At 62.7% G+C, this 54776-nt stretch carries 58 protein-coding genes and 2 pseudogenes (1 of these 60 running past the window's edge); 38 read left to right on the top strand and 22 right to left on the bottom strand.

From position 1 onward, the window contains the following. The 3 genes from EFD56_RS27275 to nadE form a co-directional block, all read left to right on the top strand. Window positions 1-1349, top strand: the 3' portion of a protein-coding gene (locus EFD56_RS27275; protein ID WP_126906756.1) for an MDR family MFS transporter. 271 nt of this gene lie to the left of the window's left edge; only the last 1349 of its 1620 coding nucleotides appear in the window; its start codon lies off the left edge, out of view; its stop codon occupies window positions 1347-1349. Between the two features lie 26 nt (window positions 1350-1375). Next, window positions 1376-2566, top strand: a complete 1191-nt coding sequence (locus EFD56_RS27270) for an adenylate/guanylate cyclase domain-containing protein (protein WP_126906755.1) — start codon at window positions 1376-1378, stop codon at window positions 2564-2566. Window positions 2567-2729: 163 nt separating this feature from the next. Further along, window positions 2730-3563, top strand: a complete 834-nt coding sequence (gene nadE / locus EFD56_RS27265; protein ID WP_126906754.1) for an ammonia-dependent NAD(+) synthetase — start codon at window positions 2730-2732, stop codon at window positions 3561-3563. 9 nt (window positions 3564-3572) lie between these two features. On the opposite strand, the gene EFD56_RS27260 is transcribed toward nadE, so the two are convergent. Then, a complete protein-coding gene (locus tag EFD56_RS27260) occupies window positions 3573-4256 on the bottom strand; it encodes a glutathione S-transferase N-terminal domain-containing protein (protein WP_097541417.1) in 684 nt (227 codons plus the stop codon). A gap of 115 nt (window positions 4257-4371) precedes the next feature. Between EFD56_RS27260 and EFD56_RS27255 the strand changes: the two genes are divergently transcribed. Continuing rightward, window positions 4372-4989, top strand: a complete 618-nt coding sequence (locus tag EFD56_RS27255) for a TetR/AcrR family transcriptional regulator (RefSeq protein WP_097541416.1) — start codon at window positions 4372-4374, stop codon at window positions 4987-4989. On the opposite strand, the gene EFD56_RS27250 is transcribed toward EFD56_RS27255, so the two are convergent. Continuing rightward, entirely contained in the window at window positions 4951-6225 is a 1275-nt protein-coding gene (locus EFD56_RS27250) for a multidrug efflux MFS transporter (RefSeq protein ID WP_097541415.1), read from the bottom strand. The two genes, EFD56_RS27255 and EFD56_RS27250, sit on opposite strands and share 39 nt — an antisense overlap. A 113-nt stretch (window positions 6226-6338) precedes the next feature. On the opposite strand from EFD56_RS27250, the gene EFD56_RS27245 reads away from it, so the two are divergent. After that, entirely contained in the window at window positions 6339-6680 is a 342-nt protein-coding gene (locus tag EFD56_RS27245) for a nuclear transport factor 2 family protein (protein WP_064821639.1), read from the top strand. Here the strand turns inward: EFD56_RS27245 and EFD56_RS27240 are convergent, their stop codons facing one another. From EFD56_RS27240 to EFD56_RS27230, 3 genes are all read right to left on the bottom strand, one after another. Next, on the bottom strand, window positions 6681-7412 hold the full coding sequence (locus EFD56_RS27240) for a sulfite exporter TauE/SafE family protein (RefSeq protein WP_064827193.1): 732 nt from the start codon (window positions 7410-7412) through the stop codon (window positions 6681-6683). 60 nt (window positions 7413-7472) lie between these two features. Beyond that, entirely contained in the window at window positions 7473-8126 is a 654-nt protein-coding gene (locus tag EFD56_RS27235; RefSeq protein WP_010023664.1) for a class I SAM-dependent methyltransferase, read from the bottom strand. A gap of 160 nt (window positions 8127-8286) precedes the next feature. Then, window positions 8287-8613 (bottom strand): hypothetical protein, encoded by a 327-nt coding sequence (locus tag EFD56_RS27230; protein ID WP_097541414.1) that lies wholly within the window; start codon window positions 8611-8613, stop codon window positions 8287-8289. 213 nt (window positions 8614-8826) lie between these two features. On the opposite strand from EFD56_RS27230, the gene EFD56_RS27225 reads away from it, so the two are divergent. Both EFD56_RS27225 and EFD56_RS27220 read left to right on the top strand, forming a co-directional pair. Beyond that, a complete protein-coding gene (locus EFD56_RS27225; RefSeq protein ID WP_097541413.1) occupies window positions 8827-9429 on the top strand; it encodes a superoxide dismutase in 603 nt (200 codons plus the stop codon). A gap of 135 nt (window positions 9430-9564) precedes the next feature. Then, window positions 9565-10410, top strand: a complete 846-nt coding sequence (locus tag EFD56_RS27220) for a metallophosphoesterase (protein WP_097541412.1) — start codon at window positions 9565-9567, stop codon at window positions 10408-10410. Between the two features lie 384 nt (window positions 10411-10794). Here EFD56_RS27220 and EFD56_RS27215 read toward each other — a convergent pair whose 3' ends face one another. Further along, the gene (locus tag EFD56_RS27215) at window positions 10795-11487 is read right to left on the bottom strand and encodes a helix-turn-helix transcriptional regulator (protein WP_097541411.1); all 693 of its coding nucleotides are present in this window, start codon (window positions 11485-11487) and stop codon (window positions 10795-10797) included. A gap of 130 nt (window positions 11488-11617) precedes the next feature. Here EFD56_RS27215 and EFD56_RS27210 point away from each other — a divergent pair, with 130 nt between their 5' ends. Beyond that, on the top strand, window positions 11618-12253 hold the full coding sequence (locus EFD56_RS27210) for a LysE family translocator (RefSeq protein ID WP_097541410.1): 636 nt from the start codon (window positions 11618-11620) through the stop codon (window positions 12251-12253). Window positions 12254-12368: 115 nt separating this feature from the next. Here the strand turns inward: EFD56_RS27210 and EFD56_RS27205 are convergent, their stop codons facing one another. From EFD56_RS27205 to EFD56_RS27195, 3 genes are all read right to left on the bottom strand, one after another. Then, window positions 12369-13271 carry an MBL fold metallo-hydrolase gene (locus EFD56_RS27205; protein ID WP_097541409.1) on the bottom strand — a complete coding sequence of 301 codons (903 nt, stop codon included), beginning with the start codon at window positions 13269-13271 and terminating at the stop codon, window positions 12369-12371. Window positions 13272-13395: 124 nt separating this feature from the next. Then, the gene (locus EFD56_RS27200; RefSeq protein ID WP_097541408.1) at window positions 13396-14004 is read right to left on the bottom strand and encodes an NAD(P)-dependent oxidoreductase; all 609 of its coding nucleotides are present in this window, start codon (window positions 14002-14004) and stop codon (window positions 13396-13398) included. Between the two features lie 28 nt (window positions 14005-14032). Then, on the bottom strand, window positions 14033-14701 hold the full coding sequence (locus EFD56_RS27195) for a DsbA family protein (protein WP_097541407.1): 669 nt from the start codon (window positions 14699-14701) through the stop codon (window positions 14033-14035). A 96-nt stretch (window positions 14702-14797) separates the two neighbouring features. Here EFD56_RS27195 and EFD56_RS27190 point away from each other — a divergent pair, with 96 nt between their 5' ends. The 3 genes from EFD56_RS27190 to EFD56_RS27180 all read left to right on the top strand — a co-directional run bounded on the left by EFD56_RS27190 (window position 14798) and on the right by EFD56_RS27180 (window position 17342). Beyond that, a complete protein-coding gene (locus EFD56_RS27190; RefSeq protein ID WP_097541406.1) occupies window positions 14798-15679 on the top strand; it encodes a LysR family transcriptional regulator in 882 nt (293 codons plus the stop codon). 190 nt (window positions 15680-15869) lie between these two features. After that, entirely contained in the window at window positions 15870-16313 is a 444-nt protein-coding gene (locus EFD56_RS27185) for a c-type cytochrome (RefSeq protein ID WP_064830751.1), read from the top strand. Window positions 16314-16427: 114 nt separating this feature from the next. After that, window positions 16428-17342, top strand: a complete 915-nt coding sequence (locus EFD56_RS27180) for a cytochrome c (protein ID WP_004680401.1) — start codon at window positions 16428-16430, stop codon at window positions 17340-17342. Window positions 17343-17352: 10 nt separating this feature from the next. Here EFD56_RS27180 and EFD56_RS27175 read toward each other — a convergent pair whose 3' ends face one another. Then, entirely contained in the window at window positions 17353-17847 is a 495-nt protein-coding gene (locus EFD56_RS27175; protein ID WP_037137583.1) for a GNAT family N-acetyltransferase, read from the bottom strand. Window positions 17848-18125: 278 nt separating this feature from the next. Here EFD56_RS27175 and dmeR point away from each other — a divergent pair, with 278 nt between their 5' ends. From dmeR to bla, 3 genes are all read left to right on the top strand, one after another. Next, window positions 18126-18398 carry a Ni(II)/Co(II)-sensing transcriptional repressor DmeR gene (dmeR, locus tag EFD56_RS27170; RefSeq protein ID WP_004680403.1) on the top strand — a complete coding sequence of 91 codons (273 nt, stop codon included), beginning with the start codon at window positions 18126-18128 and terminating at the stop codon, window positions 18396-18398. A gap of 18 nt (window positions 18399-18416) precedes the next feature. Beyond that, window positions 18417-19403 carry a CDF family Co(II)/Ni(II) efflux transporter DmeF gene (dmeF, locus tag EFD56_RS27165; protein ID WP_097541405.1) on the top strand — a complete coding sequence of 329 codons (987 nt, stop codon included), beginning with the start codon at window positions 18417-18419 and terminating at the stop codon, window positions 19401-19403. A gap of 171 nt (window positions 19404-19574) precedes the next feature. Next, complete coding sequence (gene bla, locus EFD56_RS27160; protein WP_097541404.1) at window positions 19575-20465, top strand: class A beta-lactamase; 891 nt, start codon at window positions 19575-19577, stop codon at window positions 20463-20465. Between the two features lie 250 nt (window positions 20466-20715). Here bla and EFD56_RS27155 read toward each other — a convergent pair whose 3' ends face one another. Together EFD56_RS27155 and EFD56_RS27150 are read right to left on the bottom strand one after the other, a co-directional pair. Next, a complete protein-coding gene (locus tag EFD56_RS27155; protein ID WP_097541403.1) occupies window positions 20716-23055 on the bottom strand; it encodes a glucose/quinate/shikimate family membrane-bound PQQ-dependent dehydrogenase in 2340 nt (779 codons plus the stop codon). Between the two features lie 175 nt (window positions 23056-23230). After that, window positions 23231-24733 carry a protein adenylyltransferase SelO gene (locus EFD56_RS27150; protein ID WP_097541424.1) on the bottom strand — a complete coding sequence of 501 codons (1503 nt, stop codon included), beginning with the start codon at window positions 24731-24733 and terminating at the stop codon, window positions 23231-23233. 237 nt (window positions 24734-24970) lie between these two features. Here EFD56_RS27150 and EFD56_RS27145 point away from each other — a divergent pair, with 237 nt between their 5' ends. Then, window positions 24971-26422, top strand: coding sequence for an MFS transporter (locus EFD56_RS27145; RefSeq protein WP_184333213.1), 1452 nt, complete (start codon window positions 24971-24973; stop codon window positions 26420-26422). 82 nt (window positions 26423-26504) lie between these two features. Here EFD56_RS27145 and EFD56_RS27140 read toward each other — a convergent pair whose 3' ends face one another. Next, the gene (locus EFD56_RS27140) at window positions 26505-27023 is read right to left on the bottom strand and encodes a DUF1697 domain-containing protein (protein WP_126906753.1); all 519 of its coding nucleotides are present in this window, start codon (window positions 27021-27023) and stop codon (window positions 26505-26507) included. Between the two features lie 49 nt (window positions 27024-27072). Then, window positions 27073-29181 carry a S9 family peptidase gene (locus tag EFD56_RS27135; protein ID WP_126906752.1) on the bottom strand — a complete coding sequence of 703 codons (2109 nt, stop codon included), beginning with the start codon at window positions 29179-29181 and terminating at the stop codon, window positions 27073-27075. Between the two features lie 242 nt (window positions 29182-29423). Here EFD56_RS27135 and EFD56_RS27130 point away from each other — a divergent pair, with 242 nt between their 5' ends. Beyond that, window positions 29424-29813 (top strand): DUF930 domain-containing protein, encoded by a 390-nt coding sequence (locus tag EFD56_RS27130; protein WP_126906751.1) that lies wholly within the window; start codon window positions 29424-29426, stop codon window positions 29811-29813. A 92-nt stretch (window positions 29814-29905) separates the two neighbouring features. After that, window positions 29906-30688 (top strand): polysaccharide deacetylase family protein, encoded by a 783-nt coding sequence (locus EFD56_RS27125; protein WP_126906750.1) that lies wholly within the window; start codon window positions 29906-29908, stop codon window positions 30686-30688. 41 nt (window positions 30689-30729) lie between these two features. Here the strand turns inward: EFD56_RS27125 and EFD56_RS27120 are convergent, their stop codons facing one another. Both EFD56_RS27120 and EFD56_RS27115 read right to left on the bottom strand, forming a co-directional pair. Continuing rightward, window positions 30730-32022, bottom strand: coding sequence for an NAD(P)/FAD-dependent oxidoreductase (locus EFD56_RS27120; RefSeq protein ID WP_126906749.1), 1293 nt, complete (start codon window positions 32020-32022; stop codon window positions 30730-30732). 18 nt (window positions 32023-32040) lie between these two features. Next, window positions 32041-33210: an AI-2E family transporter gene (locus EFD56_RS27115; RefSeq protein ID WP_004674990.1), complete on the bottom strand. Its 1170-nt coding sequence runs from the start codon at window positions 33208-33210 to the stop codon at window positions 32041-32043. Between the two features lie 216 nt (window positions 33211-33426). On the opposite strand from EFD56_RS27115, the gene EFD56_RS27110 reads away from it, so the two are divergent. After that, a complete protein-coding gene (locus EFD56_RS27110) occupies window positions 33427-33810 on the top strand; it encodes a hypothetical protein (RefSeq protein ID WP_126906748.1) in 384 nt (127 codons plus the stop codon). 21 nt (window positions 33811-33831) lie between these two features. On the opposite strand, the gene EFD56_RS27105 is transcribed toward EFD56_RS27110, so the two are convergent. Then, window positions 33832-34785: a VOC family protein gene (locus tag EFD56_RS27105; RefSeq protein WP_184333215.1), complete on the bottom strand. Its 954-nt coding sequence runs from the start codon at window positions 34783-34785 to the stop codon at window positions 33832-33834. A gap of 224 nt (window positions 34786-35009) precedes the next feature. Here EFD56_RS27105 and EFD56_RS27100 point away from each other — a divergent pair, with 224 nt between their 5' ends. From EFD56_RS27100 to EFD56_RS27085, 4 genes are all read left to right on the top strand, one after another. Beyond that, on the top strand, window positions 35010-35429 hold the full coding sequence (locus EFD56_RS27100) for a universal stress protein (protein WP_037137611.1): 420 nt from the start codon (window positions 35010-35012) through the stop codon (window positions 35427-35429). A 156-nt stretch (window positions 35430-35585) separates the two neighbouring features. After that, a complete protein-coding gene (gene trhA / locus EFD56_RS27095) occupies window positions 35586-36254 on the top strand; it encodes a PAQR family membrane homeostasis protein TrhA (protein WP_004674979.1) in 669 nt (222 codons plus the stop codon). Between the two features lie 110 nt (window positions 36255-36364). Then, complete coding sequence (locus EFD56_RS27090) at window positions 36365-36880, top strand: GNAT family N-acetyltransferase (RefSeq protein ID WP_126906746.1); 516 nt, start codon at window positions 36365-36367, stop codon at window positions 36878-36880. A 196-nt stretch (window positions 36881-37076) separates the two neighbouring features. After that, window positions 37077-37778, top strand: a complete 702-nt coding sequence (locus EFD56_RS27085; RefSeq protein WP_126906745.1) for a pentapeptide repeat-containing protein — start codon at window positions 37077-37079, stop codon at window positions 37776-37778. A 65-nt stretch (window positions 37779-37843) separates the two neighbouring features. Here the strand turns inward: EFD56_RS27085 and EFD56_RS27080 are convergent, their stop codons facing one another. Next, on the bottom strand, window positions 37844-38116 hold the full coding sequence (locus tag EFD56_RS27080; RefSeq protein WP_126906744.1) for an usg protein: 273 nt from the start codon (window positions 38114-38116) through the stop codon (window positions 37844-37846). A gap of 277 nt (window positions 38117-38393) precedes the next feature. Here EFD56_RS27080 and groES point away from each other — a divergent pair, with 277 nt between their 5' ends. The 5 genes and pseudogenes from groES (at window position 38394) to EFD56_RS27055 (ending at window position 44320) form a co-directional block, all read left to right on the top strand. Beyond that, a complete protein-coding gene (groES, locus tag EFD56_RS27075; RefSeq protein ID WP_004674972.1) occupies window positions 38394-38708 on the top strand; it encodes a co-chaperone GroES in 315 nt (104 codons plus the stop codon). 52 nt (window positions 38709-38760) lie between these two features. After that, window positions 38761-40389, top strand: a complete 1629-nt coding sequence (gene groL / locus EFD56_RS27070; RefSeq protein WP_064834316.1) for a chaperonin GroEL — start codon at window positions 38761-38763, stop codon at window positions 40387-40389. Between the two features lie 101 nt (window positions 40390-40490). After that, on the top strand, window positions 40491-40913 hold the full coding sequence (locus EFD56_RS27065) for a hypothetical protein (protein WP_126906743.1): 423 nt from the start codon (window positions 40491-40493) through the stop codon (window positions 40911-40913). Window positions 40914-41000: 87 nt separating this feature from the next. Further along, window positions 41001-42095 (top strand): glycosyltransferase family 4 protein, encoded by a 1095-nt coding sequence (locus EFD56_RS27060; protein WP_126906742.1) that lies wholly within the window; start codon window positions 41001-41003, stop codon window positions 42093-42095. Between the two features lie 15 nt (window positions 42096-42110). After that, window positions 42111-44320, top strand: a pseudogene (locus tag EFD56_RS27055) (amylo-alpha-1,6-glucosidase). 37 nt (window positions 44321-44357) lie between these two features. Here EFD56_RS27055 and EFD56_RS27050 read toward each other — a convergent pair. Beyond that, window positions 44358-44579, bottom strand: a complete 222-nt coding sequence (locus EFD56_RS27050) for a hypothetical protein (protein ID WP_004672969.1) — start codon at window positions 44577-44579, stop codon at window positions 44358-44360. 213 nt (window positions 44580-44792) lie between these two features. On the opposite strand from EFD56_RS27050, the gene EFD56_RS27045 reads away from it, so the two are divergent. Together EFD56_RS27045 and EFD56_RS27040 are read left to right on the top strand one after the other, a co-directional pair. After that, window positions 44793-45266, top strand: coding sequence for an Hsp20 family protein (locus EFD56_RS27045; protein WP_126906741.1), 474 nt, complete (start codon window positions 44793-44795; stop codon window positions 45264-45266). Between the two features lie 96 nt (window positions 45267-45362). Further along, window positions 45363-45872 carry an Hsp20/alpha crystallin family protein gene (locus tag EFD56_RS27040; protein ID WP_010024045.1) on the top strand — a complete coding sequence of 170 codons (510 nt, stop codon included), beginning with the start codon at window positions 45363-45365 and terminating at the stop codon, window positions 45870-45872. A 78-nt stretch (window positions 45873-45950) separates the two neighbouring features. Here the strand turns inward: EFD56_RS27040 and EFD56_RS27035 are convergent, their stop codons facing one another. Both EFD56_RS27035 and msrB read right to left on the bottom strand, forming a co-directional pair. Then, window positions 45951-46268, bottom strand: a complete 318-nt coding sequence (locus tag EFD56_RS27035) for a DUF982 domain-containing protein (protein WP_037113560.1) — start codon at window positions 46266-46268, stop codon at window positions 45951-45953. Window positions 46269-46512: 244 nt separating this feature from the next. Continuing rightward, the gene (msrB, locus tag EFD56_RS27030) at window positions 46513-46926 is read right to left on the bottom strand and encodes a peptide-methionine (R)-S-oxide reductase MsrB (RefSeq protein ID WP_126906740.1); all 414 of its coding nucleotides are present in this window, start codon (window positions 46924-46926) and stop codon (window positions 46513-46515) included. Between the two features lie 187 nt (window positions 46927-47113). Between msrB and EFD56_RS27025 the strand changes: the two genes are divergently transcribed. The 9 genes from EFD56_RS27025 (at window position 47114) to EFD56_RS26985 (ending at window position 54505) form a co-directional block, all read left to right on the top strand. After that, a complete protein-coding gene (locus tag EFD56_RS27025; protein ID WP_012483168.1) occupies window positions 47114-47329 on the top strand; it encodes a hypothetical protein in 216 nt (71 codons plus the stop codon). Between the two features lie 127 nt (window positions 47330-47456). Then, entirely contained in the window at window positions 47457-49823 is a 2367-nt protein-coding gene (locus EFD56_RS27020) for a putative monovalent cation/H+ antiporter subunit A (protein WP_126906739.1), read from the top strand. Between the two features lie 4 nt (window positions 49824-49827). Further along, on the top strand, window positions 49828-50247 hold the full coding sequence (locus EFD56_RS27015; RefSeq protein ID WP_126906738.1) for a Na(+)/H(+) antiporter subunit B: 420 nt from the start codon (window positions 49828-49830) through the stop codon (window positions 50245-50247). Next, window positions 50247-50624 carry a Na+/H+ antiporter subunit C gene (locus EFD56_RS27010; protein ID WP_126906737.1) on the top strand — a complete coding sequence of 126 codons (378 nt, stop codon included), beginning with the start codon at window positions 50247-50249 and terminating at the stop codon, window positions 50622-50624. The genes EFD56_RS27015 and EFD56_RS27010 overlap by 1 nt, the downstream gene beginning before the upstream one ends. A gap of 307 nt (window positions 50625-50931) precedes the next feature. Continuing rightward, the gene (locus EFD56_RS27005) at window positions 50932-52485 is read left to right on the top strand and encodes a Na+/H+ antiporter subunit D (RefSeq protein WP_126906736.1); all 1554 of its coding nucleotides are present in this window, start codon (window positions 50932-50934) and stop codon (window positions 52483-52485) included. After that, window positions 52482-52955 carry a Na+/H+ antiporter subunit E gene (locus EFD56_RS27000; RefSeq protein ID WP_012483172.1) on the top strand — a complete coding sequence of 158 codons (474 nt, stop codon included), beginning with the start codon at window positions 52482-52484 and terminating at the stop codon, window positions 52953-52955. Before EFD56_RS27005 ends, EFD56_RS27000 begins: the two co-directional genes overlap by 4 nt. After that, complete coding sequence (locus EFD56_RS26995; protein ID WP_064817781.1) at window positions 52952-53305, top strand: cation:proton antiporter; 354 nt, start codon at window positions 52952-52954, stop codon at window positions 53303-53305. Before EFD56_RS27000 ends, EFD56_RS26995 begins: the two co-directional genes overlap by 4 nt. Then, window positions 53302-53634, top strand: a complete 333-nt coding sequence (gene mnhG / locus EFD56_RS26990; protein ID WP_064821666.1) for a monovalent cation/H(+) antiporter subunit G — start codon at window positions 53302-53304, stop codon at window positions 53632-53634. The genes EFD56_RS26995 and mnhG overlap by 4 nt, the downstream gene beginning before the upstream one ends. A 439-nt stretch (window positions 53635-54073) precedes the next feature. Next, a complete protein-coding gene (locus EFD56_RS26985) occupies window positions 54074-54505 on the top strand; it encodes a Ros/MucR family transcriptional regulator (RefSeq protein ID WP_010060045.1) in 432 nt (143 codons plus the stop codon). Window positions 54506-54658: 153 nt separating this feature from the next. Here the strand turns inward: EFD56_RS26985 and EFD56_RS26980 are convergent. Next, window positions 54659-54776 (bottom strand): annotated as a pseudogene (locus EFD56_RS26980) (IS630 family transposase); the annotation flags it as partial.

Here is a 54776-nt window from a genome sequence, read left to right as displayed (position 1 = left end):
GGCTGGCGCGGGTCTTTTCGCTGCGCAACTATCTGCTGGCCAACGCCATCCTCTTCCTGATCTTCTCCGTTGCCTGCGCCTTCGCGGCCAATCTGCAGCAGATGATCGTCCTGCGCGCCATTCAGGGTTTTGCCGGCGGCGTGCTGATTCCGATGGCCTTCACCATCATCATCACGCTGTTGCCCAAGGCCAAGCAGCCGATCGGCCTTGCCCTCTTTGCCTTGTCGGCTACCTTCGCACCGGCCATCGGCCCGACGATCGGCGGGTACCTCACCGAGAACTGGGGCTGGGAATATATCTTCTACGTCAATCTGGTGCCCGGCGCGCTGATGGTCGGCCTGCTCTGGGCCTCGCTCGATCGGACGCCGATGAACCTGAAACTGCTCGCCAAGGGTGACTGGCCGGGTATCGTCACCATGGCGATCGGCCTGGCCGCTTTGCAGACCGTGCTGGAAGAGGGCAACAAGGAAGACTGGTTCGGCTCCGATTTCATCCTGCGCCTGTCGATTATATCAGCCGTCTCGCTGACCCTGTTCATCGTCATCGAGCTGAGAGCGGCTCATCCGCTCTTGAACCTCCGTCTGCTGCTCCGCCGTAATTTCGGCTTCGGCATCGTCGCCAACTTCCTGCTCGGCATCGCGCTTTACGGTTCGGTCTTCGTGCTGCCGATCTATCTCACCCGCATCCAGGGCTATAATTCCGAGCAGATCGGCATGGTTCTCGCCTGGACCGGCATACCGCAGCTGCTGCTCATCCCGCTGGTGCCGCGCCTGATGAAGCGTTTCGATGTGCGGCTGCTGATTATCATCGGCTTCGCCCTCTTTGCCGCCTCGAATTTCATGAACGTGCACATGACCGGCGATTATGCCAGCGACCAGCTCTTCTGGCCGAACATCGTCCGCGCCATCGGCCAGGCGCTGGTCTTCACGCCGCTCTCAGCGATCGCCACCGCAGGCATCGAGCCGGAGAATGCCGGTTCGGCGTCGGCGCTGTTCAATATGATGCGGAATCTCGGCGGCGCGGTCGGCATCGCCTTGCTGCAGACCTTCCTGTCGAAGCGCGAGCAGTACCATTCGAACGTCCTCACCCACTCGGTCTCGGTTTTCGAGGAGGCCACCCGCGATCGTATCGCTCGGCTGACCGCCTACTTCATGAGCCATGGCGTCAGCGACCAGGCGCTCGCCAGCCATAAGGCCGTGGTGGCCATCGCGCTCAAGATACGCAAGCAGGCCAATATCATGGCCTTCAGCGATGCCTTCTTCCTGCTCGGCGTTGCGCTCGTCATCGCCTTGCTTGCGATCCTGCTACTGAAGAAACCCGGTCAACTCTCGGGCGGCGGCGGCCATTAGCGCCACCTGGTCAAGGAGAAGAAGCCATGACAACCGCAATCCATGCTCCAGCCGCCGAACGGCAGACCAATCCCGTCGGCACCGGCGCGCTGCTTGCCATCATCGAATGGCTCTCCGGCGATGAATGCCACGCGCTCGACGAAGCAGGCCTCGTTTCCGGCCTCGGCCGCAGGCTTCAGGCGCTCGGCCTGCCGGTGGACCGGCTGACCCTGCATCTGATGACGCTGCATCCCGAGCTCGTCGGCCGCACCATTGCCTGGGCGCCGGGCGAGCCGGTCGAGATCCACGATCGCGAACATGGCGCGCGGGTCGCGATATCAAACACGCCGCTGCGCAAGGTCATGGAAACCCGGGAACCGCTCGTCGTTGGCCCCGGCGAAAGCGTGCACGGCCGCTGGCAGCATATCGACGTTTTCGCCGATCGCGGTCTGATGCAGCTTGTCATCGCGCCGCTCTGCAATATCGATGGGCCGGTCGGCGCCGCCGTCTTCGGCACGAGGCGGCCGGCCGGCTTCACAGCCTCCGAACGTCAGGTGATCGAGCGCATTCTGCCGGCGCTGCGCAACACCAGCGAGCTGCGCATTCTTCGCCAGGTCGAGCTCAGCCTGCTCGACACCTATGTCGGCCCGCTGACCGCAAGCCGGATCTTGGCCGGCCGCATCCGCCAGGGCGAAATCGAATCGATGGAGGCCGCCCTGCTGCTCTGCGATTTGCGCGGCTTTACCGAGCTGTCGAATAAACTCCCCGGCGGCACCGTGCTCGGGCTTCTCAACGCCTATTTCGATCGGGTCGTCCCAGCCATTACCCGGGAAGGCGGCGAAGTGCTGAAATTCATGGGCGACGCCGTGCTTGCCTTCTTTCCCGGCTACGCTGCGGCCCATGCCTGCGGCGCTGCCCTGGCATCGGCCCGCGCCATCCTCGATGAGATCGACCGTTTCCAGTACGACGGCATCGGCGTGAAGGCCGGCATCGCCCTGCATTACGGCGAGGTCAGCTACGGCAATATCGGCTCCGGCCGCCGCCTCGACTTCACCCTGATCGGCCGCGACGTCAACCTGGTCAGCCGCATCCAGACTGCCTGCAGTGAATTGGGCGAGGCCTTGCTGATGTCTGAGCCATTCCGAGAGAAAGCCGGGGCAGGGGATGTGATGTCGGTCGGGGCACAGGGGCTGAAGGGCTTTGCCGAGCCAGTGGAGTTGTTTACGCTTGTACGGTAGGTGTGCGGCAGCCGGCGAAACCAGTCTATCCGTCTTTGACCTGTTCGAGCCTCGCCGCCCACTTGCATAAAACGCATGGCAGGTCTGCCGGAAACGGCTTCGTCTTCCCCCATCTTTTCACCATAGTGGCGCCGGAATTCCGTAAGCCGGGAGGAGGAGCTTAATGACTGTGCTGTTCGACGAACAAGCCGATATCATCCGCGAACTGGGTGTCGCCACCGAGATCGATCCGGAGCGGGAGATCCAACGGCGAACCGCTTTCCTCAAGGATTATCTCGTCGGCTCGGGCATGCGCGGCTACGTCCTCGGCATCAGCGGCGGCGTCGATTCGCTGACGGCGGCTTTGCTGGCTCAGAAGGCGGTGCGCGAGCTGCGTGATGGCGGCCATGCGGCCGAATTCATCGCTGTACGCCTTCCCTACGGCGTCCAGGCGGATGAGGCCGATGCGGTGAAGGCGCTTGCAACGATCGACCCTGATCGCTCGATGGTGGTCAACATCAAGGCGGCGGCGGATGCGATGCTGGCCGCCGCTCAAGATGGCGGCCTTGCCTTTGCCGATGCCGGCCGGCAGGATTTCATCCTCGGCAATATCAAGGCCCGCCAGCGCATGATCGCCCAGTTCGCTTTGGCCGGCGCGCTCGGCGGCCTCGTCATCGGCACTGATCATGCGGCCGAAGCGGTCATGGGTTTCTTCACCAAATTCGGTGATGGCGCCGCCGACATCCTGCCGCTCGCCGGCCTCAACAAACGCCGCGTCCGCCTGCTGGCAAAGCGGCTCGGCGCGCCCGACGAGCTGATCTTCAAGGTGCCGACCGCCGATCTCGAAGACCAGCGGCCGCTGCGTCCCGACGAGGAGGCATATGGTGTCAGCTACGACGAGATCGATGATTTCCTCGAAGGCAAGCCGGTCGGCGAGATCGCCCGCCGCCGGATCCTTGCCGCCTATCGGGCAACCGCCCATAAGCGCGCTTTGCCGGTGGCCGTCAACGCGCTCTGAGGGACGCGCTCAGGGCTGTACCGGCGAACCCGTCCAATCCGACGAGGCGAGATAGGCATTCGGCGCGAAAAAGACGCCATCGACATCGAAGGCCTGGAGATCTTCGGCCCGCAGTGCTTCGCGCACCTTCGGGCGGGCCGCCACACGGGCCATGAAACCGTGCAGCGCCGGCCATTGCTTGAGATCGATCTGCGTCCAGGGGGACCAGTTCAGGCAGACGAAGAGATAGGCGTCCGCCACGGTAAAGGCCTCGCCGGTCAGATAGGGTCCGGCAAGACGGCCGCTCAGCCAGGATAGCCGCTTTGCGACCTGGGCGCGGATCCGCTCATGCACGCCGGCATAGGCAGGGTCGAACAGCAGCACCATCGGCTTGTGCAGCTCGGCGGATATGAAATTCAGATAGGATTGCACCTCGTTGCGTCTGAGGTTGCCGACCTCGGGCAGCATCGCCGCACCTTGCGGCACGCTGTCGGCGAGGAACTGTGCGATCGCCGGTCCCTCGGTCAGCACCTTGCCATCGTCGAGCATCAGCGCCGGCACATAGCCGTTGCCGTTGATGGCGAGATAGTCCTTGCCGTCGCTCGTCCGGTGGGTTTCCCTGTTGACCTCGACAAGCTCGATATCGAGCCCCAGCTCCCGGCAGACGATATGCGGTGAAAGCGAGCAGGCCGCGGCGTTCATATAGAGTTTCATGGCAATTTCCTCTCTCATGCAGGCGGTCGAGGCCGCCCGTTCGATATCATTGAACATCTGTACTGTTTCGCATAAAATAGCCTTCGTCAAGAATTTAATGCGAAACGGTACAAATATGAAGGATGAGAAGAAGCGCGGCCGCCCGAGGGCTTTCGACGCCAAGGCAGCGCTCGGCAAGGCGCGGGACGTCTTCTGGGACCGGGGCTTTGCCGCCGCCTCGCTCGATAATCTGAGTGCTGCGACCAACCTCAACCGCCCGAGCCTCTACGGCGCCTTCGGCGACAAGGAGGATCTCTATCTCGATACTTTGGAGGCTTATCGCCGAGACGGCATGGATACGCTTGCCCAAGCGCTCGACCCGTCGCTGCCGCTGCGCCACAATCTCGCCCGGGTCTATGAAAGCGCGCTGGCGATCTATCTTCACGGTGCAACGGCCGCCCGCGGTTGTCTGCTGATCGGCACGGCGACGGCCGAGGCGGTCGAGCGTGAACGGGTCCGCGAGGTGCTCGGCCGCAGCCTCAGCGATTTCGACGGTGAGATCGAAAAGCGCATGCGCCTTGCCGTCGAACGCGGCGAGCTTCCCGGGAGCGCCGATCCGCAGATGCTGGCAAGGCTCGCCTCCGCCGTCATGCATTCGCTCGCCGTGCGCGCCCGCGCCGGCGATAGCCGCGAGACGCTGGAGGCGATCGCCCGCTCAGGCGTCGAACTGATCTGCGGCAGCGCGCGAAGCTGATCCCGCTCCAGTCTCAGTTGTTTTAGGCCGCACTATCCAGGCATAGGCGCCGCCGGCGAGAAGCAGCACCGAGGTGCCGAGGAAAACCGCCCGCATGCCGACATGGCCGCCGACAAAGCCGCCGAGGATGGGACCGGCCACCTGGCCGACATATTGCGAGGACACGGACAGGCCGAGAATGCTCCCGGCCGCACTGTCCGGAACGCTGTGGCGGATGACGGCGGCGATGCAGGGCAGGAGCCCGCCGAGCGCGGCCCCCATCAGGAAGCGCAGGACGATCAGCTGCCAGGAACCGGTGACGAATGCCTGCGGAATCAGCAGCAGCCCGGCGACGGCGAGCGCGCCCGATATGACCGGCCAGTGGCCGATCCTGTCGGCGAGCCTGCCGAGCCGGGAGGCCGAAAGAATGCTGCCGAGCGCGGCGGCCGACATGACGAGACCCGAGATCTTTGTCACTTCAGTGGCATCAGGCACGATCTGCGCGACATAGACGGTGATGATCGGTTCGATCGACATATTGGCAAACATCAACAGCATGCCGGTCGCCAGCATGGCAACGACTGGGCCTTTATCGGGAATGGATTTCCAGCCGCCGCTTGCCTTGGCCGCCTGTTTACGGGCCGGCGACTTCTCCTCCTTGATCAGCAGGGCGGTGGCGAGAAAGGCGAGGAAGATCATCGCTCCGGCAGCGAGAAACGTGCCGCGGATGCCGATGACAGGCGGCAGCACCCCGCCGATCAGCGGCCCGACGAGATTGCCGGCCATGATGCCGCAAGAAAGCACGCCGAGCGCCCAGGCCGAACGCTCCTTCGGCGTCTGCGTCGCCACCAGCACCATCGAGCCGGAGGAGTAGCCCCCGGCGAGCCCGACGAAGAGGCGCAGCGCCACCAGCTGCCAGACACTGCCGGCCATGCCCATCAGTGAAATCGCCACCGTCATGCCGAGGCTGGCGCGCACCAGCATCAGCTTGCGGCCGTAAATATCGCCGAGCCGCCCCCAGAGCGGCGCAACGAGCGCGGCGGCCAGGAAGGTGGCGCCATAGGCAATGCCCGACCATTGCACGACCGCCGCATGGTCGGCCACGCCGAGCTCCTCGACATAGAGCGGCAGGAAAGGCAGCAGCAGCGTCATCGCCACGATGGTGGTGAAGGATCCGATCAGCGAGACGGTGAGGTTGCGCTTCCAGTGGATCGAGCCTGCCTTGACGCTCACCGCGTCCAATTGCGTATCGGTCATTCCCTGCCTCGACTTCGATCACGGGGCGCGATTGCGCCGAAACTGGATCATTTGAGGTAAATGTGCTAGAGGTACTGATTGCGTGATGCAATCGGTTAATCGGAGGATATGCCATGAACGATATGCGCACGAGGCAGCAGACCGTCCGTGATCTCTACGCCGCCTATCTGGATGACCGCAAGGATATTGTCGGCGCCATGCTGACCGAGGATTTCACCTTCTCCAGTCCGCGTGACGACCATATCGACCGGGCTGCGTATTTCGAGCGCTGCTGGCCGAAGCAGCCGTTGTTCCGCCGTATCGACATCGAGTTCCTGGCTATCGACGGGAATGAGGCCGCTGTTCGCTACCGCGCCGAAAAACTGGACGGCGCAAGCTTCGGCAACATGGAGAGCCTTCGCTTCCGCGGCGGCAAGATCGCCTCGGTCGAGGTTTATTTCGGACGGGATCTGTAGTTAGAAAATTCGTAGTGCCGACGTCGTGATGATGACCATCGAGACCGCTACCATCAGCGGCCGCACCGGCAGCCGCTTGACCAGGATGGCGCCGAAAGGAGCGGCGATGACGCCGCCGATGATCAGGCCGATCGCCGAATTGAGCTCCGACCAGCCGAGCGTCAGGATGAAGGTCAGCGAAATCGTCAGCGTTACCGCAAATTCGGTGAAGTTGGTCGAGCCGATCACCCGCTTGAGATCATGGCCGCGCCCGATCAGCGTGCTGGTGACGACGGGTCCCCATCCGCCGCCGCCGATCGCATCGAGCATGCCGCCGCAAAACCCGACAGGCGGCACCGCCCAGTCGCGCACTTCACGCCTGGATGGCGGGCGAAAGGCCTTGTAGAGAATCAGCAGGCCGATCGCGAGCAGATAGGCTGACACGAAGGGCGCGATCACCTTGCCGTCGATATTGGCGAGCAGATAGGCGCCGATCGCCCCGCCGATCATGCCGGCAGGCGCCAGCCGCGCCACCAGCCGCCAGTCGACATTGCGATGATAGGCATGTGAAATGCCGGATGCCGCCGTCGTGAACATTTCCGTCACATGCGTCATGGCGCTGGCATTGGCCGCCGGCACTCCGAAGGCCAGCAGGCTCGTGGTCGACAGCACGCCGAAAGCCATGCCGAGCGCGCCGTCGACGATCTGCGCGCAGAAGCCGACGGCGATGAAGAAGAAGATATCCGATGTCATACTGTCCCCTCAGACGAACGATAGCACCAGAATCCGCGATGCGTGAGAAGCTTGTGACCTTTAGGCCGAAAGTCCGCGCTGCTTCAGCCGAACGATCTTGAAAAACCCGTTTGGAAAGACCGGAAGAATATCGGTCGCGGAAAAATCGCCGCGGCGGTCGGCCCAGGCGAGAATGCGGTGGATGCGGAAGGCGGAGGACCAGCCGATGTGGCGCACCAGCGGCGCCACCGCCGCCTCGATTGCCCCCTGCAGGCCGGCGCCGTCGCCGAGCTTGCTGGCCAGGATGATCTCGCCGCCCGGCCGCAGCACCCGGGCGCATTCGTCCAGCGCCCGCTCCGGCTCGGGAATCAGCGTGATGACGAAGGGCAGGCAGACCGCGTCGAAAGACTGGTCGGCAAAGTTCAGCGCATGCGCATCCATCACCTCGAGCGCCTGCACATGCTCCAGCTTCTCGCGCTGCACCTTCGCGCGCGCCCGTGCGATCATATGTTGCGAAATGTCGATGCCGGTCACCCGGCAGCGGCCGGGATAATGTCCGAGCGTCAGGCCGGTGCCGACGCCGATTTCCAGAATATCAGTGCCGGCCGCAGCGGCAAGCGCGGCAAGTTTGCGATGGCCGTCGCGCAGGATGCCGCGATAGACCCGATCATAGACGGGTGCCCAGCGCTGATAGATTTTCTGCTGATCTTCCGCCCGGTTGCGAAGCTCCGACATGCCATTATCTCCCCTGCGCCGCCCCGAAAACCGGAAACGATTTTCGGGAAGAATCATGCATCTATCGCAAACATAGAGCGCCTCAGCGCCTCTCACAGGCGCGCGGCGCTCTAAAAACCCAGAACTTCAACTCCTAAGGGTGGGCTTGGGTTCCGCCAGCCTATTTCGCCGGCGCGAGTCCGAGCGTCTTCGCGTCCATCTCGCTGCCGATTTCAACGGTTTTTGTCTGCTTGTCGTAAACGCAGATCTGCGCGACGAACTCCTTGGCGCCCTTCGGTTTTCCGGTCACAACGGCCAGACCATAACGCGAGGTGCCGAAGGGATCGACGGCGGCAGCCGGCTTCTCGAGCGCCACCGCCGCCTGCCTGCATTTGGCGTCCACATCCGCCGCCAGCTGTTTCCAGGCCTCCTCGGAAGAGGCCTGCGCCGCGGCCGCCGGGCAAAGAAACGCCGCTGCGCATAGAAGCTGGATTATATTCCTGTTCATCTCGAATCTCCGTTGATCTCAGTGGCCGGCGGAACGGTTTTCGGCGCCGCTATCCCGCGGAATTTTCTCATGCGATTCCAGCGCGGCAACTGAGGCAAATTTTCCTTCGGCGGATCGTTTTTTGATATTTCGCCGGTTGCCTCTCCCCCGTTCCCCTCCTATGTTCCGCCTCACCTGCCGATGACGCAATCTATTGCCAAGAGGAGATCTGACATGGCTTTCGAATTGCCTGAACTTCCCTATGATTACGAAGCCCTTGCCCCCTTCATGTCGAAGGAAACGCTGGAGTTTCACCACGACAAGCACCACAAGGCCTATGTCGACAACGGCAACAAGCTCGCCGCCGAAGCCGGCCTTTCGGATCTGTCGCTCGAAGACGTCGTGAAGAAGTCCTTCGGCACCAATGCCGGTCTCTTCAACAACGCCGCGCAGCACTACAACCACGTCCATTTCTGGAAGTGGATGAAAAAGGGCGGCGGCGGCAACAAGCTGCCGGGCAAGCTGGAAGCGGCTTTCGCCTCCGATCTCGGCGGCTACGACAAGTTCAAGGCCGATTTCGCCAATGCCGGCGCCACCCAGTTCGGCTCCGGCTGGGCCTGGGTTTCCGTCAAGAACGGCAAGCTCGAAATCTCCAAGACCCCGAACGGTGAGAACCCGCTCGTCCACGGCGCCACCCCGATCCTCGGCGTCGACGTCTGGGAACACTCCTATTACATCGACTATCGCAACGCCCGCCCGAAATACCTTGAAGCCTTCATCGATAGCCTGATCAACTGGGACTACGTCCTGGAACGCTACGAAGAAGCCACGAAGTAAGCGGTGCGAGGCTGCCGCAATTGGCGGCGATCTCTCAGCTAACTTGATTTGCACCCGGCGTTCCCCGAACGCCGGGTGTTTGTTTTCACATCCCGGCGTCACATTCCTGTCACCGGCCGATCCTAACCACGCCTCATGTCCATGTCTGCTCATCCTGTCTTCCGCTTCGGTATCATTGCCGATCCGCAATATGCGGCCATTCCTCCGCATGCGGCCATGGACCGCTACTATGCCAACAGCCTCGCCAAGGTCGCCGAGGCGATCGAGGTCTTCAACGGCTGGGAGTTGAGCTTCGTCATGACGCTCGGCGATGTCATCGACCGCAGCTTCCAGAGCTTCGACGATATCCTGCCGGTCTATGAGAGGCTCCGGCACGAGGCGCTCTTCCTGCTCGGCAATCACGATTTTTCCGTCTCCGCGGGGCATCTGTCCGAAGTTGCCGCACGTCTCGGCATGCCGTCGCCCTATTACAGCTTTTCCCGCCACGGCTGGCGCTTCATCGTGCTCGACGGCAACGAGGTCAGCACCTTCGCCCCGCCCGAAGGCCATCCGCACCGCGCCCTTGCCGCGCAAATGCTGGCCGCGCTGGAGGCGAAGGGCGCCAGGAATGCGCATCGGTGGAATGCTGCGCTGAGCGACGCGCAGTTCGCCTGGCTTGGCGATCAAATCGCCGAGGCGGCTGCGGCCGGTGAAAAGGTGATCGTCATGAATCACTATCCCGTGCATCCGCCGAGTGAGCACGGCATGTGGGACAGCGAGCGCATCGTCGCGTTGCTCGCCTCGCACGGCAATGTCGTCGCCTATCTCAACGGCCACGACCACGTCGGCAATTACGGCAAGGCCGGCGGCTGCCACTTCGTCAATTTCAAGGGCGTGGTCGACACCGAGAGCGAAAACGCCTTCGCCATCGTCGAGGTCCATACAGACCACATCGATATCCGCGGTTTCGGCCGGGAAGAGAGCCGGACGCTGGTTTATTAGGCTGGGAGAGACTGCCGATAAAGGTCGGCCAACTCCCCCTTATCTCATGCCGGGCTTTACCGGCTCTATAACAGAAATTGACCGAGATATGCGGAGTGCCTCCGCGAAGAAGCGCCCAACCCGCCAAGGGTGAGTTCGGCGGAACGCACCCCCATTCTCCGTCATCCTCGGCCTTGAGCCGAGGATCCATGCCCGCTGCTGATAGAGGTCGGCGTGGATCCTCGGGTCAAGCCCGAGGATGACGGAGGAGGGGGCAGATGTCGGCGGTCCTTTGGCTGCGTCGAGGATGCGCCAGACAAGAAATGCGCCTTCCCGGGCCGCATAGCGCTGACTTCTTGCTCGTGCCTCAAGCGTTGCCAGACCTGTTCGCACAAACGCCCAATATCACCCCGCCACAGCCTTCTCCGCCCACCCACTCGTCCACAGCTCCCGCAGCCGGTCGCCGTCGCCCTTGAAGAAAGCCTCGGCGGCCGTGCAGCGCTCCACCCGGTCGCTGCGGAAATTGCGGATCGCCCGGCGCAACTCGCACCAGGCGACGATATTGGCGGTCTGCGAATAGTAGATCAGCGCGATCGGCTGGATCGTCCGCTCGCTCGCGCGGCCGAGTTCGTCGCGATAGCCGAGCATCAGCTTGCGTTCGTCGCGGATCGCCCGGCGCACGATTGCAAGGTCGAAACCGGCCGGCTGCGCGGTCGAGCCCCAGGCATAAAGCGCCTTGGTGTCCATTGCCTGTCGCAGCGGCGGCGGCACGGCGCCTGAAATCTTCCGGTTGACCCGGCGCGCGGCCTGCTTGAGTTCTTCGTCGGCGGTGCGTTCGAGCAACGCCAGCGACAGCACGATCGCCTCCATCTCCTCGATCGAAAACATCAGCGGCGGCAGGTCGAATCCCGGCCGCATGATATAGCCGATGCCGCGCCCGCCCTCGATCGGCACGCGCATCGCCTGGAGCGCGGCGATATCGCGATAGATCGAGCGCACCGTCACTTCGAGCGTCTCGGCCATAGTAGCCGCGGTCATCGGCTTTCTGGCGAGCCGCAGGATCTGAATGATCTCGAAAAGCCGTGAGGCCTTGCGCATTTTGCTTCTCCCATCCCGCACGCTCCTGACAATACACTGTCAGTTGGGTTTGCGTATAGAGCCGCCTATCGGATTGAAAACTATCAGGGTCTTTCGAAACGGCCCCCGAGGCAAAAAGGCGTCAACTGACATGAATTACCACGAAAACCTCTGGCTCTTCTTCACCCTTCTCTTCGGCATCATCATCGTGCCGGGCATGGACATGCTTTTCGTGCTCGCCAATGCGCTGACCGGCGGTATCCGCCGGGGACTGGCGGCAACCGGCGGCATCATGGCCGGCGGCGCCGTGCATTCGGCCTATGGCGCGGCCGGCGTCGGTGTGCTTGTCACCATGCTGCCGCAGCTTTTCAACGTGCTGCTCTTTGCCGGCGTCGCCTATATGATCTGGATCGGCATTTCGCTGATGCGCAGCTCGATCACCGTCGAGGCGGTCGGGCCGGCAACAGCGCACTCCGGCTGGCGCGCCTTCCGCCAAGGCGCCGTCACCTGTCTGATCAATCCCAAGGCCTATATCTTCATGTTCGCCGTCTATCCGCAGTTCCTGAGGCCGGAATTTGGCCCGGTCTGGAAGCAGGGCCTGATCATGGGCGCCATGACTGTTGCCACCCAGTTCGCCATTTACGGCACGCTGGCGATGACCGCCGGCCGCAGCCGCGATCTTCTCGTCGCCAATCCCGATGCCACGGCCTTTGTCGGCCGCTGCGCCGGGCTGCTCCTGATCGCAGTCTCCGCGCTCAGCCTCTGGCAGGGGTGGAAAAGCGCCTGAGCCGGCTGTCCTGATCGTCGTCACTGATATTGGAAAGCAAACTTCGCTCACGAACGCCTCCACGGCGGCCACGGCCGGGACTCGCGGCTCGGATCAGCCGCGAGTCCCGTTGTTGTCACTGCCAGGTCATCTCGCCCTTGGCGACTTTCGCCCCAAGTTCCAGCGAAATTGGCATGGCGGCGTCGGGATAGAGCTTTTTCATAGCTGCGATCAATGCCTTGGAGTCTGCGGCCTTGGCCACCTCAGCGTCAAAGGCGATCAGGTAATCGCGCGTGTAGCTGACGCCGGAAGCATCCATCGGCCAGCTGGGAGTGCCGTGACCCGGTACGACGATCTTGGGCTTGCGGGCGAGGATGGCGTCAAGCGCCGCCACCCAGGCTTTTCGTTCTTCGACGGTCGGGAGATCGGCGACCCAGGGATACATGCCGCCGAAGACAGGCACGCCGCCGAACACGGCGCTGAGCGATGGAACCCAGATATAGCGACCGCGATCCTTCAGACCCGGCGCGGTGACGATCTCGAGCTTCTCGCCGTCGACCGTCAGCGTGTCAATGTCGCTTGCTTCCGGGAACACGAGCTCGGAGACCGCCTTCGGACCGTTGTCGCCGAGAACAGGCGACCAAGCCTTGATCTTGCCTTCGGCCTTCTCCCGCATCAGGTCGACGGTGTCGCGCGCTGCGAGAATGCGAGCATCCGAAAAGGCCTGGTGGACGGGCGCGAGGCCGAAGTAATAGTCGGGATCGTTGGTGGTGATGTAGATCGTGGTCAGGTGCTTGCCGCTGGCCTTGATGGCATCGGCGACGACCTTGCCGTCCGAATAGCTGAAGCTCGAGTCGATGAGGACGGCCTCCGTCTTGCCGGTCACAAGGACCGGCGCGCGCAGGAAGCCCGCCTCAGTCGTCCTGAACGCCGTCCATGACAGTGGAGACTTCTCCTGCGCCACGCCGGATGTGGCGAGCGGGATCATGATGGCCGCTGCTGCGGCGATCGTCTTGAGGGTGGTGCGCCTGGTGATCATCGTAGGTTTCCGAGGTTTTGGGATCAGTCTAATTCCGCCTTCGAGGCAGAGGGGACCTGCCGCAGCCGGCACCCGAACGGTGTCGACCACGCTGCGGCAAGGAATTCGGTCTGGGGAGATCGGATTAGTAGCCGACGGTGAACCGCTGCCTGACGTGGGCCGGGGCTTCGATCTCGTCAACCAGCGCAACGGCGAAGTCTTCGAAGGAAATGCTGCTGCCCTGTTCGTTCGTCAGCAGTTCGTCCTTGCCGAGGCGGAAGGTGCCGGTCCGTTCGCCGGGGCCGAATGCGGCCGAAGGGGACAGGAAGGTCCAGTCCAGGTCTTTTTCACCCTTGAGCTTGTTGAGGTAATCGACGCCGCCCTGCGCTTCGGATTTGTAGATCTCCGGAAATTTGGGCGTGTTCACGAGGAGAACACCCGGAGCGACTTCGAGGCTGCCCGCCCCGCCTACCACATAGTAGCGGCGAACGCCGGAGGCCTTGACTGCGCCAAGCAGCTTGTCCGGATCGCTGGCGGAGAAATGCACCGAGCTGATGACGGCGTCATGCCCCTCCAAGAGTTTTGCCAGAGCGTCAGGCGCCTCGATGTCGCCGGCGGCGGCGGTGACATCAGGCAGAGAGGCGACCTTGGCGGGGTCTCGGGCAATCGCAGTGACGCTATGGCCGCGAGCCGACAATTCGGACAGGATGCGGGAGCCGGCCTGACCGGAGGCTCCGATGAGAGCGATTTTCATGATGGTACTCCTGGTTGGGATTGATGTTTCAGGCGACGGCGCAGAGCTCGTCGAGTGCCGCGACGAGATGAGCCGGACCTTGATAGAGCGCCTCGCCGCTCAGCACGTGCGCATGGCCGTTGATGCGGGCGACGAGCTGCGGAACGCCGCGAATGCCGAGGATATTCATCCGACGCTGGGTCTCTTCCATCCGCTCCAGCGTGCGCTCGCTGAGAGCGGGGTCGTTCCGGAGCTTCTCGGCAAAGATCTCAGCGCTTAGTTCGACGCCATGCTCGGCAGCCACCTGAACGGCGACCGTCGCCACTTCCTGAACGTTGGAAGTGTCGCGTCCGTCGACATAACGCGCGATCTGGACGGCATGCAGGAAACGAGGCTCGAGGTGCGTGGCGTGCTCGCCAAGTGCGGTGAGCGCAAGCGTCGCGGGTCCCGAGTCGAAAACGCCGTTCGGCGCCAGCAGGACGTTCTGGTGGTACTCCTTGGAGAAGCGCTGTCCGGTGAGAACCTCAATCCTCTGGTCGTTGCGCCAGGCATGATCTGATATCGACGAGATTGGCCTTGCTCCGACGAAAAGGCCGGAGGGGAGCATCCTGAGGCGATCTGGAAATCTGTCGGCAAGACCAGCCAGCGCCGGGGCGCTTGCGTAACACCAGCCGCAAAAAGGGTCGAAGAAATATTGAAGTTCGATATCGGTGGTCACTGCGATCTCCCTGTGTTTGAGAGAGATATAATGTTGCGCGGATCAAAGATAAACGTCACTATGGTCGACAGAATGTTGCATAAATCGAGCGAATAGATGGATCGGATCATTGCCGCGAAAGTGCTGTTGAAGACTGTCGAGCGCGGCAGCGCTTCGGCTGCTGCCGAAGAACTGGGCATGTCCCGAGCGATGGCCTCGCGCTACATCGCGGCCATGGAAGACTGGTCGGGAACGCGGCTGCTCCACCGCACGACGCGACAGCTCAGTCTGACATCGGCGGGCGAACGCGTTCTCGACATGTGTCGGGACATCGTCCGTGTTGCCGACGCAGTGACGGAGGTCGCAACCCATGCGGAGACGCCGCACGGTCTTCTCAGGGTGACGGCGCCCGCCATCCTCGCCGAGGCGCAGCTCATTCCCCTTCTTTCCGATTTTGCCGAGCTCTATCCGCGCATCAAGGTCGACTTACAAATTTCCGATCGAGCGATCGATCTCGTGCAGGACCGCATCGATCTGGCGATAAGGATCGCCAACCGCCTGGATCCATCCTTGATCGCAAAGCGGCTCGGACAGTGCTCGTCGCTGCTCTATGCCTCGCCGCAGTATCTCGAGAAATACGGAATTCCGACAGGACCGGAGGATCTCGACCGCCACAGGTGCCTCACTTACACCCATCTTGGAGGTAGCGAATGGTCGCTGAGGAGTTCCGAATCTCAGATCGTTATTGCGGTAGAAGGAACCTTCCAGACCAATGACGCTGTCGCCCTGCGCCGGGCCGCTCTATCAGGTCTCGGCATCGCCATGCTGCCGCGTTTTGCCGCCGATCAGGAGGTTCAGGCCGGCAAGTTGATTGTCGTCCTGCCGGCATGGCAGCCGGCCACGCTTGGCATCCACGCCCTCTATGTTTCCCGTAAGCACCTGCCGATGGCCGCCCGAGTCCTCATCGACTTCCTGGCAACGAAGCTGGTGGATGTATAGGATTGCCCGGTTTGGGATAACGCGTACCGGTGGCGGCCTGTCTCGGACCGCCCGGGTATGTTCGCTGTTTATCACATTGTTTTTATGATGATCCGGCAAACGTGACTGTCTTGCGCCATAGATTTTGTCATGCTCCCGGTGCAGATTGGCCATCGGCCGCCTTGGCCTTCAGAAAATTGGAGAGGAACAAATGAATTGGAAAGCAGTAGCTGCCGCCGCAGCGATGGCAGGAATAGCCTTCGGTTCCGTGACCGCCGCCGACGGAACCCATGATTCGCGCATTGCGCTGATGAAGAAGATCGGCGGTTCGGCAGGCGCCATGGCCGCCATCGCCAAGGGCGAGAAGCCCTATGATGCCGAGACGGTAAAGACGGCGCTGACGACGATCGCAGCAACGGCCAAGGTTTTCCCCGATCAGTTCAAGCCGGGCAGCGATATGAACGACCCCGAGGTCAGCCCGAAGGTCTGGGAAAACATGGACGACTTCAAGGCGCGCGCCGCAAAGCTCTCCGCCGATGCCGAGACCGCGCTGGCGCAGCTTCCGGCCGATCCCGCCGCCGTCGGTGCCACGCTGAACACCCTCGGCGCCAATTGCGGCGGCTGTCACAAGGCCTATCGTATCAAAAAGGACTGATAGGCCGTCCACATCAATTCCAGCAAGGGCGATCCGTGCCCGCCTTGCCGGCGGCGCGGATCGCCTTATGTGGGATCGACCGGCGCGGGTTGTCGGCAAGAGGGGAGGCGGCACATGGTCCGCAGGTTCATCCGGTTACTGCTCTGTCTGATCGGCGTCGCGGTCCTCGGCGGCGGCGCTTTCTATCTCGTCACCGCGCCAGATCCGCTGCCGGAGAGCCATTGGGCCGGGCTCGGCGCGCCGGATCCGGCAAATGGTCAGATGGTGTTCTGGGCGGGCGGCTGCGTCAGCTGCCATTCGGCCCCCGGTTCCGAAGGCGATGCCCGGCTGACGCTTTCGGGCGGTCTGGCGCTGAAGAGCCCTTTCGGCACCTTCCACGTGCCGAACATCTCGCCCGATGAAAAGGCCGGCATCGGCGGCTGGACGCTCGCCCAGTTCGGCAACGCCATAAAGCGCGGCGTCGGCCCCGGCGGCGAACATCTCTACCCGTCCTTTCCCTATGGATCCTATAGCAGGATGAGCGACAAGGACGTCAACGATCTCTTCGCCTTCCTGAAAACGCTGCCGAAGAGCGCCAATGTCGCGCCCCCGCATGAGCTGCCGTTCCCCTACAATATCCGGCTGGCGCTCGGCGGCTGGAAATTCCTTTATTTCAACGATCAGCCGCGCGTCGCGCTTGCCAGCAGCGACGACAAGATCAAGCGCGGGCAATATCTCGTCGAAGGCCCCGGCCATTGCGGCGAATGCCACACGCCGCGCGATGCGCTTGGTGGCTTCCAGGCCGGTCAGTGGCTCGCCGGCGCCCCCAATCCGGAAGGCAAGGGCCGCATCCCGGATATCACCCCATCCTCCAAGAGCATCGGCAGCTGGAGCGAGGCCGATATCGCCAATTACCTCGAAACCGGTTTCACCCCGGATTTCGATAGCGTCGGCGGCTCGATGGTCGATGTCCAGCAGAATATCGCTCGCCTGCCGGCGGTCGACCGTGAAGCGATCGCCGCCTATCTCAAGGCCGTGCCGGGACGCTAGGACACGATGCTCAAGCGATCGACTGCATGTAGCGCATGCCGGTGACCGGCCGCGGCGTGAAATCCAGCTGTTCATAAAAGCGGTGCGCCAGCACGTTGCCGGTTGCGGCGCTGACCGAGAGGTAGCCGCAGCCGGCATTGCGCGCCGTCTCGCGGGCCCGGTCGACCAGCAGCTGGCCGGTGCCGTGGCCACGATGGCCGTCGCGGACGAAAAGATGGTGCAGGTCCATGCCGCGTTTTCCCTCCTGCGCCCTGTAGAGCGGCACGAGGATGGCGTAGCCGATCAGCCCTTCGCCGGTTTCGGCGACGAGTGCTGTGATCCAGGGCAGGGGGCCGAACAGGTCGCGCTCCAGCTGCTCCGGCGTCGACCCGGCTGCGTCGCCGTGATGGGCGGCGAGCAGGGCGATCATCTCGTTGAGTTCGGGCAGGTCGCGCGGCTTGGCGGTGCGGATCGTCACCACCGATGGCCGCATCAGTGAAATTTCGCTGTCTTCGATTTCGGTCATGGTCTTCGCGTCCTTTGATAGTCTGCCGTCAGGACGCTGCCGATACAACAAAGCCGCCTGACGGCGGCTTGTTGACAATATGATCTGTCGGCCGCCCTTTACAGGTACAGCCAAAAATACGAGCGGCTCTGGTGCGCGTTTTTGATCATGGCGCATCAATCGCTGCAAACGCGGCATTTGTCAATGGCGTTGGAGCGGGGCGCTCAAAACGTGACACGGCGGTTGATGTCAGCCGGCGCGCCTGATAGGATACCCCCCTATGTTATAGAGGGCTCATCATGTCCCATACCACACTGCAGAAGAAGAAGCTCATCGCCCGCATCAGCCGCCTGAAGGGGCAGATGGAGGCGGTCGAGCGGGCGCTCGAGGCCGAGCGCCCCTGCGGCGAGATCTTGCAACTGCTCGCATCGATCCGCGGCGCCTTGACCGGGCTGACCGGCGAGGTGCTGGACGATCATCTGCGCGAGCATGTGCTGAATGCCGTCGACGATGCGGCGAGGGCGGAAGCGGTAGAGGAAATATCCGAAGTGCTGAGAACCTATATTCGCTGAGTAGAGAAGGAACCTGGAATGAATGCCGGGACGGGAAGGGCCGAGATGAATGCCCTCGAACATGATCATATCTTCCTCGGCGCCGATCATGCGGTGAATGAGCGGCGCATCTGGCTGGTGATCGCGCTGACGGCGGTGATGATGGTGGCGGAAATTGTCGCCGGGACCGCCTACGGCTCCATGGCGCTGGTGGCCGATGGCTGGCACATGTCGACCCACGCCAGTGCGCTTTTGATTTCGGCGCTCGCCTACCTCTTCGCCCGCCGGCAGGCACGCAATCCGCGTTTCACCTTCGGCACCGGCAAGCTCGGCGATCTCGCCGGCTTCGCCAGCGCCATCATCCTCGCGCTGATCGCCCTGCTGATGGCCTGGGAAAGCTGGCTGCGCCTTGCAAATCCGGTGCCGATCGGTTTTGCCCAGGCGATCGCGGTCGCGGTGATCGGCCTTGCCGTCAATCTCGCCAGCGCCTGGCTGCTGGCCGGCGGCGGCCATCACGCACACGGACACGCGCATCATCATCACGATCCTGGCGATCACATCCATGAGCATGGTCATCATGCCCACGATCATCATGCAAAGTCCGGCGACAACAATATCCGCGCCGCCTATCTGCATGTCGTCGCCGATGCCATGACTTCCGTTCTCGCCATCGCGGCGCTGACGCTCGGCAGCCTTTATGGCTGGCTCTGGCTCGATCCGATCATGGGCATCGTCGGCGGCCTGGTGATCGCCAACTGGTCCTGGAGCCTGATGAAATCCTCGGGCGGCGTGCTTCTCGACGTCGTGCCCCAAGGTGAGACGCTGCCGGCCGAAATCCGCGAGGCAATCGAGACGGAGGAAGATCGGATCACCGATCTGCATGTCTGGCAGGTCGGACCCGGCCATCATGCGGCGATCGTCGCCGTCCTCACCTCCGAGCAGCGCGATCCGGCCTTCTACAAGGACAGGCTGTCGGCGCTTTCGGAATTGTCGCATGTGACGGTCGAGGTGACGCGCGCCGCGTGATTGCGGCGCGGAGGCGACATCACCGCAGCGGACAATTTTGCTTGCCGCGGCGGACGAGGATGTTGCCGCGCGGACGAGGATGTCGCCGCGCGGACGACTTCGTCGCCGCGGGGACGAGATGCCGCCGCAATCGCCCCTTAGCTCTGTCCTCCTCACCGTCGGAGGAATTTCATGGATCTCAGTCTTACCCGCCGCATGCTGATCGGCTCGGCTTTGTGCCTGCCTGCGCTCACGTTTCCCGCAAGGGCCGAGGAGAAGAGCGAGGAGGGCGACGACAATGTCGAGCGCCGCTTGGCCGAACTGGAAAAACGCACCGGCGGCCGCCTCGGCGTCTCGGTGCTCGACACCCAGACCAGCATCACCTTCGGCTATCGCGGCAGCGAGGCCTTTCCGATGTGCAGCACCTTCAAGGCGCTGGCCGCCGGCTTTGCGCTGGCCCGCGTCGACAAGGGCGATGAGAGCCTCGACCGGCGAGTGACCTACGGCAAGGAAAAGCTTGTCGACTATTCGCCGATCAGCGAAAAACACGCCGGCGCCGACGGCATGACGATCGCCGAACTCTGCGATGCGGCCGTGACGCTAAGCGACAATACCGCCGGCAACCTGCTGCTCGAAAGCTTCGGCGGGCCGGCCGGGCTGACCGACTGGCTGCGCTCGATCGGCGACGGCACAACGCGTCTCGACCGCACCGAGCCGACGCTGAACGAGGGCATAAAGGGCGATCCGCGCGATACGACGACACCGGATGCGATGTTGGATACGCTCGGCAACCTGACGCTCGGCTCGGTGCTTACCGAAGCCTCGTCGGACAAGCTGATCGCCTGGCTGGTGGCAAGCACAACTGGCAAAGAGCGGCTGAGGGCCGGCCTGCCGGCCGATTGGAAGATCGGCGACAAGACCGGCACCGGCCAGAACGGCTCGCTCGGCGACATCGCCGTCATCTGGCCCCCCAACCGCGGCCCGATCGTCGCCGCCGTCTACATCGCCGAAGCCACCGCGCCGGTGAAGGAGCTCAATCCGGTCTTTGCCGAGGTGGGGCGAATGATTGTGGAGATGGTGTGAGTTGATTGAAATGCGAAGGGCGTGAGCGACGGCTTGCCGGTGCGCTCGGGAGAGGGCTAGCCGGTTGCATACGGAATCAGGAATTGCTCCAGGCGGTCCCGCCTCCTGCCGATCGGGGTCCCTCCACCTCCGTCGTCCTCGGGCTTGACCCTGGGCTTGACCCGAGGACCCATGGCCGCAAGCACTCGTTGGCGTTCACAAGCACCTCCCCGGAAATAATATGAAAACCCCCGGGTAGCGTGCCTCCCCATCACGGCAGCGTATAAGCAATCACATAATCGCCCGGCTTGGTGCCGACCGAGCCGTGGCCGCCGGCGACCATGACGACATATTGTTTGTTGTCGTCGGTCGTATAGGTCATTGGCGTCGCCTGGCCGCCGGCCGGAAGCCGGGCGCGCCAGAGCTCCCGGCCGCTGGTCACATCATAGGCCCTGAGATAGTTGTCGACTGCGGCTCCGAGGAAGGCGACCCCGCCTTTGGTCAGCATCGGTCCGCCGATGCCGGGCACGCCGACCTTGAAGGGCAGGGGCAGCGGCGTCATGTCGTGCACGGTGCCGTTCTTGTGCATATAGGCGATCTTGCCGGTGCGCAGGTCGACGCCGGCGACATAGCCCCATGGCGGCGCCTGGCAGGGGATCTGCAGCGGCCCGAGGAAGGGACCCATGAAGACGCCGTAGGGCGCGCCGTCATTGCGGTTGAGCCCCTGTTCGCTGCCCTTCTCGTCCTGACCGCGCGGCGGAATATCGGCGGCCGGCACCAGGCGCGAGGTGAAGGCGAGATAGGTCGGCATGCCGAACATGATCTGCCGTTCCGGATCCACCGCGACGCTGCCCCAGTTGAAGGTGCCGAAATTGCCGGGATAGACGATCGTACCTTCGAGCGAGGGCGGCGTATAACGGCCCTCATAGCGGTAGCGGTGGAACTCGATGCGGCAGGCGAGCTGGTCGAACAGCGACACGCCCCACATGTCCTTTTCCTTCAGCGGCTCGGGCGAGAAGGTGAGATCGGAAATCGGCTGCGTCGGCGCGGTATGATCGCCCGAGACGGCGCCGCCGGGGGCTGCGATTTCCTTGACCGGGATGATCGGCTCGCCGCTGCGCCGGTCGAGCACATAGAGATCGCCCTGCTTGGTCGGGCCGACCAGCGCCGGAACGACGGTGCCGTCCGGCTTCGTCAGGTCGATCAGCGCTGGCTGGGCCGGCACGTCCATGTCCCAGAGGTCGTGATGCACGGTCTGGCGCACCCAGCGCAGCTGGCCGGTGGCGATGTCGAGGGCGACGATCGAGGAGGAAAACTTCTCGACATTGTCGCTGCGGTTGATGCCGAGCTGGTCGGGCACCTGGTTGCCGAGCGGGATGTAGACCATGCCGAGCGCCTCGTCGACGCTGAAGACCGACCAGCTGTTCGGCGAATTGGTCGTATAGGTCTGCCCCTCGGCAAGCGGCGTCGTCACGTCGGGATTGCCGGAATCCCAGTTCCAGATCAGCGCTCCGGTCTTGATGTCGAAGGCGCGGATGACGCCGGATTGTTCCTCGGTCGAATAATTGTCGTTCACCGCGCCGCCGACGATGATCTTGCCGGCCACCGCGACGGGCGGCGAGGTCGAATAATAATAGCCGGCCGGGTTGAAGCGCATGCCGGTTTCCAGATGCAGCACGCCCTGATCGGCAAAGCTGGTGCACAGCTTGCCGTCCGCTGCGTCGAGCGCGATCAGCCGGGCGTCCGACGTCGGCAGATAGACGCGTTCGGCGCAGGGCTGGCCAGCGGCGACATCGGGGTCGGCATAATAGGTGACGCCGCGGCAGGTCTGATGCTGCCGGTTCGGGTTCATGCCGGAATTGGCGTCGTATTTCCATTTCTCCTTGCCGGTCTTGGCGTCGAGCGCGATCGCCCAATTGTGCGGCGTGCAGAGATAGAGCGTGTCCTTCACCTTGAGCGGCGTCACCTGATAGGTGGTCTCGCTGATATCCTCCGGCCGTTTGACGTCGCCGGTCTGGTACCGCCACGCCTCCTTCAGGTTGGCGACATTCTCCGTGGTGATCTGGTCGAGCGGCGAATAACGCTGGCCGAAGGGCGTGCGGCCGTACTGGTGCCATTCTCCATCCGGCACGCTGCCGCCGAAAGCGGGGGTGGCGGCGACCTGATCCTTCGGCAGCTCGCCGGCGAGGTCGTGCGGATCCGTCGTCATCGAATAGAGGGCGACGAGGATGGCGAGAATGACCGGCACTGCGAGCGGCCAGGGATTGGCGCTGTAGGTGATGCCGGTCGGGCTGCGGAAGCCGAGCGGCCGGCGGATCCAGGGCGTCAGCAGCCAGAGCCCGAGCAGGATGATCATGCCGCCGCGCGGTCCGAGCTGCCACCAGTCGAAGCCGACCTCCCAGATCGCCCAGGCAAGCGCCGCAACGACGAGCACAGCATAGGCCCAGAGCGCCACCGCCCTGCGCATCAGCAGCAGTCCGGCGGTAATCAGGAACATCAGCCCGGCAAACAGGTAGAAGACGCTGCCGCCGAGCGTGACGAGCCAGAGCCCGCCGCCACCGAGCGCCAGCCCGATGATAATGAAGAGGATGGAGGTGATGACGATCGCCATAAGGCTGTCTCCCGCTGAGGTTCGCCGGGTGAGGGAAGGGCGGAAAAACCCCGCCGGTCAGCCAGATAGCGCGAGAGAGATGCCTTTCAACGGCCGCATTTGCCGCAGGGTGAAATCACGGTGCGGTTGTAGTAATGCCGGCCGCCGGCTCGATTGGATGGGGATCTAACGGCGCTCACGTCCCGCAGAAGGTCGCGAGCACCCGCTCGTGCGGTTTCGGCGGCTCGCGATAGGGAGCAAAATCCGGCTGGTCGTCATAGGGCCTGGCGAGCACCGTCAGCAGCGCCTCGAAGAGCGAGAAATCGCCGTTTTCGACCGCCGCCTCGATCGCCTGTTCGACCCGGTGATTGCGCGGGATGAAGGCCGGGTTGACGCTGCGCATGGCGGCGGCGCGCGCGCCGGCGGTCTGTGGATCGCGTGACAGCCGCTCGCGCCATTGCGAGAGCCAGGTGCGGCTGGCCTCCGCCTCGCGGAAACTTGCGGCGAAGGCGGGCTCCGCCGCCTCGTCGCCGGCAAGATCCGACAGCCGGCGGAAAGTCAGGGTGAAATCGGCACTTTGCGCCTGCATCAGCGACAGCAATGCCTGCACCAGTTCAAGATCGCCGTCCTCTTCGCTGGCAAGGCCGATCTTCTCACGCATCCCGGCCAGCCAATGCGTCTGGAACCGTTCGCCGTAGGCGCGGATCACGGCATTTGCCTTGTCGACGGCGGCGTCCGATTCATCGTCGATCAGCGGCAGCAGCGTTTCGCCGAGCCTTGCAAGGTTCCATTGGCCGATGCCGGGCTGGTTGGCATAGGCATAGCGGCCGTGCTGGTCGATCGAGGAGAAGACGGTTGCCGGATCATAGGCATCCATGAAGGCGCAGGGGCCGAAATCGATCGTCTCACCGGAGACGGTCATATTGTCGGTGTTCATCACGCCATGAATGAAGCCGACATGCAGCCAGCGGGCGATCAGCGCTGCCTGGCGTTCGCAGACCGCCTCGAACAGTGCGAGATAGGGATTGTCGGCTTCCTTGAGCGCCGGATAGTGCCGGTCGATGACATAATCGGCGAGCGCCCGCACACCGTCGGTGTCGCCCCGCGCCGCAAAATACTGGAAGGTGCCGACCCGGATGTGGCTGGCCGCCACCCGGGTGAAGACGGCGCCCGGCAGCACCTCTTCGCGATAGACCGGCTCGCCCGTCGTCACCGCCGCCAGCGCCCGCGTCGCCGGAATGCCGAGCGCAAACATCGCCTCGCTGATGATATATTCGCGCAGGACCGGCCCGATTGCCGCCCGCCCGTCGCCGCGGCGGGAAAACGGCGTCGGCCCAGAGCCCTTCAGCTGGATATCGAAGCGCCTGCCGCTGCGGTCGATCACCTCGCCGAGCAGGATTGCCCGCCCGTCGCCGAGCTGCGGCGAGAAGCCGCCGAACTGATGGCCGGCATAGGCCATCGCCAGCGGCTGCGCCCCTTCGGGAACGAGATTGCCGGAAAAGATCGCCGCGCCGTCGCGCCGCAGCGCCTCGACATCGAGCCCGAGTTCGGCGGCCAACGGTTCGTTGAGCTTGATCAGCCAGGGCTCCGCCACTTCAGTCGGCATCTGCGCCGCGAAGAAGCGCTGCGGCAGGCCGGCATAGCTGTTGTCGAAGGCAAAGCCCGCGCTGGGCCGGTTTTTCTCAAGAGCGGAGGTCATGATTGATAGGTAGGGCCGAGCAGCCTGCGGCGCAAGCTCTTCACGAAGCATGAGGCCGATGCAAGCAATCGTGATCTGCTTTTCCCTCTCGTCAGCGCTGCTTTGCCATAAAGGACATAGCGCCGCCATGATCGCGGGCGTATACCAAATCGTCTCCCCTTGGCCTTGCGCCATGTCATCCCCCGCGGCCTTGCAGCCTCGTGTGCTCCGCCGCGCCACCGCGAGTGATCCCGGACGATGTCGGATCAGATTTACCAGGCGCCGATGGTTCGGCGCGCCGCGCCCAATTTCCGGGTGATCGCGATGATTGTCGCGAGTGCGATGCTGATGGAAAATATCGATGCGACCGTGCTGGCGACGGCGCTGCCGACCATGGCGCGCGATTTTGCCGTCAGCGCGCCGGCCATGTCGATCGCGCTCACCTCCTATCTCCTCAGCCTGGCGATCTTCATTCCGGCGAGCGGCCGCATGGCCGACAGTTTCGGCTCCCGCACCGTCTTTCGCGCCGCGATCGCCGTCTTCGTCATCGGCTCCATCCTCTGTGCGCTGGCGCCGACCCTGTCTTTCCTGGTGCTGGCGCGACTGCTGCAGGGCATGGGCGGGGCGATGATGATGCCGGTCGGGCGCCTGGTGCTGATGCGCAGCGTCGCCCGCAAGGATATGGTCAGCGCCATGTCCTGGCTGCTGGTGCCGGCGCTGATCGGCCCGATCGTCGGCCCGCCGCTCGGCGGCTTCATCGTCACCTATCTCGACTGGCGCTGGATCTTCTACATCAACGTGCCGATCGGCATCATCGGTATGATCTTCGTCTCGATCTATATCGACGAGGTCAAGGGCAAGGCGAGCGGCCGCTTCGATACGATCGGCTTCGTGCTCTCCGGCATCTCGCTCGGCTCGCTGCTCTTCGGCTTCGAAATGTCGAGCCATGCAGGCGAGGGTGCCTTTTCGATCTTCCTGATCGCCATCGGCCTCATCTTCGGCATCGCCTATTTGAGGCATGCCCGCCGGCATCCGTCGCCGATCATGGATTTCTCGCTGATGAAGGTGCCGAGCTTCGGCACGTCGGTGATCGCCGGTTCGCTGACGCGCATCACGCAAGGAGCCCAGCCCTTCCTGCTGCCGCTGCTCTTCCAGATCGGCTTCGGCCTGTCGGCCGCCGCCGCCGGCCAGATCGTCATCGCCACGGCACTTGGCGCCCTCGCCATGAAGCCGATGGCGAAGTTCGTCTTCAGCCGGCTGGGTTTCCGCCGGAGCCTCGTCCTCAACGGCATTCTCGGGACGGTTGGTTACGGCCTCTGCGCCGCCTTCCGGCCGGACTGGCCGATGCCGTTCATCTTCATCGTGCTGATACTCAGCGCCTTCTTCCTGTCGTTCCAGTTCACGGCCTATAACACCATTGCCTATGACGAGATCGACAGGGAGCGGATGAGCTCGGCCACGAGCTTCTACACCACGTTCCAGCAGCTGATGCTGTCGCTCGGCATCTGCATCGGCGCTTTGGCGCTGCACGGCTCTATGGCTTTCAACGACGTCGAAACGCCGACGCTCGGCGATTTCTCGACCGCCTTCGTCGTCGTCACCCTCATCTCGATTACCGCGACGATCTGGAACCTGCGCTTCTCGCCGACCGCCGGCGAGGAGATCAGCGGCTATAGGGCGAAACGGACGAAGGATGTTGCCGGCGGCTGACCACGACATGCATGAAAACAAGGACTTGGACCGTCTCGCCTGAATCAGATTCTGCGCGGGCAGCCGGTCTTAATCCTTGTTCTCAGGCTTCCATCGCCGCGGCCATTTCTGCAAGCCTGCGCACGGTGTTGAGATTGCGCGAGGTCCCCGGCTTCAGTGCCGGCAGCTTCAGCTTCGAGCGGCCGGAACCATTGGGATAGTGCACATAGATTTCACGGGTGGCGAGCTTCGCTTGCTCGGCATCGGGTGCGGTCATTTTCTCCAGCGCATCGGCGGGCGGCTTTTCGGGCAGGAAATAGACGAGCAAGAAATTCGGCTTGGCATCGGGAAAGGGCGCGTTCGCGGCAATAGCCTCGAGTTCCTTGCGGCTGCGCACCGTCACCCCCGGCCGCTTGCCCATCTTTTGTCCGAGCGCGGCATCGAGCTTTTCCTCGACCGCCTTTTCTGACTCGTCTGAGCGGAAAAGCACATTACCGCTCTGGATGTAGGTTTTCACATCGGTGAAGCCGAGGCCTTCGCAGATTGCCTTGAGCTCAGCCATCGGCAAGGAGCCGGTCCCGCCGACGTTCACGGCGCGGAGGAGGGCGATGTAGACGGGCATTTTTTTCTCACTTGATCGTTGTGCCGTGCCGGCCCCGTCTATCACACCCTCACATCTTCCCTGCCACCTTGATCGCAAACGCATACTCGAACGCGATCTCCTCCAGCCGCTGGAAGCGCCCGGACGCTCCGCCATGGCCGGCGTCCATGTTGGTCTTGAGCAGGATCGGAGCGCTGCCGGTCGTCTTGTCGCGCAGTTTGGCGACCCATTTGGCGGGCTCCCAATAGGTGACGCGCGGGTCGGTCAGGCCACCAAGCGCCAGGATCGGCGGATAGGCCTTGGCGTCGACATTGTCGTAGGGCGAATAGGCGGCGATCTGCTCGTATTCTTCGCGGCTGTCGATCGGGTTGCCCCATTCCGGCCATTCCGGCGGGGTGAGCGGCAGCGTGTCGTCGAGCATGGTGTTGAGCACGTCGACGAAGGGAACGGCGGCGATGATGCCGGCAAATTTCTCCGGTGCCATGTTGGCGACGGCGCCCATCAGCATGCCGCCGGCCGAGCCGCCCTCGGCGATGATCTTCGCGTAAGAGGTGAACTTCTGTTGATTCAGATAATCGGCCGCGGCGACGAAATCCTTGAAGGTGTTCGTCTTCTTGTCCATCTTGCCGTCTTCGTACCAGGCAAAGCCCTTGTCCTTGCCGCCGCGGATGTGGGCGACGGCATAGACGAAGCCGCGGTCGGCGAGCGACAGGCAATTGGTGTTGAAACCGGCCGGAATAGTAATGCCGTAGGCGCCGTAGCCATAGAGCAGGCAGGGGGCGGTGCCGTCGAGCGGCGTGTCCTTGCGATAGAGTAGCGTGACCGGCACTTTCTCGCCGTCCCAGGCCGGGGCGAAGACACGGCGGGTGACGTAGTCGTCGGGATTGTGGCCGGACGGCACTTCCTGGGTCTTCAGCAGCGTGCGCTCGCGCGTCACCATGTTGTAGTCGTAGAGCTGCGACGGCGTCGTCATCGAGGAATAGGAGAAGCGGATGACATCCGTGTCGTATTCCGCCGCGCCCGAAAGCCCCAGCGAATAGGCTTCCTCGGCAAAGGCGATTGCATGCTCCTCGCCGGTCGCCCGATCGCGGATCATGATCTGCGGCAGACCGTCCTTGCGCTCGAGCCACAGGAGATGGCGGGCATAGGCCATGTGGCTGATGATGAGCGTGCCGGGCTTATGCGGCACGACCTCGCGCCAGTTCTCCTTGCCGGGCTTATCAACCGGCGCTTCCATGATTTTGAAATCCTTGGCGCCGCCGTCATTCGTCAGGATGTAGAAGATGTCGCCGCCCTCGGTCAGCGAATATTCGATGCCTTCCTCGCGCGCCGCCACCAGTTTCGGCTCGGCGGTCAGATCCTTGGTCGACAGCAGCCGGTATTCGCTGGTCTCGTGATCGTGGATGTCGATATAGATGAAATCATCGAGCAGCGATCCGCCGACGCCCATGAAGAAGCCGGCATCGGCTTCCTCATAGACCAGCCGGTCTTCCGATTGCGGCCGGCCGACAATATGGTGGAACACCTTCGAGGGTCGGTGGTTCTCGTCGAGCGCCGAATAGAAGAAGCTCTTGCCATCGGGCGCCCAGACGCCGCCGCCGCCGGTATTCTCGATCACGTCGTCGAGATCCTGGCCGGTCGAGAGGTCGCGGACTTTCAGCGTGAAGAACTCCGAGCCCTTGTCGTCATAGCCCCAGATGCCGCGGCTGTGGTTGCTCGTATGGTCGAGGCCGGCGAGGCGGAAATAGGCCTTGCCGGACGCTTCCTTGTCGCCGTCGAGCAGCACCGTGCGGATCGTCTCGTCGGCGACGTCGCCGTCGCGGGTGATGCGGAAATAGCGCGGCTGCTCGCCGCCGGTCACATAGGAGGTGCCGTAGGCATAGGCGCCGTCCTTCACCGGCACCGAGCTGTCGTCTTCCTTGATGCGGCCGCGCATTTCGGAAAACAGCACCTTCTGCAGCGGCTTGGTGTCTTCCATCGCCGCGTTCATATAGGTGTTTTCGGCTTCGAGATGCCGGCGGATCTCGGGGTCGAGGATCGAGGGGTCCTTGAACATCGCCTGCCAGTTGTCGGCCCGCAGCCAGGCATAATCGTCCGTGCGGGTAATGCCGTGGCGCGTATCGGAGACGGGCTTCTTCGGGGCGGCGGGCGGTGTCGGCAGGTTCTTGAAGACGGACAAGGAATTGGCTCCGGTGGGAATGTCGGGTGGGCAAGAGATAGAGGCGCGCCGTCGCCGGATCAAGCGCCAAGGAGGCAGGTGGCCTTCCACAGGCAAGGGACCGGCTCGGTTCGGCCTGCCTTGATGTCACCACAATATTTAAGAATGTCCGCTCTCGCACGATCGAAATTTACACGTGCCAAGCCCCCGGCAAGCTGCCTGTGGCAGGGTGAAGACTGGACAACAGCAAGGGATTTTCTTCAATGCCGAGACATCTGCTCCTGTTTGTATCCCTCGTCGGCCTTGCTGCCCCCGCCTATGCCGTCGATCCCGCCATCAAGAAGCAGCTGGAAAAACTCGATCCCTCGACCCGCCTGGAGCAGAGCTGCGACACCGAGGCGATGAGCCGCATCAACCAGGACAGCACCGGCTTCAAGCCCGACAAGGTGATCGCCTATACCTTCAAGGACCCGATCGCCGGCGACAATTCGCTGCAGGCGCCGGGCGCGGTCTTCCGCAGCAAGGGCGACTGGTACCATCTCTCCTACAATTGCATCACCGGCCCGCAGCATATCAACGTGCGCGAACTCGACTACCAGATCGGCGACAAGGTCCCGCGCGAGAAGTGGGACAAATATTATCTCTACGATTGATCGCCTGTCCCGCTGGGTGCGCTGACCGGCCACATGGCGGTGGATGAACGCAGTCGCTAAACTCGGCCGATCTAAATCGTAGAAGTCCTTTCATGAACCGCATCTTGCTTGCTTCGGCGTTTCTTCTGGCCGGCCTGTCCACGCTGTGCGCGGCCGAAACGCCGCTGCCGGCCGCCGGCCCGCTCATGAAAAGCCCGGCGGTAAAGCTCGTCGAGCCACATCTGCACATCGCCCGTTCCAACCTTGCCGGCCATGCCCGCATTGCGCTCACCTTCGATGCCTGCATGGGGCAGGCGGACGAGCGTATCCTGTCGACGCTGGTGCGCGAGCGCATCCCGGCGACGATTTTCGTCACCGCCCGCTGGCTGAAGCGCAATCCCGCCGCACTCGCCGTCTTTCTGCAAAACCCCGATCTCTTCGAACTCGAAAATCACGGCGAGAACCACATTCCGGCTGTCGATACGCCGACGCTGGTCTATGGCATCGCGTCCGCCGGCTCGCCGCAGGCGGTGCGACAGGAAGTCGAAGGCGGCGCTGCGGCGATGCTCGCATCCGGCATTCCCGCTCCGCACTGGTTCCGTGGCTCGACCGCCAAATACGATCTTTCCGCGATCGGCGAAATCCGCGCGATGGGCTACCGCATCGCCGGCTATTCGGTGAACGGCGACGGCGGCTCGCTGCTCGGCGCGGCAATCACCGAAAAGCGCATTACCTCGGCCAGGGATGGCGATGTCGTCATCTCCCACATCAACCAGCCGACCCATGCGGCGGGCGAGGGGGTGGCGAAGGCGCTGGTCGATCTGAAGGCGAAGGGTACGGAATTCGTTCGTCTCGATGATGTCGAAGATACGGGCGACGACAAGACGACGGAGTAGTTCTGCTATTGAGGGTGTGCCGTGGCACAACAGCCAATCTTCTATCGCAGTTCACTCCCGCTCCCCACCCGATCCTCTCCAAACCGCCGCAACCCAGGCCCATCCCGATCAAGCGCAAAATCCTCGAACCAGTCGCGATGCATGCCGGCAATCATCGCGCCGATCATCTGGGCGGCGAGATAGGAAAAGGTAATGCCGTTGCCGCCGTAGCCATAGGCGGCAAGCACATGCGGCACGCCGGGCACCGGGCCGATCAGCGGCAGGCCGTCGGCCGTTTCGCCGAAGGTTCCTCCCCAGGCATGAGCGATGCGGGTATCGGCTCTCGGCCAGAGCCGCTTCATTTTTTCCTGGATTGTCCGGGTCTTGGCCGGCAGCTTGAGATCGCGGGCCGCGGGGTCGGTCGTGCCGTCATCCTCGCCGCCGGCGACGATGCGGTTGTCGGCGGTCGTGCGCATGTAGAGATAGGGATGGCTGTCCTCCCAGATCAACGCCCTCTCGCGCCAGAACGTTGCGGGGTCCTGCGGCACTGTTGCGACCGCCCAGCTCGAGCTTGTACGATGCAGCTTCGGCATATCGAGGGCCGGCATCGAATAGCCGGTCGCCAGCACCACATGCCGCGCTTCGATGACGTGACCTTCATCCGTTTCCGCCGTGACGTGGTCGCCTTCGCTGTGCAGCGCCGTCACCGAAGCCTTGACCAGCCGCGCGCCGCGCCGAACAGCCATTGCGATCAGCGCCCAGGTCAAGAGCAGAGGATCGGCCTCCGCCGAGCCCGGCGAATAGATCGCCCCGTCCCGGTCGAGCTCGAACTGGGTGAAGAGGTCGGGATGTTCGAGATAGACGCCGGGAAGGCCGGCCCGGCGGCGCAACTGGCGCTCTTCCAGCAGGTCGCGGGCGCCTTCCTGGTTGGCGGCGAGATAGAGCGTATTGCGCGGCCGGAAGCCGCAGGCGATCGCGTTTGCGGCGATGAGCTTGGCAAGGCCTGCGACGGCAGCAGCACTGCGGCGATAGATGCCGGCGGCGCGCTCGAAGCCATACCAGGCCTCCAGCTCGCTGAGCGTGCTGTCGATCTCCCATTGCAGCATTGCGGTACTGGCGACGGTACTGCCGAACCCCGGCTGCTCCCGGTCGATGATGGCAACGGAGAAGCCGCGCGCCGCAAGGTGCTCCGCGACCAGCGCGCCGGTGATGCCGCCGCCGATCACCGCGACATCGGTGGATAAGCTCTCACCGATCGGCTGCCATGCGGGCCGTATGCCGGTTTCCTCCCAAAGCGAACGGCCGCTGACCATCTGGTCATGATCGGCTTCGGCAAGATCGAGATCGGATGCCACTGGTGTCTCCCCACTTTTTCACTTCGGCAGTTGCGGCTGCGGTCTTTCTTCGATCAGCAATTCCTCGATAACAGTCATGACGATCAGCGACAGCGGCAATGCCAGCATCGCCCCGACCGCGCCCCACATCCAGGTCCAGAACAGGATGGCGAGGAAGACGATGAAAGGGTTGATTTCCAGCCGTCGCCCCATCACTGCCGGGAAGATGATGTTTTCCATGACGAGATGCACCGTGAAGAAGGCGGCCGCCGGCATCAGGCCGACGACGAAACCGTCATGCGTGATGATGCCGGCGATGGCGACGGACAGCGTCATCAGCGTGATGCCGAGATAGGGAATGAAGCTCGACAGGAAGGCGAAAAAGCCCCATAGCACCGGCGCCGACAAGCCGCCGGCATAGGCGATGACGGTCATGACGACGCCAAGCCCGATATAGATCAGCGAGGCGGTTGCGAAATAGAAGCCGAGCACCTGTTCGACGCCGTTGATGACGCGGATCGCTGCCAGCCGCTGCGTGCGGGTGCGAAAGGTCATGATGATCGTCTTGCGCAGATTGACCCGGCTGGCGAGAAAGAGCAGCAGCGCGGCGAAGAAGATCAGTCCCTGCACCAGCGCCGGGGTCAAGCTTGTGGTCACCACATGCAGGACGCTGCCGGTGTTTTCGAGCAGCGCGCCGATCGACATCGGTCCGCTTTCGAATGTCGCCGGCGTGATGTGCAGCCATTCGATGCGCTCGAGATAAGGCATGATGCGGGTGATCGTCCGCTCGACGAAAGCCGGGGCTTCATTGGCGAGTGTCGCCAGCGGACCCGCAAGCGAGTTGGCCAGCAGCGCGATGACAAGAGCGACCCCGCTTGATAGCAGGAAGGCATTGGCGAGCCGCGGCACCCCCATTTTACTGAGATTTTCGGCGGCGATCCCGAGGATCATGCCGACGACCACTGCGAGCGTGATGGGGATGAGGATCAGCGACATCATATAAACGGCCGCCAGTCCGAGGATGGCGAAGATGCCGATGATTGCCCAGGCCATGCTGATGTCGAGCCCGTCCTTTTCCAGACGGCGTACCGGCGCTGGCGGTGGCAGCTCCTCCGCCGCCTCCTGCAATGTCTTTGCCCAGGTGCTGGTGCGGCGTTCGCCGACGGCGATCTTCTTTGCCTGTTTGCGGATGCCGTTGGCGATGCCCATGCGGTGAGGTCCCCGAAGCCCCATTGCTTCCCCACAAAAACGCGCTGATGCGGTTCCGGTTCCGCATGGGGTCATGCGACGTCGCAAGATGTGCCCTCGGCGTGCCAGGGACGATTAGCAGGAGGCCTCTGCCGGCATCGACGACAGCGTGGATTTGATCCGGCCGCCGGAACAACCTCGCAGTCGCCGGCGTTCGACCTCGGAAGGAGATAGCCTATGACTGCAGATCCCGATCAGACGAAGGTCACCGAGACCTATTCGACCAATCCCCCTTATGCGGACGAGGCGAGCCTCAAAGCCGACGACAGCAGGCGCTGGTGGGGTTGGACCGTGCTCGTAGCGGGCGCAGCGGTCCTCATCATTGCCGGCGTAAGTGTGGCGATCTGGCCCGATCCCGGCAACAACGATCCGACGGCAACCGCCTCGACGAAGCCGGATCCGATCAATGCGCAGCCGTCCGGTCCCGGCACCTTCAACGACGACCCGGCCTCGGGCCCGTCACGGCCGCCCGAAGCGACCGACCGCGCGCCGACGCCGAGCGGAAACGGTGGCGGACCGACCGGGGTAACGACGCCATCCGGAACCGAAAAGGTTCAATAGATCTGGTTCAGGCCGCCAGCGTCAGGCCGACAATGTCAGGCCGATGCCCCAGGGATCCCTGAGGAAGACGCCGCCGTCGCGCTTCTCGCTGTTGATCTCCAGCGTCTCGAGCCTGGAGACCGCCGCATCAAGTGTCGCCTTGTCGTTGAAACGGATTCTGTAATCCGACAGCCCGGTCATATTGCCGGCGCGCGGGGCCGCGCCCCGGCTGTTCCAGATATTGGCGGCGAGGTGGTGATGATAGCCGCCGGTCGCAAAGAAGCTGGCGCCCGGACGGCTCGCCATCAGCTTGAGGCCGAGCACATCGCGGTAGAAGGCGTCGGCCTGCGGGATATCGCCGACCTGCAGGTGCAGGTGGCCGATCGCCGTCCCCGCGGCCATGCCGTTCCAGCGCTCATCCGGCGCGCTCTCATAAAGCGCCTGCAGGTCGAGGCGCAGCGTCGCCATCTCGATCATGCCGTCCTGATGGAACTTCCATTGCTGGTGCGGCCGGTCGGCATAGATTTCGATGCCGTTGCCTTCGGGATCGGAAAGGTAGATCGCCTCGCTGACCAGATGGTCGGAGGCCCCATCGAGCACGACGTTGTTATGCGCCGCATGGCGCAGCCAGCGCGCCAGTTCTGTACGGTCGGGCATCAGGAAGGCGGTATGGAAAAGCCCGGCGGCGTTGCGCGGCGCGATGGCTGCATTCCCGGCGGTCGTCAGCGTCAGCAACGGCAGGCCGCCGACCCCGAGCACTTCGCCGCTTGCGGACTTTTCGATGACCTTCAGACCGAGCATCGACTGATAGAAGCCGGAGACGAGACCGAGGTCCTTAACGACGAGGTGCGACTGGTCGATATAGGCAGGCCGCGTCAGCGCATAGGATGTTTCTGTCGTCATGGATAATTCTCCTGCCTCTGAAGCGATAGGCGCACCGGCGCTGGCGGCAACCATGCCGCCCGTGGCAAGCCCGAGCAAGTTTCGCCGGTTCATGCGCCTGATATCCTCTCGGCTGCCGTACTTGATCTCTATATGGCGGATTGGATTGTTCACAGAAGCCTCGTTTTTGAGGATGAAGCGTTGAGCAAGTGTTGACAATCGCTTGCGCTGGTTGCTGTCCCTGACTTGCCCTCCGCTAACGGCCTCAGCTCCTTGATCGCGGTCAATGCGTCCATATCTTCTTAAGGAGAAGCTTATGCATCTCATGGAGGGAAGCCATGTACAGGAAGATCATCGTGGCGATCGCGCTCGGCGGCCTCGACAGAGGACAGGACATCCTCCGCAAGGCCGCATCGCTGCTCGACGCGGGCGGCGAGATCGTCGCGCTCAACGTCATCGAGGATGTACCGACCTATGTCGCGATCGAACTGCCGGCCAATATGCTCGAGGATGCCATGAAGGACAGCCGCGACCGGCTGCAGGCGCTGGTCGCCGCAACCGAAGTCGTGGCAACGGTCGAAATCCGCAACGGCCCGCCGGCCAAGGCCATTATTGCGGCCGCCGAAAGCCATCACGCCGACCTCATCGTCCTCGCCTCGCATGTGCCGGACTTTTCCAACTATTTCATCGGCGCCACGGCCGACCGCGTCGTGCGTCATGCCAAGTGCTCCGTGCTGGTCGAACGGCACAAGATCTGAGCGCGCGCTTTCCATTTTCTCCTCTCGCCGCGCTTGAAGCACGGCAGGTGCCGCGTGACCTGTCACGAAGATTTACCACGTCCGCGATGGGGCGCTGTTGCGCCGCCACCCGTTCGGTGCGACCATCGCCGTCGGGCACGAAATGGATTGGCGCGCATGGCTGAGTTCAACGGCATTCGCTGGGCTTACGACAGATATGAGCTGATCGCCGATGGCATCGTCCATGGCGTCGGCCTCGTGCTGGCGCTGATCGGCGCCACGGTGCTGATCTTCTACGCCACGGTCTGGAGCTCCTATGGCGCGCTCGCCGCCGCCTGGATCTATGGGGTCGGATTGGTGCTGACGCTTGCCATTTCCTTTTCCTACAATCTCTGGCCGGTCTCGCGCACCAAATGGTTCCTGCGCCGCTTCGATCATTCGGCCATTTTCATCCTGATCGCCGCCACCTATACGCCCTTCCTCGAACGCGGCGCCGACGATCCGCTGCTCCTGTATATGCTGGTGGCGATCTGGCTGTTCGCCGCCGTCGGCATCGTCCTGAAATGCGCCTTTCCCGGCCGCTACGACCGTCTCGCCATCCTGCTTTACCTCGCCATGGGCTGGAGCGGCGTGGTGGTGGCCGGGCCTGTCGCCGCGCGCATCCCCTCCGCCTCGATGCTGCTGATCGTCATCGGCGGCGTCCTCTACTCGCTCGGCGTCATCTTCCATGTCTGGGAGAAGCTGCGCTTCCAGAACGCCATCTGGCATGGCTTCGTCGTCATCGCCGCGGCCGTGCATTATTCGGCCGTCTTTACCTGTTTCAGCCTGCCGGCATCGGGCTTCTGAGCGGCGGCCTCGGCGCAGCCGTTCCGCAAGCGGCCTCTCCACCATCTGCCGTTTACATCTTCTGAGGCGCGGCGTATGCCACCCGGACAGCCAATCGAACCGGACCAACCATGACAGACGCCGTCCTCATTCGCGACGCTACCGAAGCCGATCTTCCCGCCATCCGCGATATCTACAATCACGCCGTCGAGCACACGACGGCGATCTGGAACGAGACGCTGGTCGACCTCGACAACCGGCGGGAATGGATGAGGGCGCGCCAGGGCCGCGGCTTTCCCGTCATCGTCGCCGAGCTGTCGGGCAAGGTCGCAGGCTATGCCTCCTATGGCGATTGGCGGGCCTTCGACGGCTATCGCCACACGGTCGAACATTCCGTCTATGTCGACAAGGATTGCCGCGGCGCCGGCATCGGCGAGACACTGATGCGCGAATTGATCGTGCGTGCCGCTGCCGCCGATGTCCACGTGATGATCGCCGGCATCGAGGCCGAGAACACCGCCTCGATCCGGCTGCACGAGAAGCTGGGCTTCCGCATCGCCGGCAGATTTTCCGAGGTCGGCACCAAGTTCGGCCGCTGGCTGGATCTCACCTGCATGGAGCTTCGCCTGCCCGCCAAGCCGGATTGACCGCCTGGTTGGGCGAGGCGGTTTGACCGCCTGCCTGGGCAAGGCAAATGAGCGTTTGCCTTGCCTGGACGGAGCGAACCCGCAGATGATTGCCGGCGCGTTCGCCATCTTTTTATTGTATTCTGAGCTGTGTAGAAATGGGGGCGCCTGCTTCGCGACAGCCGGCGTGATAAGCGTCATGGAGATCAACAGTTCAATGGCAATGCATAGATCGCCGCTCGGCCTCCTTGCCTTCCTTCTTCTCGCCTTTGCTCCGATATCCACCCGCGCTGCCGATTGCGGCAGCACGGCCTCGCCGAAGCTCGACTGGCAGGAATGTTCGAAGAAGAACCTGATGCTGCAGGGCAGTGATCTGGAAGGCGCCAATCTCTTCAGCACCGATTTCTCGCTGACGGACCTCAGCGGCGGGAATTTCAAATCCGCCAATCTGGAGAAGGCCACCTTGGTGCGCGCCTCGCTCGAGGGGTCACATGCCGAAGGGGCCAATTTCGCCAAGGTCGAGGCCTATCGCGCCAGCTTCGCCAATATTTCCGCCGAAGGCGCGTCCTTTGCCGGCGCCGAGCTGCAGCGCGCCAATTTCGGCGGCGCCCGGCTTTCCGGCGCGAGCTTCGAAAAGGCTGAACTCGGCCGCGCCGATTTCGACAAGGCGGTGCTGACGGGGGTGAAATTCTCCTTCGCCAATCTCTCCCGGGCCGATCTCTCCAACGCCACCTTCGAAGGGCCGGTAATCTTCGAGCGCGCCTTCATGTTCCTGACCCGCATCGAAGGCCTCGACCTATCGGCCGCCGCCGGGCTTGAACAGGCACAGATCGACCTCGCCTGCGGCGACGCCTCGACCAAACTCCCGTCCGGCCTCTCGGCGCCGCCAACCTGGCCATGCCCGGCCGAGCATGAGTGATTACAAAGGCGACACTGGTCGCCTTTGGCAACACCCAGCGCTGCCTTAGGAAGAGTGCGTTCGACTCAGTGGAGTTTGAACTCGCCCATGACGCGGCGCCACTCGTTAGGTCCGATCAGCCGCTGGTGGCTGTAGCGAACGGAGTGTAGCGGCCCGTCGAGCGTGGACTGCCAGAATTGGAGAAACTTGTGCATCTCCGGAAAGTCCGGAGCAAGATCGTAATCCTGCCAGACATAGGTTTGCAGCACGGATTCAAAATCAGGAATGCGGTAGAGGATATGCGCAGTGGTCAGTCCATAGCCGTTCAACTGGCGTTCCAGATCCGATGAAAATTGCATGCTTCATCTCCGTTTCATGACGCTCGAAAGGTGGCGCAAAATTTTGCAGCCATCAACGGATTTCGGAACGCGTCCACCCTGTTTATTGTTCCTTTACAGGATGTTAGCAGCCGCTTCGAGCGAGTGCTAATTTTTTTATGGCGCCCTCTTGAAATGGAAAAACCGCAAAACCAGATCATTGCGCGCAGATCGCTCGATGGAGGTTTTGCACCCGCTCGGACTGGTCATCCGGTCCGGGCAGGGGAACATCGTTATTGTTTGTCCATTGGAGGAAAACATGTCGTTCCGACCGCTTCATGACCGCATTCTCGTCCGCCGCGTCGATTCCGAAGAAAAGACCAAGGGCGGCATCATCATCCCAGACACAGCCAAGGAAAAGCCGCAGGAAGGCGAGGTCATCGCTGTCGGCCCGGGCGCGCGCGATGATGCCGGCCAGGTCCAGGCGCTCGACGTCAAGGTCGGGGATCGTATCCTGTTCGGCAAGTGGTCCGGCACGGAGATCAAGATCAATGGCGAAGACCTGCTGATCATGAAGGAAAGCGATGTCATGGGCATCATCGAGGCCCGGGCCGCCGAAAAGATCGCCGCCTGAGGCGATTTCCACGCATTAGTCAAAAAAAGCTGCCTATTGAAGGAGTGACAGAATGGCTGCGAAAGAAGTCAAATTTCATAGCGATGCCCGTGAACGCATGCTGCGTGGGGTCGATGTGCTGGCCAATGCGGTGAAAGTAACGCTCGGCCCGAAGGGCCGCAACGTCGTGATCGACAAATCCTTCGGCGCGCCGCGCATCACCAAGGATGGCGTTTCGGTCGCCAAGGAAATCGAACTCGAAGACAAGTTCGAGAACATGGGCGCCCAGATGCTGCGTGAAGTGGCATCCAAGACGAACGATCTCGCCGGGGACGGCACGACGACGGCCACCGTGCTTGCCCAGGCAATCGTCAAGGAAGGTGCCAAGGCGGTTGCCTCTGGCATGAACCCGATGGATCTGAAGCGCGGCATTGATCTTGCCGTCGACGCCGTCGTCGGGGAGTTGAAGGCCAACGCCCGCAAGATTTCCAACAATTCCGAGATCGCCCAGGTCGGCACAATCTCCGCCAACGGCGATGCTGAAATCGGCCGCTACCTCGCCGAAGCCATGGAAAAGGTCGGCAACGAAGGCGTCATCACGGTGGAAGAAGCAAAGACCGCCGAAACCGAACTCGAAGTCGTCGAAGGCATGCAGTTCGACCGCGGTTACCTCAGCCCCTACTTCGTCACCAACCAGGACAAGATGCGGGTCGAGCTCGAGGATCCCTATATCCTGATCCATGAGAAGAAGCTCTCGAACCTGCAGTCGATGCTCCCGGTTCTCGAGGCTGTCGTCCAGTCAGGCAAGCCGCTCCTCATCATCGCTGAAGACGTCGAAGGCGAAGCCCTTGCAACGCTCGTCGTCAACAAGCTGCGCGGCGGCCTGAAGATCGCTGCCGTCAAGGCTCCTGGCTTCGGCGACCGCCGCAAGGCCATGCTCGAAGACATCGCCATCCTGACGGGCGGCACCGTGATCTCCGAAGACCTCGGCATCAAGCTCGAAAATGTGACGCTCAACATGCTCGGGCGGGCGAAAAAGGTGGCGATCGAGAAGGAAAATACCACGATCATCGATGGTGCCGGCTCGAAGGCGGAACTCGACGGGCGCACTGCTCAGATCCGCGCCCAGATCGAAGAAACCACCTCCGACTACGACCGCGAGAAGCTGCAGGAACGTCTTGCCAAGCTCGCCGGCGGCGTTGCCGTCATCCGCGTCGGCGGCTCGACGGAAGTCGAAGTGAAGGAAAAGAAGGACCGCGTCGACGACGCGCTTCACGCAACCCGTGCGGCGGTCGAGGAAGGCATTCTGCCGGGAGGCGGCGTGGCGCTGCTGCGCGCGGTCAAGGCGCTCGACACTATCAAGACTGCCAATGACGACCAGCGCGTCGGCGTCGACATTGTTCGCCGGGCAATCGAGGCACCGGTTCGCCAGATCGCGGAGAATGCCGGAGCGGAAGGCTCGATCATCGTCGGCAAGCTGCGGGAGAAGAACGAATTCTCCTACGGCTGGAACGCCCAGACGGGCGAATACGGCGATCTCTACGCGCAGGGCGTCATCGATCCGGCCAAGGTCGTTCGCACCGCGCTTCAGGACGCAGCTTCCGTTGCCGGCCTGCTGGTGACGACGGAAGCCATGATCGCCGAGAAGCCCAAGAAGGAGGCTGCTCCGGCCATGCCCGCCGGCGCAGGTATGGACTTCTAACAGCGATCGCCGGCCCGCTCCGCCCTCGGGGCGGGCCGTTCCATGCGCTATTGGATGAAAGATGAAACAAGTTCCATCGGTCGACACAATGGAGCCAAGCTATGAGAAAGGAAAGCCTCAGCAATTCCATCGAGCAGAATGCCACGGCGGCGATCAGCGCGGCGCATCTGCTTCATCCGGCGAACCATTTCAGTCACCCGCGTGACGTGCTCGCCGCCGATCACATCAGCAACGACGAAAAGCGGGCCATTCTCGCTTCATGGGCGTCCGATATCTTCGCGATCGAATCCGTGCCCGCCCTCCGGCTTTATCCCGGGGCGGAAAGAGCCGTTTCCTATGACGAGATTCTCGAAGCGCTGAAGACCCTGGACAAGGATGATCGGCAGCCCGAGGAGCAAGGTTCATCCGCTTCGTCCGGTGCCCGGAGGATCCGCCGCCGAAGACTGCCGGCACGCAGCTTCCCCAGCTTTGGCTTTTGCAGCTATTCGAGAGGAGGGTCGCGCCGCCAGTTGTTAGAAAGCTGACTCCCTATCTGACCGGCTGCGTGCTTCTTAAGCACGCAGCCATGATTTTTGCCGTCGACTCTTTGCTCAGCTGAGGAGGTTTTGCCGATGAAGATCGCTCAGATCGCACCGCTTGCCGAGAGCGTTCCGCCAAAGCTCTATGGGGGAACCGAGCGGATCGTTTCCTATCTTGCCGAAGAACTTGTGGCACAGGGACACGAGGTCACGCTCTTTGCCAGTGGCGATTCCGTCACCCAAGCCCGACTCGTGTCGTGTGCGGACGTCGCGCTACGGCTCAATCCTGCGGTCAAGGAACATCTGCCACATCAGGTCGTGATGCTGGAGGAGATCCGCCAGCGGGCGCATGAGTTCGACGTGCTGCATTTCCACATCGATCTGTTTCACTTCCCGCTGATCCGCGAGTTTGCCGACAGAACGATCACCACACTGCACGGGCGACTCGACCTGCCGGATCTCAAGCCGTTCTACAAGGCGTTTCCAAACATTCCGCTGGTGTCGATCTCCAATGATCAGCGCCGCCCGATGCCGCCGGTCGACTGGCGCGGAACGGTCTATCACGGTCTGCCTGCCGACCTTCTTCCTTTCACCGAGAACCCGAAGGGCAACTATCTTGCCTTCCTTGGGCGGATCTCTCCGGAAAAACGCCCCGACCGCGCAATCCAGATTGCGGCAAAGGTTGGAATGCCGCTGAAAATCGCCGCCAAGATCGATAATGCCGACAAGGCCTATTGGGACACCGTGATCGAGCCAATGGTAAGGAGACATCCGCATGTGGAATTCATCGGCGAGATCGACGAGCATCAGAAGGCCGACTTTCTCGGAAATGCAGGCGCTCTGCTCTTCCCGATCGATTGGCCGGAGCCGTTCGGGCTGGTGATGATCGAGGCCATGGCCTGCGGCACGCCGGTGATCGCCTTCGGCTGTGGCTCGGTTCCCGAGGTGATTGACAACGGCATCTCCGGAATCCTGGTCGACAGCGTCACCGAAGCGGTGGAAAATGTCGAATGGGCGCTCCGGCTTGATCGGCGCAGGGTGCGGGCCGCATTCGAAAAGCGCTTCACCGCGAAACGGATGGCCTGCGACTATCTCGACATCTATCGAAACCTGCCGGGCGTGCGTACCAAAGCCGCGCCGATCCGCCGGTCGAACGGTGAGGCGCTCGACCTCCAGGCTGTCGCCTGACGTTAGGGAGGAGACATGTCGAACGTATCTGTGGACAGCAGCCCCGCCACAGGATCGCCGGGCTTGGTAGCGCTGGTCGCTCAGTTCTTCATTCCGGCGGCCGCGTCGCTGCAGGAGCGCCGGCCGCGCACCCTGAAGCACGGCGACAGTTTCGCCCTCTTCGATCACAATGGCGATGCTCTTTCCGGTCCCGGCAGTCCGGAAGGTTTGTTCTACCGGGATACTCGCTATCTCTCGTATCTCTATCTAACGATCAACGGACAGCGGCCGATGCTCCTGTCGTCGACGCTGCGGGACCACAACGCCACGCTGACCTGCGATCTCACCAATCCGGATCAGTTCGATGACAAGGGAAAGCTGGTTCTCGGCCATGACCTCATTCATCTGCGCCGGTCCCGCTTTCTCTGGAATGCCTGTTGTTATGAACGCCTGGCCGTGAGGAACTATGACGACCGTCGGCAACATGTTCGAATCCAGATTGCGTTTAGCGCCGATTTCGCCGATCTTTTCGAGGTCCGCGGAACCGCAAGGGCAAGGCGAGGGCGCCATCTTCCCGCAGTCGTGGAACAGGATTGGATCCTGCTTTCCTATATTGGGCTGGACGATCGCAAGCGGTCGACACGACTTTGCTTCATGCCGGAACCGTCCGAGATTCGCAGCGATCTTGTCACCTTCGATCTCCACCTAGAGCCGCACGAGACCAAATCGCTGTTCATTCAGATCGGCTGCGACGAGACCTCCGCCGACCGACTGAGCCGCCTTTCCTTCTTCCTGGCCTTGCGGGATGCGCGGCGTGCGCTGCGCGCCTCTACTCGCGCGCGGCGTCGATTACAACCTCTAACGAGATCTTCAACGAAGTCACGCGGCGCAGCGCCTCCGACCTATACATGCTGATCACTGACAAGCCGGAAGGTCCATACCCTTATGCCGGTATTCCCTGGTTCAGCACCGTCTTCGGCCGCGACGCCCTGATCACGGCGCTTCAGACACTTTGGATTGATCCGGAGATCGCGCGCGGGGTTCTCGGTCACCTGGCAGCCAACCAGGCGACGAGTATTGATCCTGCCTCAGACGCCGAGCCGGGCAAGATCCTGCACGAAGTGCGCTGCGGCGAAATGGCTGAACTCGGCGAGGTTCCATTCCGGCGTTACTACGGCAGCATCGACTCGACGCCGCTCTTCGTGATGCTGGCTGGCGCCTATCTCCAGCGCACCGGTGATGTCGCGACCCTCGAGCGTCTCCTGCCGAATCTGGAAGCGGCACTGACGTGGATCGATGAACATGGGGATCGCGATGGCGACGGCTTCGTCGAATATGGACGGCTGACGCAAGAAGGACTGATCAATCAGGCGTGGAAGGATAGCCACGATTCGGTCTTCCATGCCGACGGCACATTGGCCAGGGGCCCGATCGCTATTGCCGAAGTCCAGGCCTATGTCTATGGCGCCTGGCAAAGTGCCGCCGAAATCTTCCGGCGGACGCACAAGCCGGAACGCGCCGCCAGCTTTCTCGCGCGGGCGGAGGGACTGCGCCGCGCCTTTGACATCAGCTTTTTCGATGATGACCTTGGCACCTATGTATTGGCTCTCGACGGTGATAAACGGCCCTGCCGGGTCCGATCCTCCAATGCCGGCCATGCTCTGTACACCGGTATTGCTTATCCTGAACGGGTCGGTGATGTGACCCGCACCCTGATGAGCGCTTCGTCCTTCTGTGGCTGGGGCATCCGCACCATTCCCTCTACCGAAGCGCGTTACAATCCCATGAGCTACCATAATGGCTCGATCTGGCCCCATGACAATGCATTGATAGCCAGTGGCCTCGCCCGCTACGGCTATCGCGCCGAGGCCGCGCAGATTTTCGAGGGGCTGTTTGCCGCCGCCACCTATATCGACCTGCGGCGGCTTCCGGAGCTCCTCTGTGGTCTGCCGCGTCAGCGCGCACGGGGGCCGACCTCTTATCCGGTCGCGTGCTCGCCTCAAGCCTGGGCGGCAGCAGCACCCCTGTCGCTGCTGCATTCCTGCCTTGGCCTCGGTTTCGATCCGCAGGGCCTGCAAATCAGTTTCAATGTGCCGCAACTTCCCTCTTTCCTCGACGAGGTGATCTTGCGGGGCCTGCTGATCGGTAACGGCTCGGCCGACGTCGCCATCCGTCGGTCGGGACGCCAGGTCGTGGTCGATGTGATTAATCGACTGGGCAACGTTCAGGTGCTGATCACGGCCTGACGACGGAAGGCTTCCGAAAGGCGAATTTCCGCCTTTCCTAATCCTCTTCCTCTTCATCCGCCCTCAGCAGATCGACAAGCACAGCAACCCTGCCTGTCGGCAGATGCCGGCCTTCACCCAGCAAAGCCTCGTCGTTGTTGGCCCATGCGAATGCCTCGGCAAGTTCGGGCTGCGTCGCACCGGTCGCAATGACCTCGGCCACGAGCATCTTGTCGGCAGGCCCCAGGACGGCAACGACATCTTCTGAGGTCATAGTCATGGCCATAGCTCCTCGCTCAACCTCGCCCAGATATGGCGGCGCCTTCGAAAAATTCAAATTTTCGCGTTAAGAAGTTCCGTCCTCTTGAACTGGTAAGGTGCTGAATTATATAACTATTGTCGACCGCTGAACAGGGTTCGACACCAGTCCAGGAGACGCCGGTCGTTCTGGGCGTCTCCTTGTATCCATGTTGCTTGTTAGGAGGATATGGCTATGAGAACAAACCTCGATTTCGCTCCCCTGTTTCGTTCGAGCATCGGCTTCGAGCGGATGTTGAACGCGCTCGAGACCGCGAGCCGTGCCGAGACAATCGACACCTGGCCGCCTTACGACATCATCAAGACCGGCGACGACGACTACCGCATAGCTATGGCGGTGGCGGGCTTCTCGCCGGAGGAACTGGCCATCACTCAAGAGCAGAACATGCTCATCGTCTTGGGGCAGAAGGCCAACGGCGACGATGTTCAATACCTGCATCGCGGCATTGCCGGACGGTTCCAGCGTCGTTTCGAACTCGCTGACCACGTGAAGGTCGTGGATGCCGGGCTCGTTGACGGTCTGCTGACCATCGCTCTCAAACGCGAAATTCCTGAAGAGATGAAGCCACGCCAAATCGGAATCGAAACGGGTCAGCCCAGGTCGAAGGCGCAGCCGAAACAGATCGAGGGTGGAAAGCACGCGGCCTGAGCTTCGCCGGCAGGCGAATAGGCGCCAGGATCGGCCTGGCGCCAAACGCATGCCCTAAGAACCACCAGACAAGAATCACCAGAAAGGATTGAAACCATGAGTGTCCGTGATTTGATTCCCTGGGGTCGCAACAATGGCAACCAGGTTCCAAGTCTCCTTCGCGACGATGACCGCGACCCGTTCCTGTCGCTCCATCGTGAGGTCAACCGGCTGTTCGACGATGTTTTCCGCGGCTTCGGCTCCGGTCTGCCGTCATTGCGCGGCGCCAGCGGCTTTGGTGCCGGCTGGCCAAGTGTCGAAATCTCCGATACCGACAAGGCAATCAAGGTGACCGCCGAAGTCCCCGGCCTTGAGGAAAAAGACATCGAAGTCCTGCTTGATGACGGCGTTCTGACACTGAAGGGTGAGAAGCGTTCGGAGACGGAAGACAAGGAGAAGCAGTTCTCGGAGCGCTACTACGGCCGCTTCGAGCGACGCATCCCGCTCGGTTTCGAGGTCAAGGAAGACCAGGTCGAAGCCACCTTCAAGAACGGTGTCCTGACCGTAAGCTTGCCAAAAACAGAAAAGGCTCAGTCACAGGTCAAGCGCATCGCCATCAGGAGTTGATCGAATAAGCGCGGCGGCGGCCGCCATCCGGCAGCCGCCGCTCGCCCTTCACCAACTGCGACACGCGGGAACGGCCAGTCAACTCTCCAAGTCCGCGCTTGACGCACGCGCAGATCCCCGTTGCGCTACGCGCGCCGACGTGACCGCCGTCTTCTCCGGCGCCAGCAGATCATGCTTCTCAGCAAACGCAAGGAAGAGGCCCCGTGCCGTCTCTGCTTCGATTTCTCCTCGAAGGGCGGCAGCACAGGCCTTGAGCGCAACCGAATGAGCTGCATCCCTCAGCATGGCCGGCCATTCGTCGAGATGCCGGTATGCCTCCATGACCGTTCGGACCTCCGCAGGAAATCCAAGGCCCACAAAAATTGTGACAGGCTGTTTGAACACATCGGGTCTCATCATTCTCTCCTTCCCTACCGCGATGTTGGACGAGCAATCTGCGTCAACCGGCCTCCGAGCTGCTGCTATAAGGGCACTCGGCCCGGCGCCAAATTAGTTGGTTTTCCACGGTTTCCGATTCAATAGGTGTAGGAAAATTTTGGCGCGTCTTGCCGGCCTGGGAGGGTGATCGTCGTCATTCGTAGCGAACCGACGACGTGCTTCCCTTGCTTGCCCGGCGCGCGAATTCAAGGATCGGAATGGCCTATTCCCCCGGCTCGAACACCATGGCGTGGCCGTTGATGCAGTAGCGCAGGCCGGTCGGAGGCGGGCCGTCGGGGAAGACGTGGCCGAGATGAGCGTCGCAGGTGCCGCAGCGGATTTCGGTGCGCACCATGCCGTATGTCGTGTCGCGATGTTCCGTCACCGCATTGGGCGAGACGGCCTCGAAATAGCTCGGCCAGCCGCAGCCAGCATCGAATTTCGTGTCGGAGCGGAAGAGCGGCGCATTGCAGCCGACGCAGCGGTATAGCCCTGTCTCGAAGGAATCCCAGTAGGGGCCGGTGAAGGCGCGCTCGGTGCCGTGCTGGCGCGTGATGCGGTATTGCTCGGGCGTCAGCTGCTCTTTCCATTCGGCATCGGTTTTCTCGATCTTGGCGGTCGTTGCCGTTTCGGACATCACGTGCTCCTTTCGCCGAGGGCGGTTCCGTTTTGCAAGAAATGTGGTGCGCCGTCCTTGCTTCATCAAGCCTCCGGCGCCATGCCGCCACAATCGTGGCATACGGCGATTGAGGGAAGGCGCTTGCTTTTACATCTATTAAGGGTTTTCCGTTAGGGTTAATGTTCCGTGAATTGAGGAAACATTGGTGTTTGAAGCGGCAATCGTCCTGCTCTACGGTCTCGTGACCGCGGCCGCCGTGGCGGTCACGATGCTGGAAGGCTGGACCAATCATGATGGCTTGACGCTCCATCGTCTCGCCGGCCTCATCGCGTGCCTGCTGTGGCCGCTGACGCTGGTCGTTTTCGTCCTGCATGGTTGCGTCATGCGGCTGCTGACCCGTCTTTCCCGCTCGGCCGCCTGAGCGCCTCGAACTTTCCGCGCGGCATTGGCCGGCGACCGAAATCGCTTGAGGCGCCTTCCCGTTTCGCCTAAGTCAGAAGACGAGCCGATTTGCATCGGCGTTCCGTCTGGCCGGTAGAGGAGGAGACATGGCCGATGTCACGGCTCTGACATTTCTGGCCCTGTGTCTGCCGCTTGCCGGCGCTCTTGCCGCTCCCCTCGTCATCCGCATCCTCGGTGCAAACGGCGCCTGGTTGCTGGCGACCGCTCCGCTATTCGCCTTCCTGCATTTCCTGCGGCTGCTGCCGCAAGTCGCGCACGGTCAGACCATCACTGGTGGTTATGCCTGGGTGCCGAGCTACAACCTCTCCTTTTCCTGGTTCCTCGACGGGCTGTCGCTGGCTTTCGCGCTGCTGATCACCGGCATAGGCACGCTGATCGTGCTCTATGCCGGCGCCTATCTCAGGGGACATAGGGACCAGGGCCGCTTCTTCTCCTTCATCTTTCTCTTCATGGGGGCGATGCTCGGCATCGTGGTATCCGACAGCTTCCTGATGTTCTTCATCTTCTGGGAACTGACGTCGATTACCTCATTCCTGCTGATCGGCTTCGATCACGAGCGCGAGGCGGCCCGTCGCGCCGCCCTGCAGGCGCTGGTCGTCACCGGCGGGGGAGGGCTCTGCCTGCTCGCGGGCCTGCTCGTCCTCTGGAACATGTCGGGCGTCACGCAGATGTCGCAGCTGATCGGAGCGGGCGATCTCCTGCGCGAAAGCCCGCTCTATCTCGCAGCCCTCATTCTGGTGCTCGGCGGCGCCTTCACCAAGTCGGCGCAATTTCCCTTTCATTTCTGGCTGCCGAACGCCATGGAGGCGCCGACGCCGGTTTCGGCCTACCTGCACTCGGCCACCATGGTGAAAGCCGGCGTCTATCTGCTGATGCGGCTCAATCCGGTGATGGGCGAAACGCCCGCCTGGGAAATCCTTCTGCCCTTCTTCGGCGGACTGACCCTGGTGGTCGGCACGGCGCTTGCCATCCGCCAGACCGACCTGAAGCTCAAGCTCGCTTATACGACCGTCTCCTCCCTCGGCCTGCTTGTCATGCTGATCGGCTTCGGCTCCGACCATGCGGTCGAGGCAGCGGCGCTCTATCTGGTAGCGCATTCGCTGTTCAAGGGGGCGCTCTTCATGGTCGCCGGCATCATCGATCACGAGACCGGCACGCGCGATATCACCCGGCTCGGCGGCCTCGGGCGGGCGATGCCGCTGACATGGATCATCGCCCTTGCCGCGGCCTTTTCCATGGCCGGCCTGCCGCCCTTCTTCGGCTTTCTCGCCAAGGAGGAGATCTATGCGGCGGTCGTCGGCGGCGACATCCGCGCCATCACCTTCACGGCGATCACCGTCTTCGGCAACGCCCTGATGTTTGCCGTCGCTTTTGCCGTGGCGCTGAAACCCTTCCTCGGCCGGCCGGTGCAGACGCCGAAAACCGCGCATGAGGCGCCGGTCCTGCTCTGGCTGGGCCCGGCCGTCCTCGCCGTCCTCGGCCTGCTTTCGGCCGTGTTTGCGACCTTTACCCATGCCGCTCTGTCCTCGCCGATCGCGGCCGCTATTCGCGGCGACCCGGTCGAAATCACCATTTCGCTGGCGCCGCATATTGGCCTGCCCTTGGCCCTTTCGCTGCTGACCGTGCTGCTCGGTATCGGCGTCTATTGGCAGCTCGATCGGGCGCGATTCTGGATGGCGGTTTTCCTGCGCGCGGCCGGGCGTGGACCCGACCATGGTTTCGATCTTGCCATGTCGGGCCTTGTCCGCTTCGCCGGCTGCCTCATCCGGATTGTCCAGCCGGGGCGGCTGGAGATCTATGTCGCCTGCACCTTCCTCTGCCTCGCCGCCATCCTCATCATTCCGCCGATTCTTTATGGCGAACTGCCGCATCTCCCCGCCTGGCCGGCCGATGTCAGGCTGCATGAATGGGCCGTCTTCCTGATCGCCGCCTTCGGCCTCGCCGCCGTGCTCGTTGCTCACGACCGGCTGACGGCGATCGTCTCGCTCGGCATCCAGGGCTTCGCCGTCGCCGTCATCTTCCTGCTGTTCGGCGCGCCGGACCTGTCCTTCACCCAATTCATGGTCGAGACGCTTTCGGTGGTCATCCTCGCCCTCGTCATGACCAGGCTTCGGCTCTCTCCCGACGATCGGCGCCCGCCCGGCCGTCGGCTTTTCCACGGCGCGCTGGCGCTTGTCTGCGGTCTTGGTTTTTCGCTTTTGCTGCTGCGGGCGACGCAGGCACCGTTCAACGACGCGCTGACGGCATTCTTCAACGCCTATTCCAAATCGATCGCCCACGGCGCCAATGTCGTCAACGTCATCATCGTCGATTTCCGCGGCACCGATACGCTCGGCGAAATCGCCGTCGTCGCGGTGACCGGCCTTGCCATCCTGGCGCTGATCCGCATCCGCGCCGGCAGCGAGCGCAAGCTTGCCGCCAATGATCCGGATGCGGTCGGAGCAGGGGAGTGATCACGTGAACACCCTGATCTTCCGCACCGTCGCCCCGTTCCTGACCGCGCTGATGCTGCTTTTTTCCGTCTTCGTGCTGTTGCGCGGCCATAACGAGCCGGGCGGCGGCTTCATCGGCGGGCTGATCGCCGCCTCCGGACTGGCGATCTTCGGCATTGCCCGCGGCGTCGCCGCCGTTCGCCGCGCCCTGTTCTTCCACCCGCTGTCGATTGCCGGCTGTGGCCTCTTCCTGTCGACGGCGGCCGGTCTTCTCTCCATCCTCGTCGGCGTTCCCTTCATGACCGGCCTCTGGATCTATCCGCAGCTTCTCGGCCTCGAGGTGCCGCTGTCGAGCGTCATGCTCTTCGATCTCGGCGTTTATCTCGTCGTGCTCGGTGCCATCACCTCGATAGCGCTGGCCTTGGAAGAAAAGGAGATGGAGTGATGGAGCCGCTTCTTGCGATCCTCGTCGGCCTGTTCTTTGCCGCCGCCGTCTATCTGATGCTGTCGCGTTACTCGATCCGCATCATGCTCGGCATCGCCATCCTCGGCAATGCGGTCAACCTGCTCATCTTTACCGGAGGCCGGCTGACACGGGCGGTGCCGCCGATCATCCCGGCGGGTCTCGACGCCTTGCCCGCCGGCACCGCCAACCCGCTGCCGCAGGCGCTGATCCTGACGGCGATCGTCATCTCCTTTTCCTTCCTCGCCTTCCTGCTGGTGCTGACCTATCGCGCCTATCAGGATCTCGGCACCGACGACACCAGCGAAATGCGCGCCGCCGAACCCGACGACCGGCCGCTGCCGCCCTTGGGGTATTGATGCGAATGTCGGTGCGGATGCTCGCCCCCCTCTGTGCTGCCGGGCATCTCCCCCACAAGGGGGGAGATCGGCTGGGAGCGCCCGGCATTCCCTTCTCCCCAGCGGGGAGAAGGTGGCCCGAAGGGTCGGATGAGGGGGGCGGCACGGCAGACGCTATCCTTCACCACGCTGAAACCATTGCTCTTCGCTTGCGTTTCGAGCGCTCGTCGCGACTGCTCCTCGCCCCCCTCATCCGCCCTGACAGGCACCTTCTCCCCGCTGGGGAGAAGAGGAAAGCCGCCCCCGACCATACCGGAGGCCACACCTGATGGCCGCTCCGACCGCCACCGTCGATCTCTCCGCCGCCCTGGTCACCACTCCGGTCCCCCTCGGTCATTGGCTTGCCATCCTGCCGGTCGCCCATTGCATCACGCTCGGCGCCGTCCTGCTGATGGTGCGCGCCTATCCCCGCCTGCAGGCCTGGCTGGCGATTTCCGGCCTCGCGGGGCTGGCGCTGATGGATGCGGCGCTGCTTGCCAAGGTCGCGGCCGAAGGGCCGCTCACCATGGTCATGGGGCGCTGGCTGCCGCCCTTCGGCATTGCCTTCACCGTCGATCTTTTCGGTGCGCTGATGGCCTTCACCGCAGCCCTTGCCGGGCTCGCCGGCGGCATCTATGCGCTCGCCGATATCGGCGAAAGTGGCCGCCGATACGGTTTCTTTCCGCTCCTCATGCTGCTGATGGCCGGTGTTACCGGCGCCTTTCTCACCGGCGACGTCTTCAATCTCTATGTCTGGTTCGAAGTGTTGCTGATCTCCTCCTTCGGGCTGATCATCCTCGGCTCGGAACGGCAGCAGATCGACGGCGCGCTGAAATATGCGGTGCTCAATCTGATCGCCACCACCTTGTTCCTGGTCGGCGTCGGCATTCTCTATGCCATCTTCGGCACGCTCAACATGGCCGATATCGCCGGCAAGGCGAGGGACCTCGGCGGCACGGCGCCGTTGATGTCGCTGGCAAGCCTCTTCCTGCTTGCCTTCGCCATGAAGGCGGCCGCCTTCCCGGTCAATTTCTGGCTGCCCGCCGCCTATCATACGCCGCGCATCACCGTCTCGGCGCTGTTTGCCGGCCTGCTGACCAAGGTCGGCATCTACGCGCTGGTCCGGGTGATGGTCATGCTGCTGCCGGCCGAACGCGCAGAACTCAGCCTGTTGATCGCGCTTGCGGCCGCCGCGACCATTCTCGTCGGCGCGCTCGGCGCGCTGGCCGAAAACGATGTCCGCAGAATGTTCGGCCATGTCGTCATTTCGGGCATCGGCAACATGCTTGCCGGCGTCGCGCTCGGCAATGCCGGCGGCATCGGCGGCGCTGTCTTCTACGCGCTCCATTCCATGGTGCTGATGACGGCGCTTTATCTTGCCGCCGGCGAGATCGCCCGGCGCGGCGGCGGCTTTTGCCTGTCGGATCTCGGCGGGCTCTATCGGCAAAGCGGCGGCTTCGCCGCGCTGTCGCTCGTGCTCTTCCTTGCCGCCTGTGGGCTGCCGCCCTTTTCCGGCTTCTGGCCGAAGGTCATGCTCGTCAAGGCCTCGCTCGATAGCGGTGCCTGGTGGCTGGCGGCGGCAATCCTCGCCGGCGGTTTCCTGACGACGATCGCCTTCGGCCGCCTCTTCCTCCTTGCCTATTGGCGCCCCGCGCCGATGACGCTCGCGCCGTCGCGGCCGTCCTGGCGCACCGTTCTGCCGATCGCCGCGCTGACCGTGCTCACCATCGGCTTCGGCATCCTGCCGGAACGGCTGCTGGCGCTGTCGCAAGCGGCCGCCGGCGGTCTTGCCGATCCGCAAGCCTATCTCCATTCGGTCTTCCCGGTAGGAGGTCGGCGGTGATTGCCTTCCTCTTCAACCTGCTGCTCGCCATCGCCTGGGTCACTGTCACCGGCAGCGCCTCGCTGCACAATCTCGTCTTCGGCTTCCTGCTGGCGGCGCTGGCGCTGGCCGTCATCCGGGAACCCTTCGGCGGCGGGGGATATCTGCGTCGCACCCGCCTGGTGCTGTCGCTCATGGGCCTCTTCCTCAAGGAGCTGTCGCTGTCGGCCTGGAAGGTCACGCTCACCGTTCTCTCGCCGGATATGAAGCTGAAACCCGGCATCTTCGCCTTTCCGCTGACGGTGACGAGCGATTTCGAAATCACCCTGCTTGCCAATCTCATCACGCTGACACCCGGCACGCTTTCCGTCGATGTCTCGACGGATCGCCGCACGCTCTATGTCCACGCGCTCGATTGCTCCGATCCGGAGGCGGCAAGACGCGGCATTGCCAATGGGTTCGAACGCAAGATCATGGAGGCTTTCCGGTGATCACGCCTGCTGCCATCGTCGCCGTCGCCTCCTCGGCCGCCCTCGTCATCCTCGGCCTGGCGCTGCTTTTGACCGTCTGGCGCGTCGTCGCCGGCCCGACATTGCCGGATCGCATCCTCGCCCTCGACATGCTGACCGGCATCGCCATCGGCTTCATCGCCGTCATCGCGGTCAAGACAGGATTTTTCCTCTATATCGATATCGCCATCTCGCTCGGCCTCGTCGGCTTCCTGGCAACCGTCGCCTTCGCCCGTTTCGTGCTGTCGCGCGGCAATATCAAATCGCCGCCATCGGCATCCGCGGCAAAGGGCGGCGCAAAGAGGCGCCGGGCACGGAGGACGGAAGGATGATGGCTTATCTCCTCGCAGCCGTCACCGCGCTGCTGCTCATTGCCGGTTCGCTCTTTGCCCTTGCGGCGGCGATCGGCCTAGTCCGGCTGCCCGATCTCTATACCCGCATGCACTCGGCCTCGAAGGCCGGCACCGTCGGCTCCGGCCTGCTGCTCTTTGCCGCCGGCCTCTATTCGCAGGACCCGGCGGTTGTCGCCCGCGCCCTTGCCGGTTTCGTCTTCTTCCTGTTGACGGCGCCGGTTTCCGCCCATCTGCTGGCCAGGGCGGCCCATCGTTCGGGACACGATCTCGGCGCCATCTCGGTCCGCGATGATATGCGCAAACGCTGAGGGGTTGCTATTGCGGCCTTAACCTGTTTTACGTCTGACTTATGCACAGGAAGCTGTGAGTAAAGCTTGGCCTAAAGTCCTATAATTCTTCGTCGGCCATTTTTTCTCAAGAAAAACGACAAATAATAATTGGCCTTTCGGCCAAACGATGGTATTTGAAAATGCAAGTAGAATTCTGATTGTGAATTACAATCGTACTGCTTCCAAGTCCCTCAGTTGCGATTTTCAATGTCTAAACTGGGGCCATCGCCTGGAGCATGACGTAGTGGTTTTTGGTCAGGCAGTATAAGAACAGGTCTCGAACTTCGGAATCTAGGGGTGGATTTCACGTTTTTCGAAACAGAAGATTGCTTCCTGTGCTTTTGCTGTTCGCTTCTACGAGGCGGGTCTTTGGCGTGACAGTCAAAGATCGATTGAGCATGCTAACAGGAGAAAAAATATGACGGATATGGCGACCGGCAATGGGCCGGAGCTGCTTGTGGAACTGACAGCCGACATCGTCGCGGCATATGTCAGCAACCATGTTGTCCCGGTCAGCGACCTGGCGAATCTGATTTCCGACGTGCATTCGGCACTGAGCAACACGTCCGTACCGCAGCCCGCTGCGGCCGTCGTCGAAAAGCAGAAGCCTGCAGTCTCTGTCCGCAAGTCCGTACAGGACGAGCAGATTACGTGTTTGGAATGCGGCGGCAACTTCAAGTCCTTGAAGCGTCACCTGATGACGCACCACTCTCTCTCGCCGGAAGAATACCGCGAGAAGTGGGACCTGCCGACCGACTACCCGATGGTAGCGCCCGCCTATGCCGAAGCGCGTTCGCGCCTGGCAAAGGAGATGGGTCTGGGTCAGCGCCGCAAGCGCGGCCGCGGCTGAGCTTTTTCGAAAGCAATCAACGACAAAAGCCGGGTCTTGTGCCCGGCTTTTCTGTCTGTATCGCCACTGTGATTCCAAAATCTGCGAGCCGCCCTCGCACGACATTCTGTGCCGACTCATTAATTGACGCCGGGAGTCAGACTTTAGAGCGTTTCAGGTTTTCACGGAAGCATATCCGGCATTGGCGAAGTAGTTGCTGCATTCGCTGGGCTCGATGGTTGTGACGAGGTGTCCGATGTGGCGCCAGGTGTCATCGATGGTTCGCTTCTGA

This window comes from Rhizobium phaseoli (genome assembly GCF_003985125.1).
Taxonomy (GTDB): Bacteria; Pseudomonadota; Alphaproteobacteria; order Rhizobiales; family Rhizobiaceae; genus Rhizobium; species Rhizobium phaseoli.
The sequence above is the reverse complement of the archived record's forward strand: the minus strand, read 5'-3'. Positions and strand labels throughout refer to the sequence as shown.

Bases quoted from the DNA above. Each gene is read 5' to 3' on its own strand.
- EFD56_RS27080 (WP_126906744.1), bottom strand. From the start codon at position 38,116: ATGCAATTTTCATCGGATCTGGAACGCCAGTTGAACGGCTATGGACTG.
- EFD56_RS27175 (WP_037137583.1), bottom strand. From the start codon at position 17,847: ATGACCGAAATCGAAGACAGCGAAATTTCACTGATGCGGCCATCGGTG.
- EFD56_RS27235 (WP_010023664.1), bottom strand. From the start codon at position 8,126: ATGTCGGAGCTTCGCAACCGGGCGGAAGATCAGCAGAAAATCTATCAG.
- EFD56_RS27110 (WP_126906748.1), top strand. From the start codon at position 33,427: ATGACTGCAGATCCCGATCAGACGAAGGTCACCGAGACCTATTCGACC.
- EFD56_RS27105 (WP_184333215.1), bottom strand. From the start codon at position 34,785: ATGAACCGGCGAAACTTGCTCGGGCTTGCCACGGGCGGCATGGTTGCC.
- EFD56_RS27045 (WP_126906741.1), top strand. From the start codon at position 44,793: ATGAGAACAAACCTCGATTTCGCTCCCCTGTTTCGTTCGAGCATCGGC.
- trhA (WP_004674979.1), top strand. From the start codon at position 35,586: ATGGCTGAGTTCAACGGCATTCGCTGGGCTTACGACAGATATGAGCTG.
- EFD56_RS27250 (WP_097541415.1), bottom strand. From the start codon at position 6,225: ATGACCGATACGCAATTGGACGCGGTGAGCGTCAAGGCAGGCTCGATC.
- nadE (WP_126906754.1), top strand. From the start codon at position 2,730: ATGACTGTGCTGTTCGACGAACAAGCCGATATCATCCGCGAACTGGGT.
- EFD56_RS27245 (WP_064821639.1), top strand. From the start codon at position 6,339: ATGAACGATATGCGCACGAGGCAGCAGACCGTCCGTGATCTCTACGCC.
- EFD56_RS27270 (WP_126906755.1), top strand. From the start codon at position 1,376: ATGACAACCGCAATCCATGCTCCAGCCGCCGAACGGCAGACCAATCCC.
- dmeF (WP_097541405.1), top strand. From the start codon at position 18,417: ATGAATGCCGGGACGGGAAGGGCCGAGATGAATGCCCTCGAACATGAT.
- EFD56_RS27065 (WP_126906743.1), top strand. From the start codon at position 40,491: ATGAGAAAGGAAAGCCTCAGCAATTCCATCGAGCAGAATGCCACGGCG.
- EFD56_RS27090 (WP_126906746.1), top strand. From the start codon at position 36,365: ATGACAGACGCCGTCCTCATTCGCGACGCTACCGAAGCCGATCTTCCC.
- bla (WP_097541404.1), top strand. From the start codon at position 19,575: ATGGATCTCAGTCTTACCCGCCGCATGCTGATCGGCTCGGCTTTGTGC.
- EFD56_RS27035 (WP_037113560.1), bottom strand. From the start codon at position 46,268: ATGAGACCCGATGTGTTCAAACAGCCTGTCACAATTTTTGTGGGCCTT.
- EFD56_RS27220 (WP_097541412.1), top strand. From the start codon at position 9,565: ATGTCCATGTCTGCTCATCCTGTCTTCCGCTTCGGTATCATTGCCGAT.
- EFD56_RS27010 (WP_126906737.1), top strand. From the start codon at position 50,247: ATGGAGCCGCTTCTTGCGATCCTCGTCGGCCTGTTCTTTGCCGCCGCC.
- EFD56_RS27205 (WP_097541409.1), bottom strand. From the start codon at position 13,271: ATGATCACCAGGCGCACCACCCTCAAGACGATCGCCGCAGCAGCGGCC.
- EFD56_RS27190 (WP_097541406.1), top strand. From the start codon at position 14,798: ATGGATCGGATCATTGCCGCGAAAGTGCTGTTGAAGACTGTCGAGCGC.
- EFD56_RS27005 (WP_126906736.1), top strand. From the start codon at position 50,932: ATGGCCGCTCCGACCGCCACCGTCGATCTCTCCGCCGCCCTGGTCACC.
- EFD56_RS27040 (WP_010024045.1), top strand. From the start codon at position 45,363: ATGAGTGTCCGTGATTTGATTCCCTGGGGTCGCAACAATGGCAACCAG.
- EFD56_RS27230 (WP_097541414.1), bottom strand. From the start codon at position 8,613: ATGAACAGGAATATAATCCAGCTTCTATGCGCAGCGGCGTTTCTTTGC.
- EFD56_RS27200 (WP_097541408.1), bottom strand. From the start codon at position 14,004: ATGAAAATCGCTCTCATCGGAGCCTCCGGTCAGGCCGGCTCCCGCATC.
- EFD56_RS27255 (WP_097541416.1), top strand. From the start codon at position 4,372: ATGAAGGATGAGAAGAAGCGCGGCCGCCCGAGGGCTTTCGACGCCAAG.
- EFD56_RS27115 (WP_004674990.1), bottom strand. From the start codon at position 33,210: ATGGGCATCGCCAACGGCATCCGCAAACAGGCAAAGAAGATCGCCGTC.
- EFD56_RS27215 (WP_097541411.1), bottom strand. From the start codon at position 11,487: ATGCGCAAGGCCTCACGGCTTTTCGAGATCATTCAGATCCTGCGGCTC.
- EFD56_RS27185 (WP_064830751.1), top strand. From the start codon at position 15,870: ATGAATTGGAAAGCAGTAGCTGCCGCCGCAGCGATGGCAGGAATAGCC.
- EFD56_RS27020 (WP_126906739.1), top strand. From the start codon at position 47,457: ATGGCCGATGTCACGGCTCTGACATTTCTGGCCCTGTGTCTGCCGCTT.
- mnhG (WP_064821666.1), top strand. From the start codon at position 53,302: ATGATGGCTTATCTCCTCGCAGCCGTCACCGCGCTGCTGCTCATTGCC.
- EFD56_RS27140 (WP_126906753.1), bottom strand. From the start codon at position 27,023: ATGCCCGTCTACATCGCCCTCCTCCGCGCCGTGAACGTCGGCGGGACC.
- EFD56_RS27125 (WP_126906750.1), top strand. From the start codon at position 29,906: ATGAACCGCATCTTGCTTGCTTCGGCGTTTCTTCTGGCCGGCCTGTCC.
- msrB (WP_126906740.1), bottom strand. From the start codon at position 46,926: ATGTCCGAAACGGCAACGACCGCCAAGATCGAGAAAACCGATGCCGAA.
- groES (WP_004674972.1), top strand. From the start codon at position 38,394: ATGTCGTTCCGACCGCTTCATGACCGCATTCTCGTCCGCCGCGTCGAT.
- groL (WP_064834316.1), top strand. From the start codon at position 38,761: ATGGCTGCGAAAGAAGTCAAATTTCATAGCGATGCCCGTGAACGCATG.
- EFD56_RS27155 (WP_097541403.1), bottom strand. From the start codon at position 23,055: ATGGCGATCGTCATCACCTCCATCCTCTTCATTATCATCGGGCTGGCG.
- EFD56_RS27260 (WP_097541417.1), bottom strand. From the start codon at position 4,256: ATGAAACTCTATATGAACGCCGCGGCCTGCTCGCTTTCACCGCATATC.
- EFD56_RS27130 (WP_126906751.1), top strand. From the start codon at position 29,424: ATGCCGAGACATCTGCTCCTGTTTGTATCCCTCGTCGGCCTTGCTGCC.
- EFD56_RS26985 (WP_010060045.1), top strand. From the start codon at position 54,074: ATGACGGATATGGCGACCGGCAATGGGCCGGAGCTGCTTGTGGAACTG.
- dmeR (WP_004680403.1), top strand. From the start codon at position 18,126: ATGTCCCATACCACACTGCAGAAGAAGAAGCTCATCGCCCGCATCAGC.
- EFD56_RS27225 (WP_097541413.1), top strand. From the start codon at position 8,827: ATGGCTTTCGAATTGCCTGAACTTCCCTATGATTACGAAGCCCTTGCC.
- EFD56_RS27085 (WP_126906745.1), top strand. From the start codon at position 37,077: ATGGCAATGCATAGATCGCCGCTCGGCCTCCTTGCCTTCCTTCTTCTC.
- EFD56_RS27100 (WP_037137611.1), top strand. From the start codon at position 35,010: ATGTACAGGAAGATCATCGTGGCGATCGCGCTCGGCGGCCTCGACAGA.
- EFD56_RS27210 (WP_097541410.1), top strand. From the start codon at position 11,618: ATGAATTACCACGAAAACCTCTGGCTCTTCTTCACCCTTCTCTTCGGC.
- EFD56_RS27180 (WP_004680401.1), top strand. From the start codon at position 16,428: ATGGTCCGCAGGTTCATCCGGTTACTGCTCTGTCTGATCGGCGTCGCG.
- EFD56_RS27060 (WP_126906742.1), top strand. From the start codon at position 41,001: ATGAAGATCGCTCAGATCGCACCGCTTGCCGAGAGCGTTCCGCCAAAG.
- EFD56_RS27150 (WP_097541424.1), bottom strand. From the start codon at position 24,733: ATGACCTCCGCTCTTGAGAAAAACCGGCCCAGCGCGGGCTTTGCCTTC.
- EFD56_RS27145 (WP_184333213.1), top strand. From the start codon at position 24,971: ATGTCGGATCAGATTTACCAGGCGCCGATGGTTCGGCGCGCCGCGCCC.
- EFD56_RS27050 (WP_004672969.1), bottom strand. From the start codon at position 44,579: ATGACTATGACCTCAGAAGATGTCGTTGCCGTCCTGGGGCCTGCCGAC.
- EFD56_RS27240 (WP_064827193.1), bottom strand. From the start codon at position 7,412: ATGACATCGGATATCTTCTTCTTCATCGCCGTCGGCTTCTGCGCGCAG.